The 57,671-nt window shown below is 37.1% G+C and carries 53 protein-coding genes (2 of these 53 only partly in view); 28 read left to right on the top strand and 25 right to left on the bottom strand.

Translation table 11 applies throughout. The features are described 5' to 3' along the window. From NIZ91_20895 to NIZ91_20870, 6 genes are all read left to right on the top strand, one after another. Nucleotides 1-615 carry the 3' portion of a histidine kinase gene (locus NIZ91_20895; GenBank protein USY55127.1) on the top strand. It extends 1,122 nt beyond the left edge of the window, so only the last 615 of its 1,737 coding nucleotides appear in the window; its start codon lies beyond the left edge, outside the window; the stop codon is at nucleotides 613-615. A gap of 51 nt (nucleotides 616-666) precedes the next feature. After that, on the top strand, nucleotides 667-1,839 hold the full coding sequence (locus NIZ91_20890; GenBank protein ID USY55126.1) for a response regulator: 1,173 nt from the start codon (nucleotides 667-669) through the stop codon (nucleotides 1,837-1,839). A 24-nt stretch (nucleotides 1,840-1,863) separates the two neighbouring features. Then, complete coding sequence (locus tag NIZ91_20885) at nucleotides 1,864-3,138, top strand: extracellular solute-binding protein (GenBank protein USY55125.1); 1,275 nt, start codon at nucleotides 1,864-1,866, stop codon at nucleotides 3,136-3,138. A 238-nt stretch (nucleotides 3,139-3,376) separates the two neighbouring features. Beyond that, a complete protein-coding gene (locus NIZ91_20880) occupies nucleotides 3,377-4,864 on the top strand; it encodes a glycoside hydrolase family 68 protein (GenBank protein USY55124.1) in 1,488 nt (495 codons plus the stop codon). Nucleotides 4,865-5,012: 148 nt separating this feature from the next. After that, nucleotides 5,013-6,560, top strand: coding sequence for a glycoside hydrolase family 32 protein (locus NIZ91_20875; GenBank protein ID USY55123.1), 1,548 nt, complete (start codon nucleotides 5,013-5,015; stop codon nucleotides 6,558-6,560). A gap of 143 nt (nucleotides 6,561-6,703) precedes the next feature. After that, the gene (locus NIZ91_20870; protein USY55122.1) at nucleotides 6,704-8,149 is read left to right on the top strand and encodes a DEAD/DEAH box helicase; all 1,446 of its coding nucleotides are present in this window, start codon (nucleotides 6,704-6,706) and stop codon (nucleotides 8,147-8,149) included. A 35-nt stretch (nucleotides 8,150-8,184) separates the two neighbouring features. On the opposite strand, the gene NIZ91_20865 is transcribed toward NIZ91_20870, so the two are convergent. Then, entirely contained in the window at nucleotides 8,185-9,636 is a 1,452-nt protein-coding gene (locus NIZ91_20865) for an alpha-amylase (protein ID USY55121.1), read from the bottom strand. Nucleotides 9,637-9,816: 180 nt separating this feature from the next. Between NIZ91_20865 and proB the strand changes: the two genes are divergently transcribed. The 3 genes from proB (at nucleotide 9,817) to NIZ91_20850 (ending at nucleotide 11,988) form a co-directional block, all read left to right on the top strand. Next, nucleotides 9,817-10,638, top strand: coding sequence for a glutamate 5-kinase (proB, locus tag NIZ91_20860; GenBank protein ID USY55120.1), 822 nt, complete (start codon nucleotides 9,817-9,819; stop codon nucleotides 10,636-10,638). A 117-nt stretch (nucleotides 10,639-10,755) separates the two neighbouring features. Next, nucleotides 10,756-11,517: a threonine/serine exporter family protein gene (locus NIZ91_20855; protein ID USY55119.1), complete on the top strand. Its 762-nt coding sequence runs from the start codon at nucleotides 10,756-10,758 to the stop codon at nucleotides 11,515-11,517. A gap of 15 nt (nucleotides 11,518-11,532) precedes the next feature. After that, nucleotides 11,533-11,988 (top strand): threonine/serine exporter family protein, encoded by a 456-nt coding sequence (locus NIZ91_20850; protein ID USY55118.1) that lies wholly within the window; start codon nucleotides 11,533-11,535, stop codon nucleotides 11,986-11,988. A gap of 57 nt (nucleotides 11,989-12,045) precedes the next feature. Here NIZ91_20850 and NIZ91_20845 read toward each other — a convergent pair whose 3' ends face one another. From NIZ91_20845 to NIZ91_20800, 10 genes are all read right to left on the bottom strand, one after another. Then, nucleotides 12,046-14,118: a sulfatase-like hydrolase/transferase gene (locus tag NIZ91_20845; protein ID USY55117.1), complete on the bottom strand. Its 2,073-nt coding sequence runs from the start codon at nucleotides 14,116-14,118 to the stop codon at nucleotides 12,046-12,048. Between the two features lie 168 nt (nucleotides 14,119-14,286). Continuing rightward, nucleotides 14,287-15,660 carry an O-antigen ligase family protein gene (locus NIZ91_20840; GenBank protein USY55116.1) on the bottom strand — a complete coding sequence of 458 codons (1,374 nt, stop codon included), beginning with the start codon at nucleotides 15,658-15,660 and terminating at the stop codon, nucleotides 14,287-14,289. Between the two features lie 25 nt (nucleotides 15,661-15,685). Next, nucleotides 15,686-17,191 (bottom strand): murein biosynthesis integral membrane protein MurJ, encoded by a 1,506-nt coding sequence (gene murJ / locus NIZ91_20835; GenBank protein ID USY55115.1) that lies wholly within the window; start codon nucleotides 17,189-17,191, stop codon nucleotides 15,686-15,688. Nucleotides 17,192-17,218: 27 nt separating this feature from the next. Continuing rightward, a complete protein-coding gene (locus NIZ91_20830; protein ID USY55114.1) occupies nucleotides 17,219-17,551 on the bottom strand; it encodes an EamA family transporter in 333 nt (110 codons plus the stop codon). Next, complete coding sequence (locus NIZ91_20825; protein ID USY55113.1) at nucleotides 17,544-17,885, bottom strand: EamA family transporter; 342 nt, start codon at nucleotides 17,883-17,885, stop codon at nucleotides 17,544-17,546. The genes NIZ91_20830 and NIZ91_20825 overlap by 8 nt, the downstream gene beginning before the upstream one ends. Continuing rightward, the gene (locus tag NIZ91_20820) at nucleotides 17,882-19,588 is read right to left on the bottom strand and encodes a DUF6020 family protein (GenBank protein ID USY55112.1); all 1,707 of its coding nucleotides are present in this window, start codon (nucleotides 19,586-19,588) and stop codon (nucleotides 17,882-17,884) included. Before NIZ91_20820 ends, NIZ91_20825 begins: the two co-directional genes overlap by 4 nt. A 5-nt stretch (nucleotides 19,589-19,593) precedes the next feature. Then, nucleotides 19,594-20,523 (bottom strand): glycosyltransferase family 2 protein, encoded by a 930-nt coding sequence (locus NIZ91_20815; protein ID USY55111.1) that lies wholly within the window; start codon nucleotides 20,521-20,523, stop codon nucleotides 19,594-19,596. Nucleotides 20,524-20,525: 2 nt separating this feature from the next. Next, the gene (locus tag NIZ91_20810) at nucleotides 20,526-21,620 is read right to left on the bottom strand and encodes a glycosyltransferase (GenBank protein ID USY55110.1); all 1,095 of its coding nucleotides are present in this window, start codon (nucleotides 21,618-21,620) and stop codon (nucleotides 20,526-20,528) included. Nucleotides 21,621-21,880: 260 nt separating this feature from the next. Next, nucleotides 21,881-22,669 (bottom strand): endonuclease/exonuclease/phosphatase family protein, encoded by a 789-nt coding sequence (locus NIZ91_20805; GenBank protein ID USY55109.1) that lies wholly within the window; start codon nucleotides 22,667-22,669, stop codon nucleotides 21,881-21,883. A 2-nt stretch (nucleotides 22,670-22,671) separates the two neighbouring features. After that, nucleotides 22,672-24,309 carry a PTS transporter subunit IIBC gene (locus tag NIZ91_20800; GenBank protein ID USY55108.1) on the bottom strand — a complete coding sequence of 546 codons (1,638 nt, stop codon included), beginning with the start codon at nucleotides 24,307-24,309 and terminating at the stop codon, nucleotides 22,672-22,674. Nucleotides 24,310-24,527: 218 nt separating this feature from the next. On the opposite strand from NIZ91_20800, the gene pgmB reads away from it, so the two are divergent. Both pgmB and NIZ91_20790 read left to right on the top strand, forming a co-directional pair. Continuing rightward, nucleotides 24,528-25,193, top strand: a complete 666-nt coding sequence (gene pgmB / locus NIZ91_20795) for a beta-phosphoglucomutase (protein USY55107.1) — start codon at nucleotides 24,528-24,530, stop codon at nucleotides 25,191-25,193. Nucleotides 25,194-25,308: 115 nt separating this feature from the next. Next, nucleotides 25,309-26,172, top strand: a complete 864-nt coding sequence (locus NIZ91_20790; protein ID USY55106.1) for a Cof-type HAD-IIB family hydrolase — start codon at nucleotides 25,309-25,311, stop codon at nucleotides 26,170-26,172. Between the two features lie 23 nt (nucleotides 26,173-26,195). Here the strand turns inward: NIZ91_20790 and pdxK are convergent, their stop codons facing one another. The 3 genes from pdxK to NIZ91_20775 form a co-directional block, all read right to left on the bottom strand. Continuing rightward, nucleotides 26,196-27,020: a pyridoxine/pyridoxal/pyridoxamine kinase gene (gene pdxK / locus NIZ91_20785; protein USY55105.1), complete on the bottom strand. Its 825-nt coding sequence runs from the start codon at nucleotides 27,018-27,020 to the stop codon at nucleotides 26,196-26,198. A 240-nt stretch (nucleotides 27,021-27,260) separates the two neighbouring features. Continuing rightward, a complete protein-coding gene (gene ald, locus NIZ91_20780) occupies nucleotides 27,261-28,394 on the bottom strand; it encodes an alanine dehydrogenase (GenBank protein ID USY55104.1) in 1,134 nt (377 codons plus the stop codon). Between the two features lie 239 nt (nucleotides 28,395-28,633). Next, nucleotides 28,634-29,881, bottom strand: coding sequence for a helix-turn-helix domain-containing protein (locus tag NIZ91_20775; protein ID USY55103.1), 1,248 nt, complete (start codon nucleotides 29,879-29,881; stop codon nucleotides 28,634-28,636). Nucleotides 29,882-30,110: 229 nt separating this feature from the next. Here NIZ91_20775 and NIZ91_20770 point away from each other — a divergent pair, with 229 nt between their 5' ends. Beyond that, complete coding sequence (locus NIZ91_20770; protein USY55102.1) at nucleotides 30,111-31,520, top strand: sodium:alanine symporter family protein; 1,410 nt, start codon at nucleotides 30,111-30,113, stop codon at nucleotides 31,518-31,520. Nucleotides 31,521-31,700: 180 nt separating this feature from the next. Next, the gene (gene gndA / locus NIZ91_20765; GenBank protein USY55101.1) at nucleotides 31,701-33,113 is read left to right on the top strand and encodes an NADP-dependent phosphogluconate dehydrogenase; all 1,413 of its coding nucleotides are present in this window, start codon (nucleotides 31,701-31,703) and stop codon (nucleotides 33,111-33,113) included. Nucleotides 33,114-33,224: 111 nt separating this feature from the next. Here the strand turns inward: gndA and zwf are convergent, their stop codons facing one another. Together zwf and NIZ91_20755 are read right to left on the bottom strand one after the other, a co-directional pair. Then, nucleotides 33,225-34,727, bottom strand: a complete 1,503-nt coding sequence (gene zwf / locus NIZ91_20760; GenBank protein USY55100.1) for a glucose-6-phosphate dehydrogenase — start codon at nucleotides 34,725-34,727, stop codon at nucleotides 33,225-33,227. A 204-nt stretch (nucleotides 34,728-34,931) separates the two neighbouring features. Then, the gene (locus NIZ91_20755) at nucleotides 34,932-35,378 is read right to left on the bottom strand and encodes a staygreen family protein (protein ID USY55099.1); all 447 of its coding nucleotides are present in this window, start codon (nucleotides 35,376-35,378) and stop codon (nucleotides 34,932-34,934) included. Nucleotides 35,379-35,562: 184 nt separating this feature from the next. Between NIZ91_20755 and NIZ91_20750 the strand changes: the two genes are divergently transcribed. From NIZ91_20750 to NIZ91_20740, 3 genes are all read left to right on the top strand, one after another. Continuing rightward, on the top strand, nucleotides 35,563-36,243 hold the full coding sequence (locus NIZ91_20750; protein USY55098.1) for a uracil-DNA glycosylase: 681 nt from the start codon (nucleotides 35,563-35,565) through the stop codon (nucleotides 36,241-36,243). Nucleotides 36,244-36,341: 98 nt separating this feature from the next. After that, entirely contained in the window at nucleotides 36,342-36,656 is a 315-nt protein-coding gene (locus NIZ91_20745) for a YwdI family protein (GenBank protein USY55097.1), read from the top strand. Between the two features lie 15 nt (nucleotides 36,657-36,671). After that, nucleotides 36,672-37,040, top strand: coding sequence for a DUF423 domain-containing protein (locus NIZ91_20740; protein USY55096.1), 369 nt, complete (start codon nucleotides 36,672-36,674; stop codon nucleotides 37,038-37,040). Between the two features lie 35 nt (nucleotides 37,041-37,075). Here the strand turns inward: NIZ91_20740 and gerQ are convergent, their stop codons facing one another. From gerQ to NIZ91_20725, 3 genes are all read right to left on the bottom strand, one after another. Continuing rightward, nucleotides 37,076-37,558, bottom strand: coding sequence for a spore coat protein GerQ (gene gerQ / locus NIZ91_20735; GenBank protein ID USY55095.1), 483 nt, complete (start codon nucleotides 37,556-37,558; stop codon nucleotides 37,076-37,078). A gap of 27 nt (nucleotides 37,559-37,585) precedes the next feature. Continuing rightward, complete coding sequence (locus NIZ91_20730; GenBank protein USY55094.1) at nucleotides 37,586-38,008, bottom strand: cell wall hydrolase; 423 nt, start codon at nucleotides 38,006-38,008, stop codon at nucleotides 37,586-37,588. A gap of 113 nt (nucleotides 38,009-38,121) precedes the next feature. After that, nucleotides 38,122-38,865, bottom strand: a complete 744-nt coding sequence (locus tag NIZ91_20725; GenBank protein USY55093.1) for a heme-dependent peroxidase — start codon at nucleotides 38,863-38,865, stop codon at nucleotides 38,122-38,124. A gap of 276 nt (nucleotides 38,866-39,141) precedes the next feature. On the opposite strand from NIZ91_20725, the gene pta reads away from it, so the two are divergent. After that, nucleotides 39,142-40,113 carry a phosphate acetyltransferase gene (pta, locus tag NIZ91_20720; protein ID USY55092.1) on the top strand — a complete coding sequence of 324 codons (972 nt, stop codon included), beginning with the start codon at nucleotides 39,142-39,144 and terminating at the stop codon, nucleotides 40,111-40,113. A gap of 35 nt (nucleotides 40,114-40,148) precedes the next feature. On the opposite strand, the gene NIZ91_20715 is transcribed toward pta, so the two are convergent. After that, nucleotides 40,149-41,003 (bottom strand): lipoate--protein ligase family protein, encoded by an 855-nt coding sequence (locus tag NIZ91_20715; GenBank protein ID USY55091.1) that lies wholly within the window; start codon nucleotides 41,001-41,003, stop codon nucleotides 40,149-40,151. A gap of 121 nt (nucleotides 41,004-41,124) precedes the next feature. Continuing rightward, nucleotides 41,125-41,790 (bottom strand): RsfA family transcriptional regulator, encoded by a 666-nt coding sequence (locus NIZ91_20710; protein ID USY55090.1) that lies wholly within the window; start codon nucleotides 41,788-41,790, stop codon nucleotides 41,125-41,127. Nucleotides 41,791-41,998: 208 nt separating this feature from the next. On the opposite strand from NIZ91_20710, the gene NIZ91_20705 reads away from it, so the two are divergent. The 3 genes from NIZ91_20705 (at nucleotide 41,999) to NIZ91_20695 (ending at nucleotide 44,181) form a co-directional block, all read left to right on the top strand. Beyond that, nucleotides 41,999-42,223: a YuzB family protein gene (locus NIZ91_20705; protein ID USY55089.1), complete on the top strand. Its 225-nt coding sequence runs from the start codon at nucleotides 41,999-42,001 to the stop codon at nucleotides 42,221-42,223. 112 nt (nucleotides 42,224-42,335) lie between these two features. After that, entirely contained in the window at nucleotides 42,336-43,637 is a 1,302-nt protein-coding gene (locus NIZ91_20700; GenBank protein ID USY55088.1) for an HD domain-containing protein, read from the top strand. A 28-nt stretch (nucleotides 43,638-43,665) separates the two neighbouring features. Next, a complete protein-coding gene (locus NIZ91_20695) occupies nucleotides 43,666-44,181 on the top strand; it encodes a YwgA family protein (GenBank protein ID USY55087.1) in 516 nt (171 codons plus the stop codon). 58 nt (nucleotides 44,182-44,239) lie between these two features. Here the strand turns inward: NIZ91_20695 and NIZ91_20690 are convergent, their stop codons facing one another. After that, nucleotides 44,240-44,425 (bottom strand): 4-oxalocrotonate tautomerase, encoded by a 186-nt coding sequence (locus tag NIZ91_20690; GenBank protein ID USY55086.1) that lies wholly within the window; start codon nucleotides 44,423-44,425, stop codon nucleotides 44,240-44,242. A gap of 146 nt (nucleotides 44,426-44,571) precedes the next feature. Here NIZ91_20690 and NIZ91_20685 point away from each other — a divergent pair, with 146 nt between their 5' ends. Both NIZ91_20685 and NIZ91_20680 read left to right on the top strand, forming a co-directional pair. Next, nucleotides 44,572-45,219, top strand: a complete 648-nt coding sequence (locus NIZ91_20685) for a site-2 protease family protein (GenBank protein USY55085.1) — start codon at nucleotides 44,572-44,574, stop codon at nucleotides 45,217-45,219. 18 nt (nucleotides 45,220-45,237) lie between these two features. Then, nucleotides 45,238-45,747, top strand: coding sequence for a YwhD family protein (locus NIZ91_20680; protein ID USY55084.1), 510 nt, complete (start codon nucleotides 45,238-45,240; stop codon nucleotides 45,745-45,747). A 35-nt stretch (nucleotides 45,748-45,782) separates the two neighbouring features. On the opposite strand, the gene NIZ91_20675 is transcribed toward NIZ91_20680, so the two are convergent. Next, nucleotides 45,783-47,855, bottom strand: a complete 2,073-nt coding sequence (locus NIZ91_20675) for a penicillin-binding protein (GenBank protein USY55083.1) — start codon at nucleotides 47,853-47,855, stop codon at nucleotides 45,783-45,785. A 368-nt stretch (nucleotides 47,856-48,223) separates the two neighbouring features. Between NIZ91_20675 and speE the strand changes: the two genes are divergently transcribed. The 4 genes from speE to argS all read left to right on the top strand — a co-directional run bounded on the left by speE (nucleotide 48,224) and on the right by argS (nucleotide 52,351). After that, entirely contained in the window at nucleotides 48,224-49,051 is an 828-nt protein-coding gene (gene speE, locus NIZ91_20670; GenBank protein ID USY55082.1) for a spermidine synthase, read from the top strand. A 157-nt stretch (nucleotides 49,052-49,208) separates the two neighbouring features. Beyond that, complete coding sequence (gene speB / locus NIZ91_20665) at nucleotides 49,209-50,087, top strand: agmatinase (protein ID USY55081.1); 879 nt, start codon at nucleotides 49,209-49,211, stop codon at nucleotides 50,085-50,087. A gap of 157 nt (nucleotides 50,088-50,244) precedes the next feature. After that, nucleotides 50,245-50,694: a DUF1934 domain-containing protein gene (locus tag NIZ91_20660; GenBank protein ID USY55080.1), complete on the top strand. Its 450-nt coding sequence runs from the start codon at nucleotides 50,245-50,247 to the stop codon at nucleotides 50,692-50,694. Further along, nucleotides 50,681-52,351 (top strand): arginine--tRNA ligase, encoded by a 1,671-nt coding sequence (gene argS, locus NIZ91_20655; protein ID USY55079.1) that lies wholly within the window; start codon nucleotides 50,681-50,683, stop codon nucleotides 52,349-52,351. Before NIZ91_20660 ends, argS begins: the two co-directional genes overlap by 14 nt. A 32-nt stretch (nucleotides 52,352-52,383) precedes the next feature. Here argS and uvsE read toward each other — a convergent pair whose 3' ends face one another. Together uvsE and cls are read right to left on the bottom strand one after the other, a co-directional pair. Further along, nucleotides 52,384-53,337, bottom strand: a complete 954-nt coding sequence (gene uvsE, locus NIZ91_20650; protein USY55078.1) for a UV DNA damage repair endonuclease UvsE — start codon at nucleotides 53,335-53,337, stop codon at nucleotides 52,384-52,386. A 23-nt stretch (nucleotides 53,338-53,360) separates the two neighbouring features. Further along, the gene (gene cls / locus NIZ91_20645; protein ID USY55077.1) at nucleotides 53,361-54,557 is read right to left on the bottom strand and encodes a cardiolipin synthase; all 1,197 of its coding nucleotides are present in this window, start codon (nucleotides 54,555-54,557) and stop codon (nucleotides 53,361-53,363) included. A gap of 191 nt (nucleotides 54,558-54,748) precedes the next feature. Between cls and NIZ91_20640 the strand changes: the two genes are divergently transcribed. Both NIZ91_20640 and NIZ91_20635 read left to right on the top strand, forming a co-directional pair. Further along, nucleotides 54,749-56,863 (top strand): heterodisulfide reductase-related iron-sulfur binding cluster, encoded by a 2,115-nt coding sequence (locus tag NIZ91_20640; protein ID USY55076.1) that lies wholly within the window; start codon nucleotides 54,749-54,751, stop codon nucleotides 56,861-56,863. A gap of 144 nt (nucleotides 56,864-57,007) precedes the next feature. After that, nucleotides 57,008-57,671, top strand: partial view of an acetyl-CoA C-acetyltransferase gene (locus NIZ91_20635; protein USY55075.1) — the 5' portion only. The gene runs 515 nt beyond the window's last position; the window shows 664 of its 1,179 coding nt (coding positions 1-664); its start codon is at nucleotides 57,008-57,010; the stop codon falls past the right edge of the window.

Genomic DNA, 57,671 nt, shown 5'->3' with positions numbered 1-57,671 from the left:
AAAAGTCAGCTAAGAGCGCTCAAGTCTCAGGTGAACCCGCATTTCTTGTTCAATGCTTTGCAGTCAATAGGAGCTGTTGCTTTAGATTGTGGGGCAAAAAGTGTTTATCGACTAATCATTTCTTTATCAAAGATGATGCGCTATTCACTTCAAGCAGATCAATTGGTAACGGTGAGACAAGAGTTGGACTATATTCATTCCTATCTAATACTTCAAAAAGAGCGCTTTGGTGAAGAGATTGATATTCAATTTTCTATAGGACATGGGGTGGATAATGCATTTATTCCAAGCATGCTTTTGCAACCTTTGGTTGAAAATTATTTTAAGCATAGCTATGAAAGCAATAATGATGAATCAAGATTAGAAATCATCGGTAAAAAAGAAGGGGAAGTTATTCAACTAAAGATAAAAAGCTACGGTCCATCCCTTCAAGAAGAGGAGCTCAGGTTACTTCGCCAGACTATTTATAGCAAGCATCACACGCAAAAAGGCATCGGATTAAAAAATATTTATGATCGGTTATTGCTACACTTTGGGACTGCTGCATCGTTTCACATTGATAATCTAACGGGAAAAGGGTTTGAAGTGGTTATTACAGTTCCTATAAATAAGTAGTATGTACGTTCTTTTTCGCTATTGACGTGACTGCTAAGGGAGGTAAATATAGTGAAAGCGTTGATTGTTGATGATGAAAAAAATGTTCGTAAAGTCTTACGCCAATTGGGAGAATGGGAAAGTGTAGGAATCAATGAAGTATTAGAAGCTACTAACGGTATAGAAGCCTTAAAGATAATTGAAAAAGAAATCCCAGATTTGATTTTTACGGATATTAAAATGCCAAAGATGGGTGGTCTACAGCTGATTGAAAGGTTAAATCAGCAGTCATATACAGGAAAAGTTATACTTGTTACAGGGTATGATGATTATACATTTATGCGAAAAGCTATTCAATTAAATAGCTTTGATTACTTGTTGAAACCCATTGATCCAGAAGCCTTTCAACAGGTACTAACAAAAGCAGTAGACTCTTTCAAAACAGAACAAGAAGGGAACGAGGAACTACTAGCCGAAGCTAAAAAACTTCATCATAGTCAGCTAATGACTTCCTTATGCTTAAATGAAGGAACAGATACAGTATTTTTACATTCGATAATTCCAGAAGCAGAGGAAATAGATTTTACACTTCTATATTTTTATCAAGGGCATCAACCTGACCCTTGTATCAATAAGCTTTCAAATGAATTACAAGCGCGGAATATAGGAGCAACGTTTACGTTTCAGGGGGAGGAGAATCTTTATATTATCCTAACAGCAAAAAATCAATGGATTTATGTAGAGCAGTGGATAAGTGAAAATATTTCAATTCCAATTCGTTTGGTTCAAGATTCATTTTCTTCCTTTACTCAAATTCCAGAAGTGTTTCACAGGTTGTTGACAGCACTAAATAGCAATCGATATCGAGCGATTCGTCAAGTAGATGAGTTAGAAGCACTTAAACGTATGCAAGAAATAGTAGCATATGTAGAAGACTATTATATGGAAGATATTAGCCTAGAGAAACTATCAAAAATGTTTTTTTTAACAAGAGAACATATATCGAGAAAATTTAAAAAAGAAACCGGTATGACGTTATCTAAATATGTAACAAATCTAAGAATAAGACAAGCTAAACAGTGGTTATTGGAAACGGATGAAACCATTTATTCCATTTCGTTAATGCTTGGCTATCAGGATGAAAAGTATTTCTCAAAGTTGTTTAAGAAGGTAGTTGGATTAACCCCTTTTGAATATCGGACTTTATACACCCATGCAAGAGATAATAAAAAATCATCTATATAGTCTAAGAGAGGCAAGGGTGAACAAATGAAAGAAAAAATATGTTATCTGTTTTTTGTCTCTTTTTTACTAAGTGTGTTAACAAGCTGTGATTCTTCAAATGCTCAAACTGAAACGGAAAATAAAGAAACAGAACAGGTCGTCTTAACTATACGTAATCCTAAAGTAGAAATTGCAACACAGTTTGAACAAATGGTACGGGAGTATGAAAAACAGAATCCAGATGTCAAAATCTACGTCGAAACAGTGGGTGGAGCATCAGATGATTTTTCTGATATTATTGCCCAAATTGCTGCAGGTCAAGGGCCTGATATCTTTACGAATATCGGCTATGGTGCGACAAAAGAATGGATTAATTATTTAGAAGACTTGAGCAGCCAGCCTTGGGTTGAAAAAGCATATCCTGATACGCTAAAGCCAATTACGCTAGAAGCAAAGGTATATGGCATGCCGATGGACATTGAAGGTTTTGGAATTGTTTATAATCGAGAACTATTTCAAGAAGCAGGTATTCAATCCGTTCCTCGCACGTATTCAGAGTTAAAAGTGGCAGTAAAGAAGCTTGAAAAAATTGGTGTTACGCCTTTTGCAAACGGATATTATGAAGAGTGGAAGTTGGGTTATCACTTGACTAGCCTTGCCTTTGCAATTCAGCAAGATCCAATAAAATTTAATTATCAGCTGAAAAAAGGTGAAGAAAGCTTTGCGACAAACGTAATCGCAAAAGATTTACTATCATTCTTAGATTTAACTCTCCAATACGGAAATCAATCTGCGACAAAAACAGATTATTATAATGAAGTGGAGATGTTAGCAAATGAAGAAGCAGCGATGGTACTGCAGGGAAGCTGGATACAGCCTCTATTAGATGAGGAAGCTCCGGGTAAGTCGTTTGGTATTTTTCCGATTCCATTAAATGATAAAGCCAACAGCAAAATTTTAACAGGTGTTCCAAACTACTGGGTTGTAAATAAAAAATCATCTTCGATCAAAAAGCAAGAAGCCAAAAAATTCTTAAATTGGATGGTGTCATCAAGTGAAGGTCAGCGGTTTATGACTGAACGCTTTAGCTTTGCTCCAGCTTTTAAGCATATAAAAACAAATGATATAGGTCCCATTAGTAAAGAAGTACTGAATGTTTACCACACGAAAGAAACCTATAATTCCAATTGGTTTGCCTACTCATCATCCGCTAAGCGAGAAGCAGGTCGTACGCTAAAAAGATACTTGAATCGAGAGCTTTCACAAAGCGAAACGCTTAGACAGTTAGATGACGTTTTACGGGAAGCTAGCAAGCCATAATCATTAAAGCCCTTTCTCAATTTGAAAAAGGGCTTTTTTATCATTCTTTTGTCATGCATATCAATTTAAGACGAAAACTCAATCAATTTATGCCGTATTCAGCCAAAGCATTGTTTTTTATACTGAATCTATCAGGTATGGAACGAACGATCAATCAAGCCAAAACTAATTAAAGTCAAAGAAGTATCGTCCGTGTCTTGCCAAAGCATGAAAAACTATCTACTAGGAGGAAAACTTGATGAACTTTCGTAATTTTGCGTCAAAAGCAACGGTAGCATCCTTAAGTGCAGCAATTTTATTAGGAGGTAGCTTTACACCTGCTTCTGCTCAAGGTAAAGGTGTAGATGAAGCACAAGCAAAATCCTATAAAGAAACGTACGGTACTTCACAAATTACGCGTGAAGCAATGAAGAACATGGTAAACCAACATGGTGACAAGCGCTATACGGTACCAGGCTTTGATGAATCAACAATTAAAAATGTAGAATCAGCTGTTAAAACAGATAAAAATGGAAACAAAATTAAAATGGATGTATGGGATACGTGGCCATTGCAAAATGCTGACGGTACGGTAGCGGAATATAATGGTTATCACATTGTATTTGGTTTAGCTGGAGATCCTAAGAACCCTAACGATACATTTATCTACATGTTCTATAAAAAAGCAGGAGACAATTCCGTTGACGCTTGGAAAAATGCTGGTCGTGTATTTGACGATAATGACAAGTATGAAGCAAACGACAAATATTTAAAAGGGCAAATAGAGGAATGGTCAGGATCTGCACTATTCACAGATGACGGTGAAATTCGCTTATTCTATACAAACCGTGGTGATTTTAATGAAAGCCAAAAATTATTTGGTAAACAAACCCTTACAACAGCACAGGTGAATGTGTCTGAACAAAAAGAAAATACGTTGAAAGTTGACGGTGTTGAAGATCATAAATCAATTTACGAAGGTGGAGACAGCAAAACGTATGAGTCTGTAAACAAAGCTTTCGAAGACCGTAACTTCATGAACAATCATACGCTACGTGACCCTCACTATATTGAAGATAAAGGGCGCAAATATTTAGTGTTTGAAGCAAATACAGGTACTGAATACGGTTATTCTGGTGAAGAGTCTCTTTACAATCGCGCTTATTACGGTAACGGTATGAAATTCTTCCGAGATGAGTTTAAGAACCTTGAAAATAGTGATAAGAAAGATGAAGCAGAGCTTGCAAATGGTGCAATTGGCATTGTTGAAATTAACGATGACTACACGTTAAAAAATGAAATGAAGCCTCTAATTGTATCGAATACGGTAACAGATGAAATTGAACGTCCAAATATCTTCAAAAAAGATGGCAAGTTCTATCTATTCACAAGTACACGCGGTTCTAAAATGACGACTGATGGTGTCGATGATAAAGACATTTACATGCTTGGCTATGTATCTGATTCTTTAACAGGTCCATATAAACCGATGAATGAAACAGGTATCGTATTGCATCAAGATTTAGATCCAAATGATGTAACATGGACATACGCACACTACGTGATTCCACAAAAAGACTCTGACAAATTTGTTGTGACGAGCTATATGACAAACCGTGGATTCTTTGAAGATAAGAAATCAACGTTTGCACCTTCATTTTTACTTGATATGAAAGGTAACAAATCTTCGGTTGTTCAAAATGGCATTTTAGAACAAGGTCAAATCACGTATGATGAAAAGCAGTAATAATCTTTGATATGAAATGAAAAAGAAAATGTCATGAGCATGGCATTTTCTTTTTATGTATTGGGTAAAAACAGTGAGTAACACAATACTTTTAATAAAGCGTGGTGATAGTATGAGCAGGCTGAATTCAACACAGAGAAGGTGGACTATGCTAGTTATCATTTTAGTAATCATAATAGGCGCCAGCATTTATGTATGGATGAATCAAATGAATAAAGAAGACAAGAGCGAACAAAAGCCTTTGGAATCAACATCCTATCGCTCGTCTTATCATTTTACAGCACCCGATAAATGGAAAAACGATCCCCAAAAACCGATTTTCTACAACGGGAAGTATCACTACTATTACCTTTACAATAAGGATTATCCTAATGGCAATGGAACCGAATGGCGACATGCAACTTCAGAAGACCTTGTTCATTGGAAAGATGAAGGAGTAGCCATTCCGAAGTACACGAATATAAACGGAGATCCATGGTCAGGTTCTGTTGTTGTTGATCGTACTAATACAGCTGGTTTTGGAGAAAACGCGTTTATTGCAGTTGTAACGCAACCTTCAAAAGATGGAGGCAAACAAGAGCAGTATTTATGGTATAGCACAGATGAAGGAAAAACGTTTCAAAGTGCTGGCGATGAACCTGTGTTATCCAATCCTGGAGTAGAAGATTTTCGCGATCCCAAAATTATATGGGACGATGAACGTGATAAATGGTTAATGCTACTTGCAGAAGGTTCTAAGGTTGGGTTTTATGAATCAACGAATCTGAAAGAATGGCAGTTTACTGGTGACTTTCAAACGGAGGATCTTGGCGTATTAGAGTGCCCAGATTTATTTCAAATGAGGGCTCCTGATGGCACCGTTAAGTGGGTACTTGGTGTGAGTGCAAATGGTGAAGCAGTCGATAAACCAAACAACTATGCTTATTGGATTGGTGACTTTAATGGAAAGAATTTTGAAAAAGAGCATGAAGAGCCTCAGTGGCTAGATTACGGTTTTGATTGGTATGGTGGCGTTACGTTTGAAGATGGCCCCGCTGAAGACAAGCTAAACAAACGTTATGGACTTGCATGGATGAACAAATGGTCGTATGCAGATAATACCCCTACTATGGAATTCGACGGATTTAATGGAACGGATTCAATTGTTCGAGAGATCAGGTTACAAGAAGATGAGCAGTACGGTTACGCATTAGCATCTCAGCCCGTGGCTGACTTAAACAAACTTGTACAATCGGAGAAGACATATAATGATATAACATTAACAAATGAATCCAACACGCTGGATGCGAAGCGAGAAACGTACCGAATAGAAGCGGATATCTCTTGGAAAGACAGTAAGAATGTTGGGTTGCGTTTACGAGAATCAAAGGATAAATCTAGACATATTGATGTAGGATTAGCTATTTCTGAGAACTATTCCTACGTAAACCGAGCGTTTGTCAACAATCCAGATGAAGAGAAAAAGTTTCAAGAAAGCCAAGCGCCTTTTGATGGTGATAACAAAAATGCGCGTCTGACGGTTCTTGTTGATAAAACAAGTATAGAAGTGTTTATAGATGACGGGAAAGTGGCACATTCCAATCTAGCATTTCCATTAGCTGACGACCAAGCTATTTCACTGTTTTCTTCCGGTGGTACAGCGACGTTTGAAAATGTGAAGGTTGAAGAGTTAGGAACACGCCAAAACAGTGAATAAGCATATGAAAAAGCTTCGGCCATAAGTAGCCGAAGTTTTTTTATGTTTGTTCTCTCTCTCAAATCGTTTATACTAAAAAAAGCTTATAAAGTGAATTCTATATGTAACAAGAAACGCTAAATAATAAAAAAGTGAGGAACTATATGTCCAGTTCAATATTTACTGATTATGCAATCAGTGATTCAATTATAAAGGCGCTAGATGCCTTAGAATATAACCAACCAACACCGGTTCAAGCACGTGTTATCCCCAAGGTATTAAAAGGTCAAGACGTAATTGTGACCTCACAAACAGGTAGCGGAAAAACCGCGTCCTTTGCCATTCCACTGTGTGAAAAAGTAGATTGGCTTGAAAATAAACCGCAAGTACTAGTACTGACACCGACTCGTGAGCTAGCGGCACAAGTTAGTGATGAAATGAAGAACATTGGTCGCTATAAGCGTATTAATAGCGTGGCCATCTACGGTCGACAGTCTTTTATGAAGCAAAAGACTATGCTAAAACAAAAAACACATATCGTAGTAGGGACACCTGGTCGCGTCTTAGACCATATTGAAAAAGGTACGTTATCTATTGAGTGTTTAAAATATGTTGTATTAGACGAAGCGGATGAGATGTTAAATATGGGGTTTATTGATCAAGTATCAGCCATTCTAGATAAACTTCCACAAAGTCGTACTACGATGCTTTTCTCTGCAACCTTTCCAGCTGATATTGAAGGTTTAGCTAAAAAATATATGATTAATCCTGAACGTATCCAAATCGAAACAGTAGGAAAAGCCCCTCAGCTTATTACACATCATGTAATGGAAGTGGAGGAACATAATAAGCTTTCCTTGTTAGCAGACGTCACCGTTGCTGAAAACCCGGATAGCTGCATCATTTTTTGCCGAACACAAGAACGAGTAAAAGAGGTTTTTCAGTACTTAGACGAACATGATTATTCTGCTGATTTACTGCACGGAGCGATGGTTCAAGAAGATCGCTTTGACGTAATGGATGATTTTAAGCGAGGCGAATTTCGCTACCTAGTAGCCACTGACGTTGCTGCTAGAGGAATTGACGTCGAAGAGATTACGCTTGTCATTAACTTTGATTTCCCACTTGAAAAAGAAAAGTACGTGCATCGTACGGGTAGAACAGGCCGTGCTGGTAAGTCAGGAAAAGCGATTACGTTTATGACGTCCTATGAACAAAAATTCTTAGAAGAAATTCGTGAATACAGTCAAGCCGATATTGAGTTAACGAATCCGCCATCTGCTGAACAAGTAAAAGCCAACAGAACGGCTTTTCAAGAGAAAATGGAAGCACCTGTAGTTCTAAGAGAAGAAAAGCGTGAAAAAGTTAACCAAGATATTATGAAGTTATATTTTAATGGCGGTAAGAAAAAGAAAATTCGTGCGGTTGATTTTGTGGGAACCATCGCTAAATTGCCTGGTATGTCTGCTCAAGATATTGGTATTATTACCATCCAAGATAACCATTCGTATGTTGAGATTTTAAACGGTAAAGGTTCAGCTGTATTGAAGGAATTAAAAAATAAAAGTATCAAAGGCAAGAAACTAAAAGTGCATGAAGCGAAAAAATGAAAAATGCTCATCTACACGCTGTAGATGAGCGTTTTCTATTGTTTAATCCAGACGGATACACTTTGACCATTAACCGTGAAAGAACCATAGCCATCCTCATTAATGATGACCTGATCATCTCGTTTTTCAAGCATATCAACCCAAGTACTACCGGCGTGCTCTTTTCCTACAAACATTTTCTTATATCCTTCATCTCCGTTTGAAAGAACGATAGCACAACCAGATCCTTCAATAGAGGGTTCTCCATGACGAACCCAACCAATTGTATTAGGGTGATCAAAATAGTCATCTTGGTCTCCATACGCTTTGTGATAGCGCACCGATAAAAGCTTTGTAAGCATTTCTTTTTTTGCGTCCATAGGGTTGTCCCCAGAAATGCCAAAGAAATCTCCATAAAATACGCATGGATACCCATCTTTTCTAAAAAGAATTAAGGCGTAGGCTAATTCTTTAAACCAGTCTTCTACCCATGACTCAAGGGACTCATTAGGCTGCGAATCATGATTATCCACAAAGGTAACGACATCTAATGGGTGCGTTTGGACTAGTGTATCATCAAATACTGTTTGTAAATCAAAATCTCTTCCTTTTTGTGAAGCTTCATATAATTTGTAGTGAAGGGGAACGTCGAAAATATCAATACCGTGTTCAACATGATCTAAAAAGTCTGCTGCTGTTCCTAAGTCAGGGTGCCAAAATTCCCCTATAAAATAAAAGTTGTTTCCTTGCTGAGACGTAATTTCTGCTGTAAACTCTTTGATAAAGTTATAGTTGATATGCTTAATAGCATCTAGTCGATAGCCGTCACAATTTAATGTTTTTGCAAGCCACTTTCCCCAGGAAATCATTTCCCTTTTAACATCTGGATGGTCGTAATCAATGTTGGCATACATAAGGTAATCATAATTTCCAAACTCGTGGTCCACCTCTTCATTCCATTTTTTATTTTCACCAAGAATTTTAAAGACGCCTGTACGGTCTTCTTTAGCGTCATAGTCTGTCCCATTAAAATGTGCAAAATTCCATTGGAAATCGGAATATTGACTGTTTCGACCATTAAACGTAAATTTAGTCCATCCTTCAATATCAAAAGGTTCAGATATCTCGTTGTTTCGATTATCAGCATCTACTTCAATGACTTGAAAGGTCTCTGTTTCATCAGCTCCTGCTTTGTGGTTCATGACAATGTCAACATACACGCTGATTCCATGGTCATGACACGCTTGAATTGCTTCATGTAATTGCTCTTTTGTTCCATACTTTGTAGCGGTGCTTCCTTTTTGCTCAAATTCACCTAAGTCATAGACGTCATAGACACTATAACCATTGTCATCAGGTGAAGATGCTTTTGTAACCGGAGGAATCCAAACAGCATCAATGCCAGCTTCTTTTAACTCAGGTGCTATATCCCTTAAACGATTCCAATGTTTTTGATCAGCTGGCAAGTGCCATTCAAAAAATTGAATCATTGTGTGATTACGTTCCATTCATCTCATCCCTTCACACCCGTTTTCTAGTTATATTCCTACTATATGTGTTATCTAAACCATGTATAAAGGTAATAATTTCAAAAATAGAAAGTATCATGTAATGAAAAACCATAAGACTTTTCTCATGAAGTCTGCTATAATTTTTAAAAATTATAAGCTTTTGGAGGAATGAACAGCATGGGGTATCGAGATCAATTACATAGCTGTAAACGTATCGTAGTCAAAGTAGGGACATCAACTTTGACGTATGATAACGGAGAGATTCATTTAGCGCGCATCGAAAAACTAACACGTGTTTTGTCTGATTTAATGAATTCTGGAAAAGAAGTGATTTTGGTTACATCGGGTGCAGTGCAGGTGGGAGTGAAGAAATTAAAGTTAGCGAATCGACCAACGTCAATTCGTGACAAGCAAGCAGCAGCAGCTGTAGGACAGTCTGAATTAATGCATATTTATAGTAAGTTTTTCGGAGAATATAGTCATATTGTTGGGCAAGTGTTGCTAACCAAAGATGTTATTGAAGATGAACACGTTCGAAGCAACGTGGTCAATACATTTGAAAAGTTAATTGAAGATCGTGTCATTCCAATTGTTAATGAGAATGATACCGTAGCAATTGATGAAATTGAGAATATTGTACGCTTTGGAGATAACGATAATTTATCAGCTATTGTTTCAGTACTTATTCAAGCTGATTTGCTAGTTATCTTATCAGATATTGATGGTTTCTTTGACTCGGATCCAACTAAAAATGAAAATTCGATGCTGATTAAAGTTATTGAAAAAGTTACGCCAGAGCTAGAAGAGTTTGCGGGAGGGAGTGGGTCCTCCGTGGGAACAGGCGGCATGGTAACAAAGTTAACGGCTGCGAAACGTGCTACGTTAGAAGGAATCAATGTGATTTTAGCAAATGGAAAAGACCCTGCTATCCTACGCGATTTAATTAATGGTAAAGAGCTAGGAACGTTGTTTTTATCTCAAAAGCAAAAAGTCCGTTAAGAAAAAAGTGTGGGAAATCCACACTTTTTTTAATTAAGCATTGCGTATCATCCTTTATTTCTTATACACTGTATGCTGTAAGAAACAAACCAGACTTTAGACGTTTGGAGTGAGAAGATGAAAGAAAAGAAATTAGATAGATATGACATTATGGATGTATGCTTACTAGCAGGGAAAATCATGTTGGAAAGTGGAGCAGAAACGTATCGAGTGGAAGACACAATGATGAGGATTGCTGCTTCATTTGGCATTAAAACGTCACATAGTTATGTCACTCCAACGGGAATTATGTTTTCTTTGGAGACGAGTGAGCCAACCAAAACAAAGCTTATACGTATTTCAGAACGTACAACAGATCTAAAGAAAGTAACATTAGTTAACAGCGTTTCACGTCAAATCAGCCAAGGTCAATTGCAATTAGAAGAAGCATATGATGCTTTAGAAAATATCGCAGAATCAAACGTTGCGTTTCCTCTATGGGTCCAGCTTGCGGCAGCTTCTATTTCAAGCGGCTGTTTTTTAATCATGTTTCAAGGTCAGTGGTTAGATTTTATTCCAGCTATGTTAGCAGGAGGGCTTGGGTTTTTAACACTTGTTTATTTCCATAGGATTATTCCAATTAAATTCTTTGCTGAGTTTACGGCTTCACTAACCATCGGTACGCTCTCACTGCTATTTGTTACGATTGGTGTTGGAAGTGAACTTGATAAAATTATTATTGGTTCGGTTATGCCTCTGGTCCCAGGGCTGTTAATTACAAATGCTGTACGGGACTTAATGGCAGGACATTTGTTGTCAGGCTTATCTAAGGGAGCTGAGGCTTTTTTAACGGCTTTTGCAATTGGTGCTGGAATTGCAGTTGTATTTACATTGTTATAAGAAGGAGGGCTGCATGTGACAATTATCGAGCAAATTATTACAAGCTTCATCGCTTCTGCCGCATTCGGTATTATTTTTAATGTTCCACGTGAATCATTATTAAAATGTGGTTTTGTTGGAATGATTGGCTGGTTAATTTACTTTTTAATGACGATGTATAATATTGATGAAGTGCCAAGTACAGTAGCATCCGCATTTTTTATTGCAATTATTAGTCAAATCTATGCAAAGGTATATCGCATGCCTATTATTATTTTTACAGTTGCGGGTATCATCCCACTTGTACCTGGTGGCATTGCATATGACGCCATGCGAAATTTCGTGGAAAATGATTATAATACAGCAATCAGCTTAGCTGCAAAAGCATTTATGATTTCAGGATCAATTGCCATTGGAATTGTATTCTCGGAAGTAGTTAACCAAATTATTCGACAATCGAAATTAAATGTGAAAGCAAAATATCGTCCATAAAGAAAAAAGGTCCCCCAATCTCATTGAAACAAATCAATGGAGATCAGAGACCTTTTTTTATTTATACAGCAACTCTTTTCCATATTGCTTTCCAGATAACGTATCAAACTCTAGAAGCTGGTATTGCTTCATGAATTGAATAGCGTCTCGTTTTAAAGAAGAAGTCTCGTGAACAACTTCTCCTTCATCATTTACATAAATTTGCTTACGAAAAGCTGGAATATGTTCTTTCATTTTTGATAAATAGCTATAAAATAGCGTTGGCTGATAGTTTAATTCATCTACAATCATCGGTGCAAAATACATCGGACTAATCACTCCTAATTCTTGCTCCATGTTTAAATCAAAGTTCGCCATGAATAAGAGTGGTGTTTCATAAAATTCTTTTGATTTTTGAAATTCGTCTGTGTTGCCAAAGCCGCCTTCTATATAGCCTTGAAGATTTTTACCTAGAGCAGGTAAATGATCTCCCCAAAATACAACTAGAGTGGGTTCATCAAGTTTTTGTATTTCAGTTTCTAATTTTTTCAGAGCTTCATCGGACTGCTTAATACCTTCAGCATAAATTTCAATTTCGCTTTTTATTTCAGGAGATAAGTTGTCTCCTTCAACAGATATCGTTTTTTCGCCACTATACTTTGTAGTCGGATACGGAAGGTGATTTCCAATCGTCACGGCGTGAATAAACGCTGGTTTATCTGATTTCTTTAACGTATCTAAAACTTGATTAACAACTGAGTCGTCTGAAACAAATCCCTCGTTATCCTTTTCTGTAAAGTCCATTTCATCAATAAATAAACTTTTTTCAAATCCTAGATTTGGATAGACGTTTTGGCGCATGTACATAATACCATTATTTGGATGCATTGCTTCCGTGTAGTAGCCTAATTGATTTAGATAAGAAGCAAACGAAGGATATTCTTTTTTGCTCAAAATGTGTTGAAATGGTAAACCTCCAGGGTTAAATGTATCCATTGAATAGCTTGTCAGTGCTTCAAATTCTACATTAGCTGTTTCCCCACCAAATGCAGGGCTGAGCATGGACCCAGAAGGATACTTCTTCATTAGCTCTTTTGTATGCTCTAATGGATCGTGTGAAAAAGAAAGGTTTAGCTTGGTAGGATCCCAAAAAGATTCATTCATGATAAAGACAATGTTTGGCTTTTTGTCTGCTTTAGAATCACCATTGAATGGCTTTACTTCTTTTTTCATATTCTCGATAACGGTTGTGACGCGTTTTTCAGAGTAATCCTCAGGCTCTTCTAGAATATTTGTCTTGATGTTCGAAATCATGCCAATAACAGGGCCGTTGTAGTAATAATTATTTTGCTGATTCCACGGCATGATGGCTGAATATTTTTCATAGTACTTTGCCGCAAAGGTATCTTCAAAAAACAGAAATGATTTGGAGATAAAAACAATTGGAACAATAAGTATAATACGAATTCTCCAATCAATTTTGAGCTTAGGTGAACGGAACCATAGAACAAGCAAGGCTATTAAGCCAATTACCACGAGTATGGTAGTTGAGAGCGAGATGGAATCTCGAATCATTGGTATAACATCTTTTAGTTGCGTAATTTGAATAAAATCATTAGGGAAGACGGGTTCGTTTCTAAAAATCTTTTTATAGTAATTCGTCAAGGCAAGAATAAAAAACAATAAAATTGAAATTCCACTACCGATATAGACTTCCCCTGCTAAAACAATAACTCCAAAAGTTAATAGAGAAAGAATAAAGGAGCTTAATAAGTAGCGGTCTGTATATTCTTGAATCCACTCAATTGATTTACCAGGTTGATGTAAATCAATATGATAGATAAGAAACAGAAGGGCACCTACTAAACCAATAAAGATTGCAAGTGAAAATGCAGAAGCAAGGTGATAAAGTTTGGATTCGGCAAACTTTGTAACTAGCTCTTTTTTGGCTAGCCCCCAAAAAGTTAGATAGCTTAATATTAAAGAAATAAAACTAACAAGTACGATAAAAGATGCTGTGTGGATTTGCGCCCAATCAAAAGCGAGATTAAAGTCGCCTGTAGATAAAGTTATTGTTATCCCATACAAAAATATGGTTAGGAATAGGTAAAAGATAAAGGTAGGTAAAAACTGAATGATGCGTTGATACATAAAGCATTCCCCCAAAAAAATAATAGCTTTACAATCTTAACATAAATTTAATACTTTTGAAGGGAAAATGTTTTGGAAGGATAGATCAAAGGTAAATAACAAAAGACGGTTTTACCTGTAAAGGTTATAAAAAGCCGTTAAAGGATGGAGACCTCTAACGGCTTTAATTTAATCTAATGTATTTGATTTATAAAAGTGTATACAAGCAAGGTATGCCGCTGTTACAGCAAAATAAATAGTTACAGCGGGTGCCGTAAAGACGTGACCAGCAACAAACGCAATACCTAGCGCCAGTACAACAGATGTGCTATACATCATAAATGACTCATTCCAAAGCTGTGAAGGTTCGCTAATGAATCGTTTTACTACGTATAGAGCAATAATTAGAAGAGGTAAAATCCACAGGATAAACCCGATAATACCAAGTGAGAAGAAAAGGTCATAAAAGTCCATTTCAATCATCTTTGGTGGTTGTTCTTCTGTGTAATTCCCTGCATATCCCATTCCTAAAAGCTTACGAGCGATAGGAGCCTCTTTATACTGTTCCTTATGGTGAGCTAAAAAGTCTTCACGACTACTTAAGATTAAGTTTTCAATATCGCTATTGTCTAACTTTTGTCGCTTTTTCTTTTTCTTGTCAGTAGTACTTTCATCTTCAGGCTGTTGTGGCTGCTGTTCTTTCTTTTTATTTTCTAGTAAATCGATATGCGCATATGTGTTTGTAAAAGCAGGAGAAATAGGAGTTGTTACTCCAACTACTATTAATAAAAGAATCGAGATAATTAAATTAGACTTCACTGCGCGTTGCTTTGTTGCAAATAGTTTCATTACTAATACAACAAATGCAACACCTAACGATAAAATGACAGCTCCTAGCCCTACTTTTGTTCCAATCATAATTGAAGATATGGCAAGCAAGATAAATGGAATCCAAAAGTAAAATTGCTTTAAGGACTGCGTTTTCTTTAATCCAAATAAAAGTGTTAAAGGTAACAGTAGCGCAACGATTGCTCCAAGTTCGTTAGCAGCATAAAACCAGCCTTTGAATCCGGTTTTATTATATTGATAACTCTCTAGGGCTGTTCCTGTAAGCATGGTTACAATGAACACAATGCTGATAATAAGAGAAGCAATCAATAAGTTTTTGTTGAGAGCTTTTGAAACATTTACAGATTGGCGATACATTGTAAAGACTACAATAGCACCTAAGAGCGTTACGTTCATATAAACAACTTTATTAAAGAACTTTATTTCCTGAGCTAAGTAATAAGGATCTTTCCATTGACTGTTAAAGTAAATGTTAACACCCAGGAATAATGCAAAAACAATTAAATAGAGAATTGAATATTTGGCCCACTTGGACTTTTTAAAAAATACCAGTAAAATGATCCCCACAAATACCATATATAAGAACCGGATGATTACACCGATTGAAAGAGGACTTTCTACATTTAAAATCATATATGTTGTTAGCATATCAATAATTGGCTGTATTGAAATAAAACCAACAAACAGAAAAAATAACCAGTATGCGTTCTTCATATAGTAATCTCCTGTTTTAGTAAATTTAACGTTTTCGTTTGCGTAAAACCATCATAATTCCATCTACTTTAAATATAAACGTCGATATTAAGTATACTAAACCTCCCACTAAGCATACAACCGTAAATCGAACCAGAACATGTAAATCGTTTACAAACTGTATATCTTTTAGGATGTACATAGCGATCATAACGGGGATGCTAGCTACTAAAATTTTTGTGGTTTCCGTTAGTAAATAGCGGAAGTGGAAACCATTTATAAGACGGTTTAGCATAATGAATACAATGGCAGTATAGAAAAAACCTACAACAGACATTGAAAGTGCAAGACCTTGGTAACCTAAAAATTGCGTAAATGTTAGGTTGAAAATGATATTCAGCAGGATTGATAGTAGCCCGATGCGCATAATAACATGACCTTTTCCTAATGAATAAAAACCTTTTGCTAAAATTGCTTGTAGTGAATAAAAGAATACGGATCCAAAGTAATAATAGGATGCATCAGTGGTTTTTAAAGTAGAATTAGCGTCAAATGCACCGCGTTCATAAGCAATTTGAACAATATCTTTCATATAAAAGCTCATAATGACAAGTGTTGGAACAAGTAACATCAACATAAATGTTAACCCTTTTTCGATACCTGTTTTGAAACGTTCTTCATTTTTATCGTTAAGAGCTTTTACAATCAGTGGGTAGATAATTGTCGCAACGGTAACACCAAAGATGGCTTGAGGAATACTAACAAGTCGAAACGCATAGTTCAAGTAAGAAATAACACCTTCTCCAAATGCCCCTGCAAAAAAGAAATTGACTGTTAAATTGATCTGTCCCACCATAATGGTAACCCCAACAGGTATAAAGACTTTATAGAAGATTTTAACTTCTTCTCTATCTATCTTCTGCTTCCATAGCAGCAAGTTTTTTGGCTTAAAGTACACAACTTTAATGAGAAACGAAGCAAAAGTCCCTAAGAGATACCCTAATGCAATTGCGTATCCACCCATTACACCCTGAAGTAAAATGGTGCTTAGGATGGTAAACAACACAACAACTGTTTGAGAGAATACGGAGAAGGAATATTGACTGTTAGCATCAAATACACCTTCGTATACCGCGTTTACCCCTACCAAAGAAAGAGACAAAAAATATAGAATTGCGGTATAGATACCAATATCAATCGCTGCTTTAGAAAAGTTAGGGTAACTAGCAGGAAAGTAAAAGAATGCTGCTATTGATCCTATAATAGAAATGGCTAAGCAAATGAAAAACGTAGATTTTACGATGTTTGTAAGATGAGATTTCCCTTTTCCTTCTTTCTCATAGCTCAAGTAGCTGGGGATAAAAGCATCTTTCATTCCCGTAAGCATAAATAAAATAAATGCATTTGGAATAATCATCGCTGCGTTATATGCATCTACGATATAGCTTGTACCGAAGAAGTTAGCGATTACTAAATCTCGAATCATACTGGAAAACTTTAAAAATAAGGTTGAAACAAGTAATAAAATACTTGCAATCTTTAAGCTTTTCATAAATTCAAACTCCTGCCTTTTTGCTGTTTAGCTATTAGCAATAATAAAACAACCAATAATGATAAGAGCACATCCAATCATTTGTTTGACAGTTACTTTTTCTTTTAACAAAAAGTAGCCAAATAATAGTGTCCATACATAAGTAATAGATGTTAACGGAAAAACAACCGAGTAGGGTAACAATGTTAAAACATATACGTTTAAAAGTGCTGATATTCCGTAGAACGAGCCTCCACCTATCAAATAGATAATAGCCATTTTCTTATTTTTAGCGCTCAAAGCTGTAGAAATCTGTTTGAAAAAGACAGCTCCAACTGAACCTAGAAGAGTCATAATGAGTAAAATCGGTATACTAATCATCGTGGCCACCTACCAATAGAACCCCAATAATAATAACTGCTGTACCAATCACTTTTATAAAGCTAACAGCTTCATTTAATAAAAAGAAGCCTAGTGCAATACTAATGACATATCCTAAGCTTAAGAAGGGATGAAGGAGCGAAACTCTTTCATATTTAAACGCTAAAATCATAAAAATAGCTCCACAACCGTAGAGTAAGAAGCCAATAATTAACATAATGTTGAATGAACCGTTGGACAACTTCCAAAGAAGCTGTCCAATGGCTGTAAACATTGAGGCAATAATAATTAAGAAAATGCCTAATTTTCTATTGTATTGTACGTTATTTGTCAAAGTTGACCCCTCTCTTCTTCACCTTTTCTAACAAAAGCTAATCCGACAAAGAAGAAGCTGACAAATACGCTTGCTAGTAAGTAGCGAAAGTCTTGTGCAGGTAACGCTGCTAGTACTGATAGCGTATTTAATAGCCATGGAAATAAAACAATGGAAGACGTGATTCCTTTTCTTGCAATGAAGAAAAGAGAAAACAGTAAGATAACGCAGTGATAAAAAGCAGGCTTCCATAAGAAAAATAAAGAAGGACTTTTAAAGACTTCCAAATATGCTTTTGCTGTGTTTGTAATCAACGGTGAAACTACGGTATTTTCAAGTCCAAATTTATTTCCGTAATATACGTTTGTTACATACGTGTCGGTATAGCCATCTTCAAAGGGTGTTGTTTGCCATACTAATGCCGTTTGTTTTAGAAATCCTTCCATTGCTAGATAAGGATTCTTCATAACAATACTGATGTAATTTTTGAAATATAAACCAAGGTCTTGAAAAATAAATTCCCGGTCGTAATATTCCCACGTGAATTTAATGGGATCACTTTTATATGGATTGTATTTTTCTTTCCAAAGTTCAATTGGGAGAACGTTGTTAAAGTATTCACGCTCAGCTTTAGACATCTCCCCATCATTAACAATAATATTAGCAATTTGTTGCGTCGGAATCGATAGCGCTTCGTTGGGATCCGAAGGTTTAACATCTAACCAGTTAAAGACAGGACCTGTGATAATTTTTTGTAAAATAAAAATGACTAAAAATAAAGGAACCAAACGCTTCCAGTATTTTCTGAACAATACGATTAAACATAAGAATGTAATGATAAAAACAGGAAATCCATTATGTCTAAAAAAGGCTACACCGAATGATGATAAAAGCAGCATAAAGATTCCATATTTAGACTGAATAAATGCTCCGTTTGATAAATACACTCTTGCAATATTTACCGTGAAAAATAGCAAAAACGCGCTGTATAGAATGTCTTTCCAGATAATAATGGAAAAGATTAAAAAGCTTGGTATTAATAATACAAGTAATGTTAGAATTCCTAAAACAATAGGTGGAACTTGCTTTTTAATGAGAAAGTGAAACGTGTATACATAAATACTAGACACGACTAGAATTTGAACAATCGTAATCATTCCAGGGTGATCCCATATTTGAGTTAGTATCATAATTAACCAAGTAATCATAATCGGATGCCAGTCATTAAATTCACGAGTGTGTGCTTGTTCCCACTGAGCCAGAGAATCAGGCGTCATTCCACCTGGGAAAAAGGCTAGCCAATAAAAGGCGCTCATACCTAAAATACAAATTCCGATAATCCATTTATATTTTTTTGAATAACTGACAGACGAATCTGGATTAAAATGTGCTTTAAAGGTTGTTACACAAGCAATTACAAATCCCAGTGCAATCACCCATCTTCCAAGAATATAAAGAATAAAGCTGAAGATAGTGGATGCTGTCATATGCAAGTTACTTAATAAAGAAAACTGTATGATAAAGCTAACTGCTACGATTAGGAGCCATTGTATTGATGTAAATGAAGCATAAGCTCTATTTTTATAAATAAAAATAGAGCTTATGCCTACTAATACTAACAACATGAAAACAGAGGGAAAACTTATCCCGTCAGGGGCTCCAATAAAAATACCTATCAGTGGAAAAGCAGTCGCTATTAAATAAAGAATAGGTTTTTTATTCACGGTGATTACTCCCTTATTTGTTCAATCTTCTTATTTAATTCTAGTTCATATTGCTTTCGGTTTAACGATGCAATTGTATCTAGGATAAGTCCAGAAACAAACGATAGTACACCAAGCAGGATTAAGCCCGTTGCTAGGATTGATGAAGGAACCTTTGTAATAAAGCCTGTTTTGAAAAATTCATAAATAACAGGTGTTCCTACCGCTAATCCAGCTACTAAGAATAGTAGAGTCCAAAGTGAGAAGAACTGTAACGGCTTGTACTCCTTGAATAGAGTAAAAATCATTTTAAGTACTTTGTATCCATCAGAGAAGGTGTTAAGCTTTGATTCACTACCTTCTGGACGGTCACGATAATCGATTGGAATTTCTTTTAAGCGGAAGCGCTTGTCCAGAGCATGTAAGCTCATTTCTGTCTCAATTTCAAAACCAGGACTCATAACAGGAATAGACTTCACAAACAGCTTGTCGTAAGCTCGGTAACCTGTCATGATATCCGTGATGTTGCTTTTATATAGATTATTAATCAGTGAGCGAACTAGGTTATTTCCAAAGTTATGGAATGGACGTTTATTTTCTTCAAAATACGTACCGTTTGAAAGGCGGTCACCAATCGTCATATTTGCTTCTTTGTTTCTGATAGGTTCAATGAGCTGATGAACAAACTCAGCTGGGTAAGTGTCATCACCATCAACCATTACATAACAATCAGCATCTATATCTTGGAACATCGATCGAACCACGTTCCCTTTTCCTTGCTTTAATTCTTTCTTAACAATAGCCCCGTGAGCAAGTGCAATTTCACTCGTTTTGTCTTTTGAATTGTTATCATAGACGTAAATATCAGCTTCGGGTAACTCTTTTTTAAAGTCATCAATTACTTTTCCAATTGTTACTTCTTCATTGTAACAAGGAATTAAAACTGCAATTTTCATCCTTACACCTCATTAAAGAAAATTGTTGGTAGTTGCTGAGAAATCTCATCTACACTGTATAATTTGGCTGTGTTCACAGCATGTAACGACATGTTTTCTTTCTGTTCTGCAGATGATTCCATGAAAAGGCGCAATTTCTCCTTTAGCTCTCCTGCTTGACCAGGTTCAAAGAAAAGACCGTTTTTTCCATCTATAATGTAGTCCTTAAGTCCGCCGATACGGCTACCAATTACAGGAGCACCACAGGCCATTGCTTCTAAGCCAACTAGACCTAGGCTTTCTCCTTTCCGAATCGTCGGAAACACAAATGCATCAATGACATTATAAACATGGGCTAAAGAGGATTGTGGAAGCAAAGGAAAGTGAATAATTTTATCTTTTAAATTTAATTCTCGAACCATTTGCTTAAATTTTGGTTCATCCTTTCCACTACCAACATAAATGTATTTATAATCCGTAGGGTGTTCAGCTTCTAACTGGGCAATGGCTTGTAGATAAAATTCCCAACCTTTACCGACATCAATACGGCTTACACACCCAATATAGCGTTGTTTTTCACTTAAATTTAACTCTTTATAAGCCTTTTCTTTAGTAGAAAATGAATAAAATAATTTAAAATTAACGCCTCCGCTAGGAAATACGTAAATAGGCGTTGTAACTCCATATTTCTCCTGAACTAATTCTTTGTAGTAAGGAGATGGAGTGATAATTTTATGCGAACGATGTAACAGCTCTTTAACCCTTGGCTGAAATTTTTCTTGTGAAGGCACTTCAGGAACGACGTCTGAACCGTGAACGTTTGTTACAATCTTCACACGTTTATTTAACTTTTTTAAAATAAGCAGGGGTAGAGCATTATGAGAAGCATAATGCACGTAAAGATAGTCATACTTCTTTGTTAGTCCACTTGCTATTATTTTTAAATAATGCGAAGCATATCCAACTAGCTTTCCAAATTTGCCTGTTCGCTTCGTCATGATAGCTTTGTCTACTGAAAAACCATTATCAAGTAATATTTGCTCAGTATTTTTGACAAACACACCATAGCTAGGGAAATCTTTAGATGGATACATATTAGAAATGAGCAAAATTTTCATTTTGATTCTGCACCTATCTTCTTTTGATTTTGTATTTTTACCACGTTGATACATGAATTAAATGTTAGATAAGTAAATAAAAGGAATATTAATTCTTGTATTAACAACAACACATTATAGCATATTTATATTTTTAAATGTCAAAGTATTATACAAACAGCAAAGATTTAATCAAGGTTCATGTTATTATCATGTGCATTAACCATAATTCCATGTGAAAAGCTGCTGAAGTCTAGACTCCAACAGCTTTTTTAACTTGACTATGTTAATATGACTTCTACGCCAAAATGATCTGAAACAACAGGTTTATTGTTGCCATTAAAAATAACTTGAGATTGGGCTACTTTGAAAGGATCGCTCGTTAGGATTAAATCAATACGAAGCTTTTCTTTATTTTCATCCCAGCCTGCAATTTTACCTTCAACCGTAACACCTTCATCTTTTTTTAGAGCCAGGTCATAGGTATCATATAAAGGATGCTTTTTCATGTAATCGTATCCTTCGTTTCGAATAAAAGCATTATTGTTAAAGTCACCTAACAAGAAAAAGGGATGATCTTTTTTTACGGAAGTCCACAGAGAGTCAAACTGGTCTTTAAACGGTTCCTTATCATCTTCCCACCAACCTAGATGACAGGAGTAAAATGATAGCAGTTCGTCGTTATAAGAAATTGTTGCTCCCACTACTCTTCTTGTTTTCCAATCATTCACATCAGATGTTTTTGAAATGAAGAAAGAATGTTCTTCAACAATAGGGTGTTTTGTCAAAATCGCTAAACCTTCTTCGTACACTTCGTATCCCATGTGAGCAATATCCCAAACAAGCTCATAATCATGAACACCTAATTTTTTTAATTCCTGCAATAGGACGTATCCATAATTATCCACTTTGATGTGGTCGTCTACGTAAGCAGCTTCAATGTGCTGGCTAACTTCTTGTAGAGCAATTACATCATATTCTTTTTCTTTAATTACAGAAGCTAGACAAGAAATCTTGTCTAGCTGATTTTCTTCTTGCCAAGAATGGCAATTTAAAGTGAGTAGCTTCATGTTCACGCTCCTAGTAAGTCTTGGATATCGGATTTAAGAACATCAGCTTTTGGACCATAAATGGCTTGCACCCCTTTGTCTTTTACGATTAAGCCTAGAGCGCCATTTTGTTTCCATTCTGCTTCAGTAGCTACAGAGCTAGTATCTTTTACCGTTACGCGAAGGCGAGTCATACAAGCATCAACATCTTCAATGTTTTGTTGACCACCTAATAATTCAATAATAACAGGTGCTAGAGAATCACTTTTTACGTTTGAAGTGCCGCTAGTTGAAGCTTCATCTTCAATGTAGTTTCCGTTACGTCCCGGAGTAGGGAAGTTGAAACGTTTAATCATAAAGTTTGCTACTGCAAAGTTTAATCCAAAGAATACAAGACATGCGATAATAAAGTTCACTAAATCTAACCATAATCCAGCTTTCACAATCATTGGCGTACGTGTAATCAATTCAATAACACCGAATGCGTGAACACGCACATCAATAATATCAACAATGGCAAATGCCATACCTGTCATGATTGCGTATACAACATAAAGAACTGGAGCAGCAAACATGAACATAAATTCGATTGGCTCTGTAACACCAGTTAAGAATACAGCTAGTGCAGCAGAGAAGAACATTGATTTATACTTTCTGCGTTTATCTGCATCAACGTTGCGGTACATTGCAAAAGCAATACCAATTAACGCAGCACAAGATAGAATCATTTGACCAACTTTAAAGCGAGCTGGCGTTACTTCATTTAATAATTGTTGATAGCTAGCTGTGTCACCAGCTGCTAGGAAGTTGTTTAAGTCAGCAATCCAAGCTAACCATAATGGATCTTGACCAGCTACTGTTGAGCCAGCGCCAGAACCTGTTAAAATTTGATACGTTCCACCAAGTTCAGTGTAGTTGATTGGAACCGTTAACATATGATGTAAACCAAAAGGTAATAAAAGACGTTCTAATGCACCAAAAACAAATGGAGCTAAGATTGGCGCTGTGTCACGAGATGTTGCGATCCACTGCCCAAAGCTGTTTAAAGCACCTTGGATGAATGGCCATACAATCGATAAGATAATTGCTGTAACAATTGATCCACCAATTACGACAAATGGTACAAAGCGTTTACCATTAAAGAATGATAAAGCTTCAGGTAACTTATCGTAGTTGTAATACTTGTTAAATAAGTTGGCTCCAAGGAAACCAGCGATAATACCAACAAATACTCCCATGTTTAAAGCAGGAGAACCTAAGATAGATGTAAAGTAATCTTTTACGATAAGTTCTTGTCCAAATAAAGAAGTAATTTTTGCTTCTGGGTCAGCTAACATATCTGCATTAACCCCAAAAATTGCACCAGTAATACGGTTAATTAATACAAAGGCAATCAGCGCAGCAAATGCTCCACCAGCACGTTCTTTTGCCCAAGATCCCCCGATAGCTACAGCGAACAAGATATGGAGGTTTGTGATAATACCCCAACCTATGTCTTCCATAACTCGGGCAATCGTTTGCACAAGTGCCATTTCTCCACCAGTCATACCAACTAGCTTTCCAAGTGAAATCATAATACCTGCAGCTGGCATAACAGCTACAACGACTAATAATGCTTTACCAAACTTCTGCCAAAAATCAAATGAAAAGAATTTCTTCATGACTATTTCCCCTCCCCATTGTATGGGCTTTCAGTATATTGTGTGCGTTTACAGTTATTTTATAGCTGAAACGAATATAAACAGTGCAACCGTTTGCATAAGCTTATTTTAATAAAAGGGCTTTCATAATGCAATACTTTTTTAAAAATAAAAGTAGGAAATTTATTTCAATAATCGATATGATAAAAAAATACATAGTTAAAAAGGGGAGATTTCATATGCAAGTACAGTTTGAAGCGTTTATTTTTGACTTAGATGGTGTAATTGTTGATACAATAAACTTCTACTACCAAGCAAATAAAATGATTGCTGATGAGGCAAATGTTTATTTTACACAAGAATGGAATCAACAAATGCAGGGAATTAGCCGCTATGAGACAGTTAAGCAAATTGTAAGACAAAGTGACAAGGTTTATTCGGAAGAAGAGATACATGCATTAGCAGAAAAGAAAAACCATCATTATCAAGCATTAATTGAAACGTTAGATGAAAAGGCAATCTTACCTGGCGTTTTTCAGTTGATAAAAGAAGCAAAAGCAGCTGAAATCAAGCTTGCAATCGCATCTTCTAGTTCAAACGCGATGTATGTATTGGAAAAAATCGGATTGCGGTCTTATTTTGATAAGGTTGTAACCAGTAGAGACGTAAAGCGTGGGAAGCCAAATCCAGAAATTTTTTTAACAGCAGCAAAAGCAATCGGTATCCATTCTAGAAACTGTGTTGCGATTGAGGACGGAATTGCAGGCTTAACCGCCATTAAGCAAACTGATATGTTTTCCATAGGAGTAGGGTTACACGAAGGAATGGAACAAGCGGATTGGCAAGTGTCTTCTACTCATGAACTAACGTTTGAGAGTGTAAACAAGAAGTTTGTAAACCGTTAATTGATTGAATGTAACGTCATCTATACAAATACTTATTATATTGTTTACATAGAAGTCAAAGACTAGGTAATAAAACATGTTAACCTAAAAATAAAACACAGCAGGGGGAATCAGAATGATTAAATGTGTTGCCACTGATATGGATGGAACATTAGTAAATAGTGAACAACAAATTAGTATAGAGAACAGCGAAGCAATTAAAGCTGCACAGCGTGAAGGTGTGGAAGTTATCGTAGCAACTGGGCGTTCATATGAGGAAGCTTCTTATGTATTAAAAGAAGCTGGTATCGAGACGTTCCTTATTTGTACAAACGGGGCAGAGGTTAGAAATAAAAAAGGTGAGAAGCTAGAAGCTTTTGGAATGACCCTTGATAAAATTAAAGCTGTTGAAGCAATTTTTAACAAGCATGAGCTGTACTTTGAAGTTTATACAAGTGATGGCACATACTCCAATGACTATGATAAAGCACTTTCTGTTGTAATGGATATCTATATGAGTGCTAGCTTAAAAAATCAGTATGATGAATTGCTAAAAGCAGCAAAAAAACGATTTGAAGAAGGAAAAGTAAAATTAATTGATGCGTATGAACCACTATTTCAAGATTCAAGTATCTTAATTTATAAAATGTTGGCTTTTTCATTCGATGATGAGAAGTTAAAACGTGCACGTGAAGAACTAAAATCATTTCATGGCATTGCTGTAAGCTCTTCAGGTAAAGAAAACATTGAAGTGAATAGTGAAGAAGCTCAAAAGGGAATTGCATTAGAGAAATTTGTGAAAAGTCGAGGTATCTCTTTACAAGAGACAATGGCAATCGGGGATAACTATAATGATCTTTCGATGTTTCATAAAGTAGGAATGGCCGTTGCAATGGGCAATGCACCCGAAGAAATAAAGCGTCATGCTCATGTCGTGACAAAAACAAACGATGAACACGGTGTAGCTGAAGCAATTCAAAGCATATTCAAGCCCGTATAAAAAAAGCACGCTTACGCGTGCTTTTAATTTGTTATTAACTCGTTTTTACGGCGATAAGCGCCATGATTTGTTGGCCCTACGTATTGATTTAATGGGAAAGAGTGGCGAATTGCTTCGGTAATAAATTCTTTAGCTGTATAAATAGCTGATTTCACATCATTCCCTTTAGCTAATTCCGCCGTAATTGCTGCAGAATATGTGCAGCCAGCTCCATGAGTAAAAGTCGTTTGAATTAGTTCAGACTCTAACAGTTCGAACGTTTCACCGTCGTATAGAACATCTACAGCCTTATCATGATTTAATTTACTTCCACCTTTAACTAATACAAACTGTGCACCTAAACTATGGATTTCTTTCGCAGCTTTTTTCATTTCTTCAATTGTCTTAATTGATCCAATTCCGCTTAATTGTCCTGCCTCAAATAAGTTTGGAGTAACAACCGTTGCTCTTGGTACTAATACATCGCGTAGACTAACTGCTGTTTCTGGGTGTAGTACTTCATCTTCTCCTTTACAAACCATAACAGGATCAATTACTACATTTTTAAGAGCATGCTCATCAATAGTCTTTGCTGCTAGCTCAATAATTTCGACTGAGCCAAGCATACCTGTTTTAAGAGCTTGCACACCTACCCCTTTTACAATGGTATCTAACTGCTTCTCGACAGTTGATGTTTCCTGTGGAAAAACATTATGTGACCAACCGTTTTCTGGATCCATTGTCACAATTGTAGTAAGAGCAGTCATGCCATAAACACCTAACTCTTGAAATGTTTTTAAATCCGCTTGGATGCCTGCACCACCACTAGTATCTGAACCAGCAATTGTAAGCACTTTATTCATACTCATGGAAAATCCTCCTTCGATCTAAGCTACTTATTTTCTTTTATTCTAGCGCTTTTATAGTAGAGATTCAATTTACAAAATTAAACTTTTTGAATCAAAAATAACTATTCAATGAAAGGTAATAATGTTTTACTAATATATAATTTTTGAGAAAATAGCGAAGTGTGAGAGACGAGGGATGTTTTCTTTAAATAATTTGTTATAAACAACAAAGGTCTCTCTAGATAGAGAGACCTTAATTTATTAAATAGAAGTTAACTCTTTGTTTAAGGCAACTTCAACTGGTACATAATCATAGTCTAAGTCGCGTGCCACTGCTTCATATGTGATTGCGCCATTTGCTACGTTTACACCTAATTTAAGTGCAGGGTTTTCTTGAATTGCTTTATAAGCACCTTTGGATGCAATTTGTAAAGCGTATGGTACAGTTACATTTGTAAGAGCAATTGTAGATGTACGAGGTACTGCACCTGGCATATTTGCAACAGCATAGTGAACTACACCGTGCTTTTCGTACGTTGGTTGATCATGAGTGGTGATATGATCTACTGTTTCTACAATACCACCTTGGTCAATTGCTACGTCAACAATCACAGACCCTGGTTTCATTGTTTGTACCATTTCTTCTGTTACAAGTTTAGGTGCTTTTGCACCTGGAATTAACACAGCACCAATTAATAAGTCCGCTTGAGCAACCGCATCGGCGATGTTATAAGGGTTTGAAACCAGCGTATTGATTTGATTGCCGAAAATATCGTCTAATTGGCGAAGACGTTCAGGGCTTAGGTCAATGATTGTTACATCTGCACCAAGTCCGATTGCTAACTTAGCAGCATTTGTTCCAACAACACCGCCGCCGATAATCGTTACTTTGCCACGACTCACTCCAGGTACGCCAGCTAATAGAATACCTTTACCACCGTTTGATTTTTGTAGGAATTGAGCACCGATTTGAGAAGCCATGCGTCCTGCTACTTCACTCATTGGTGTTAATAACGGTAACGTTCTGTTTACTGCAACTGTTTCATATGCGATAGCTGTGACACCTTTATCTTTAAGCGCTTGTGCTAAAGCAGGCTCCGCAGCTAAGTGTAAATAAGTAAATAAAATTAAACCTGGGCGGAAATAATCATATTCGCTAGGTAGAGGCTCTTTTACTTTCATGACCATTTCAGCTTGAGCCCAAACGTCAGCAGCTAATTCAATGATTTCTGCTCCAGCTTTCATGTAGTCTTCATTCGTAAATCCACTTCCGATTCCTGCTTCAGCTTCTACTAAGACGCGATGACCTGTACCAACAAATGATGCTACTCCTGCAGGCGTAATCGCTACACGGTTTTCGTTGTTTTTAATCTCTTTTGGTACACCAATAATCATAATATGTTTCCTCCCTTAAAATAGACGAAATCTTATTTCTAGGTACAGTATATAAAAAACTTTTTTCTTTTTCTTTGTTAGGAAAAAAGAAATCAATCATATTATTTTGTAAAAATACACAAATGGAAGCGGTTACTATTTAGATTTTTCTGATTATTTGTTAGGTGTTCTGACATAGTTTGAGTCTTTTGGTCTATCTGAAGAAAAGAGCCATTCTTCAGGAAGAATGGCTCTGTTACTTAATTTGATGGAGGATTTTTATACTTTTGTAATTTAATATCTAAATAAAGCGTAATTTTTTGGTTTGTATCCTTTAAGTTAATATCACCAATCTCTGAAATGCGCTTTAAACGATAGCTTAAAGTATTAATGTGAACATTTAATACTTTAGCAGCATCGTTAATGTTATTATCCGAATCTAAAAATACTTCGAGAGTTTCCACTAAGTTACTGTTGTGGCGCAAATCGTACTCGTTTAATTTAGCCAATGAGTAATTTTCAAAGCGATCTTGCGTTCTTTTTTCTAGCAGCACGTCTAAAAATTGATAGATACCTAATTCTTGATAGCCCGCGATATGAGCTGTTTCTTTTGGGAACTTCTTCTTAATGTCCAATACGTTTAGTGCTTCATTGTAGCTTTTGGCGATGTGGTCATAAGAAGAATACATGCTGCTAAAGCTAGATTCAATTTGCTCAATTGAGAATCGTTCCTCCATTGTATCTTTAAAGAATGTTACAAACTCATGCTGATCTTTTAATGGAGCTAAAATTGAATCTAAAGAAAGGAACAAAATTAGATCATTGCAGTCAATTGTATATAGAATAATTTTCAAACGGTGCATGGTTTTTAATAAATAAGAAATTTGACGTTCAGCTTCTGGTGTAATATCTTCCTGAAATCGAAATACTGCAATCGAAAAAGACGTAGGTGGAGTAATTTGCGCATCATAAAAAGCTTGCGTAATATCTTCTTTTGACTCCATGTGTCCTGTGAGTAGCTTCCAAAAAAACTCTTGTGAGCGTTCCTCACGCTTGTACTTGCGAATTTGAAGCTGAAGTAATTTATTGCGAAGTACCGTAGCGGCTTTCTTTAATAGAAGTAACTCTTCTTCATTTAAGGCCTTATCGACTTCTACAGCCCAAATAAAACCTAGCACCTCTTCGTTTTTCCAAATTGAAATAGCTACGCGATTTCCCAATCCAATTTCATTGATATTTTCGACGCGAATAGGGTCATCTGTTTTTAATAATTGAGGAATGATCCCTTCTTTCCACAAGTTATTAATTACTTTCTCTGGTACACGTCGGCCAATTATTGTTGCGATACGGGCTTGATCTGTCCGTTCGTCATGCGTACTATATGCCAAAAGACGGTGGTTAGAATCTTCAATAGTAATTGGGCATTGTAAAACTTCACTAATACGGTCTGCAAACTCTTCAAGCGTGTCAAAGTTTTCCTTAAATGGATCTCGAATCGGTTTGTTCATATTAAATCCCTCTTTAATAAAAATAATTACATATTGATTTATCATAAATCTTTTGATAATCTTTTGACTATTGATTAAAAACATTTTGTGAAAATAGACAAAAACAAATTAGTCTTTTTAATGATTTTAACAAAAAAACTTGTCTAAGAAAATGTTAAAATTATATCAGGGAATCATTTATTAGAGCTTATTTAGAATGTAAGCGCTAACAGATGGGGAGGAAGCATCAATGGACATTCTAGATATTTTAGGGAAAATCAATGGAGTTCTTTGGGGAACACCTAGCTTAATTCTTTTATTTGGGACAGGCTTATTTTTAACCTTTGCATTAAGAGGCCTACAGTTCCGTAAGTTGATGTATGCGTTCAAATTAGGATTTACAAAAGAAAAGGAAGAAGATGCAAAGGCTGAAGGTGATGTAAGTAACTTTAAAGCTTTGATGACAGCTTTAGCTGCAACAATTGGTAACGGTAATATTGCTGGTGTAGCAACAGCCATCACGCTAGGTGGACCAGGGGCAATCTTCTGGATGTGGATTGTAGGGTTACTGGGAATGGCTACAAAGTATGCTGAAGCCTTATTAGCAATGAAATTCCGTGTGAAAAATGATAAAGGTGAATATTCAGGTGGTCCGATGTATTATGTCGAAAGAGGGTTAGGACCAAAGTTTAAAATTTTAGCTATCGCATTTGCTCTTTTTGGAGCCTTTGCCGCATTAGGTATCGGAAACAGCGTTCAGTCTAATACAATTGCAAGCGTTGTAGACGAAAGTTTTGGGATTAGTGGCATTGTAACAGGGATTGTATTAGCTGTTTTAACAACTTTAATTATCTTTGGTGGTATTCAGCGTATTAGTACAGTGGCAGGGGTTTTTGTACCGCTGATGGCTTTACTATACATTGCTGGTTCACTATTAATTATTTTCTTAAATGTTGATAAAATTATTCCATCATTTGCATTGATTTTCGAATATGCATTTTCACCAGTAGCTGCAACAAGTGGATTTGTTGGCATTGCGGTTTCTGAAGCAATTCGTAGCGGAGTATCACGTGGAATCTTCTCAAATGAAGCAGGTTTAGGAACGGCTGCTTTAATTGCAGGGAATGCTCGTTCAGATCATCCGGTTAAACAAGCCCTTGTGGCGATGACAGGTACATTTATTGTTACTATTGTTGTTTGTACAATGACAGGTTTAGTACTAATTATTACAGGGTTCTGGGACCCAACAGGAGGAGCTATCTCTGGTGTGGCGCACAACGCTAACTTAGATGGAGGAGCCTTAACTTCAGCAGCCTTTGCCGCATCTTTAGGCAAAATTGGTGAATATATTGTTGCATTTTCTGTTATTTTCTTCGGATTCTCAACAATTGTAGGTTGGTATGTATACGGAGAAAAATGTTTTGAATATTTATTTGGCACAAAAGCAACAGGTCTTTATCGTGCAATTTATGTAGCGGCTTGTGGCCTTGGGGCAGTAGCAAACTTAACGGTTGTTTGGGCATTTGCAGATATGGCGAATGCACTGATGATGATTCCAAACTTAATTGCTCTTGTGTTGTTATATAAAGTTGTTGTTCATGAAACAAATGATTATTTTGAAAATCATTACAAAGTAGCAACAATGAAAAAAGCAAGCTGATATCAAAAAAGCGTCTGCATAAGCAGGCGCTTTCGTTTTTTTTTAAATAAAACCGTGGTACTATACAGATATGTATAATACATGATATGAAGGTTGCTGCTTCTAGCTTGAATGTTTTTGTGTGGTTCAGTTAAGATTAAAGTGGCTAATTCATATTAAAAAACGAAGGGAAGAGAGAACATGACAAAGCAGCAAATTGGTGTTATTGGCTTAGCGGTTATGGGAAAAAACCTTGCGCTAAACATTGAAAGCAGAGGCTATTCAGTATCTGTTTACAACCGTTCACCGGAGAAAACAGAAGAGTTTTTAAAATCCGAGGCAGAAGGTAAAAACTTTGTTGGTACATACAGTGTCGAAGAGTTTGTTAATTCTCTTGAAAAACCACGTAAAATTTTATTAATGGTTAAAGCTGGTGCAGCAACAGATGCAACAATTGATTCGTTAAAACCATACCTTGAAAAAGGCGATATTTTAATTGACGGTGGTAACACATTCTTCCAAGATACAATTCGTCGAAATAAAGAATTAGAAGAGCTTGGTATTAACTTTGTTGGTACAGGCGTTTCAGGCGGAGAAGAAGGCGCATTAAAAGGTCCTTCAATCATGCCTGGTGGTCAAAAAGAAGCTTATAAGCTAGTAGAGCCAATCTTAAAGTCTATCTCTGCTAAAGTAGAAGGAGATGACTGCTGCACATACATCGGACCAAATGGTGCAGGGCACTATGTAAAAATGGTTCATAACGGAATTGAATATGGCGATATGCAGCTGATTTCTGAAGCGTACTTCATTATGAAAAACGTTTTAGGTTTAGAAGCAGATGAATTACACGAGGTATTTGCTGAGTGGAATAAAGGAGAATTAGATAGCTACCTTATCGAAATTACAGCTGATATCTTTACAAAGAAAGATGACGAGACAGGCAAGCCGCTTGTTGACGTGATCTTAGATACAGCAGGACAAAAAGGTACTGGTAAATGGACAAGCCAAAGCTCATTAGACTTAGGTGTGCCTCTACCAATTATTACAGAGTCTGTATTTGCCCGTTTTATTTCAGCAATGAAAGAAGAGCGTGTAAAAGCAAGCAAAGTATTAAGTGGTCCAGAAACAACTTCTTATGAAGGCGATAAAACAGAGCTAATCGAAGCAATTCGAAAAGCGCTATATATGAGTAAAATTTGTTCATACGCACAAGGATTCGCTCAAATGAAAGCTGCGTCTGAAGAGTATGATTGGAATCTACAATATGGCGATATTGCGATGATCTTCCGCGGTGGTTGCATCATTCGTGCACAATTCCTACAAAAGATTAAAGAAGCATACGATCGTGATGCAGACTTAACAAACTTATTGTTAGATCCGTATTTCAAAGATATCGTAGAAGGATATCAATCTGCGCTTCGTGAAGTAATTTCAATCGCAGTTAAACAAGGTATTCCAGTACCAAGTTTCTCAAGCGCGTTAGCTTACTATGACAGCTACCGTACAGAAACACTTCCAGCCAACCTTTTACAAGCACAACGCGACTACTTTGGAGCTCATACGTACCAACGTATTGACAAAGAAGGCGTATTCCACACAGAGTGGTTAAAATAAAAATAATGAATAAGAAAGCGGGTTGCTTTTGACAGCAACCTGCTTTTTCTATTCGACAAAGCATTTGTCGAATAAAAACGCAGCGAATATTTCGCTGCGTTTTTGCTTTCATTATTCATTGTTTGAGAAGTTACCTTCCCCAACAGGCCACCACTGGAAGCCTTCTTCAGCAAGAAGAGCATCCGATGCTTTTGGTCCCATTGAACCTGATTCATAGTTCGGGAAGTCTGTTGCTTTATTTTGCTCCCAAGCTTCTGAGATAGTATCAACAAATTTCCATGATAGAGCAACTTCATCCCAGTGTGTAAAGTTTGTCGCATCTCCAAGCATGCAATCGTAAATTAAGCGTTCATAAGCTTCTGGCGTATTCATCTTATCTCCGCAGTTATTGCAGTAGTTAAGGTTAATTGGCGTAGAAGCTGTTGCTCCTGGTGTTTTACGCGCATTTAAATGAAGAGTAATCCCTTCTTCTGGTTGAATATGAATAACAAGTAGGTTAGGATGAATATCCTTACCACGATTGAAGTATAAGTTCATTGGTAAATCTTTAAACTGAACAACAATAGTTGTTGCTTTTTCTTTCATGCGTTTACCTGTACGAATATAAATTGGTACACCAGCCCATCTAAAGTTGTCAATCATTAGTTTACCTGAAACAAACGTTGCAGTATTAGACTCTTCATCCACAGAATTTTCTTCACGGTAGCCAATTACTTCGTTTTCTTCCACAATCCCTTTTCCGTACTGGCCGCGTACAAAGTATTGATCTACCTCATCCGTTGACATTGAACGAAGCGCACGTAATACTTTTACTTTTTCGCTACGAATTTCTTCTGGTGTAAGTTTAATTGGTGGCTCCATAGCTAATAGAGCAACCATTTGTAAAATATGGTTTTGAACCATGTCGCGTAGTGCACCTGAAGATTCATAATAGCGTCCACGATCTTCTACACCAAGCGTTTCACTTGATGTAATTTGGATGTTTGAAATATATTGGTTGTTCCAAAGAGGCTCAAATAGCGCATTTGCAAAGCGAATTACTTCAATGTTTTGAACCATTTCTTTTCCAAGGTAGTGGTCAATACGATAAATTTGATCTTCAGAGAAAGCGTGACGAATTTGCTCGTTAAGCTCTTTAGCAGATTCATAATCGTGACCAAATGGCTTTTCAATTACAAGGCGGCTCCAACCTTCAGTAGCTGTTAAACCTTCATTTTTTAAATTAGACGCAATTGTTCCAAAGAATTCTGGGGCCATTGCTAAATAGAAAATACGGTTTCCAGGAACATTGTATTGTGTATCAAGCTCTTCCGTTAATGTTTTTAACTCTTGATATGATTCTACGTTTGTAACATCAAATGGCTGGTAGTAGAAGTGTGAAGCAAACGTATCAATATCAGCGTCTTCTGTTTGCAGATTACCAACAGACTTTTTAACGTTTTCACGTAACTCTTCGTTTGTCCATGGTCTTCTGGCTACTCCAACAACTGCAAAATCTTCGGATAGTTTATTTTCTCTATATAAGCGGAAAATAGATGGAAATAGTTTACGTTTTGCTAAATCACCTGTAGCTCCAAAAATTACAATAATTGATTTTGGCTGTTCATTTGTCATTGCTTCTAGACCCTCTCTTTATCAAAATTACGTTTAGTTTAAGCTAATATATCTAATATAAAATTGTAACGATTTATAAATGGTAAAGCAAATCTATATGATTTGTAGTTATTATTCCATGTTTTGCATGAGTTTAAAAGTATTTTGTTTGGTAAATGAAAAAAGCTACGCCAATTAAACGGCAGTAGCAATGTTTTGAAAGCGCTATTTGTATTGATATAATGCACCTAATGATTTTTTACGATCTAAAAAAGAATGGGCAGAGTCAATATATAAAAAAATAGGACAATGTTCTAGCAGAGGATGCCTTTGAAAGAATGCTTTTTCAGAATGATATAGGGTATTTAAATAAAGCGGCAAAATTTCTAAAAGATGCATATAACGCTCTAGTGCTGTATCTTCTGAAATAGTATGGTCAATATAAAAATAAAGTGACAGTGAGTAGAATCCTTTATTGAATAAAAAAGAAGCCAAGCATTCGTTACGACTTTTACTAATATGATCATAGGCAAATTCTAAACCGACGTAAATGGACGGTATTGACGATTGATGGGATGGGAAAATGGTATATTTTCGAGGAATCATCGGTTCGGTAGGTGTAATTCCTAATCCGTATGTGACATCCACTTGGCGGGGACTAGCAATTATCATATAAACCCCTCCTTAATAGGAAAAGATGCACTCTTTATAGTGTATACAAAAGCAACTTGAACATGACTTTAACTGGAGAAATATGGTGATTATAATGTGTTATTCACTGAAAGCATGCAGTTTAGGTACAATAACAAAAGAATGAAGAATTACATAATGACTAAATATGAAAGGGATGAACGATATGTCTATTTTAAAAAATTATTGGAATGAGTTATTAAAGGCGGAATTCGAAAAGGAATATTATATTCAACTGAGGCAGTTTCTTGTGAATGAATATAATAGCGAAACTGTATATCCTGACCGATATGATATTTTTAACGCTCTACATTATACTCCTTACAAGGATGTTAAAGTTTTATTATTGGGTCAAGACCCTTATCATGGACCTGGTCAAGCTCACGGGTTAAGCTTTTCCGTTCAGCCTGGAGTAAAAACTCCACCTTCACTTGTAAACATTTATAAAGAATTACATCAGGAGCTAGGATGTGAAATTCCTAATAATGGATACTTGACTAAATGGGCTAAGCAAGGGGTATTGCTTTTAAATACGGTATTAACTGTTCGACGCAGCCAGCCGAACTCCCATAAAGGACAAGGTTGGGAGATTTTCACAGACCGTATTATTGAACTGGTTGCTCAAAAAGAGGAGCCCGTGGTTTTTTTACTTTGGGGTAAGCATGCGCAGGCCAAGAAAAGCTTGATTACGGGAAAACATCATTTAATTTTAGAAAGTCCTCATCCAAGTCCATTTTCTGCAAATCGTGGATTCTTTGGTAATAATCATTTTCTCTTAACAAATAATTTTTTACAAGAAAATGATTGTACACCAATTGACTGGCAAATTGATAACATCAAATCGTGAACATTTAGCGAACTACAATTGAATCATCGCTCAACTTATGAATTTTTGATAAACTATAAACAGATTAGATTCGCAATAGGCAAAGTAAAAGAGGTGAAATGGTGGAAATAAAGTTAGAACAGCTATTAGATAAAATGAGTGCGGAGTTAGCAAAAGCGAAACAAGAAGCGCATCATTCTGCTCGCGTGAGGGATCAATTAATCGCAATTAAAACATTATGTGAACTGGCATTAGCTGACGGAAATTCATCTTCTTCAGTCAAATCAACAGCTCCATCAAGCGTTGTCATGCCTTCACAAATTCAAGCTCAGCCTTCGATGCAACAACAAATCATTCAATCATCTAGGCAAAATTTTGAAGGGGAAAAGCTTGCTTCAGACGATGCTAACGGAGATAGCTTATTTGATTTTTAAAAAAGGGGTAGGAACATGAAAATCTTTGTTATTTTAGGTGCTATCAATGCAGCTTTAGCTGTTGCTTTAGGTGCATTCGGAGCTCATGGATTAGAAGGCAAGATATCGGAAAAATATTTAGAAGTATGGAAAACAGGTGTTCAATATCATATGTTCCATGCTATCGGCTTATTTGTAGTCGCTTTCTTACTTGCAAAGGCTCCTCAGTCAACGTTGTTGTCAACGTCAGGTTGGTTGATGATGGGTGGTATTGTATTATTTTCAGGTAGCTTATATGTTTTAAGTACGTCTGGAATCAAGGTATTAGGAGCTATCACACCTTTAGGCGGGGTAGCATTCATCACAGCTTGGGTATTAATTGTTATTGCAGCGTTGAAATGGTGAAAAAAGGCCTCTAGCTTTAAGCTAGAGGCCTTTTTTTAACGAGGTGAGTAATTGCTTAATGGTGGTCCGCCACCATTAAAGGGATAGGTATACTGAATTTCCTCATCGAACGTAATGTAATCTAAGTAAACCATTAATAGTAAGTAACGCTTCCCTGTTTGTGGGTCGCTTAAGATTAAGTGGTCACGCCCAGCAGCTTCAATGATACCTTTGAAGACTTTAGCATTCCATTGATTATTATTTTCAAATGTCATGTAAACCGTTGCAATTTTTCCGCGATTTAAACGCAAAATGTTTTCAATATATGACTCTTCTATTGGTAGCTGGCCAGGGTCTTGAGGAGCACCGGAACCTCCCGATGGAATTTGAGGCGGCATTTGTCCAGATGGACTTTGTTGCTGACCTCCACCACCTCCTTGTTGCTGTTGATAAGGCGTATAGTAAGGATAGTTATAGCTCATATATGGGTTTTGCATATAAGGCTGGGTCTGATTTTGGTTACCTTTTGGTTTTTTCATAGTACCCTCCTTTAATTCTACATGTATTTAGTAAACACTCGGACAATCCGCTTGAGTTGGTGCAAAAAAGCAATGAGACTTGAACCTTCCAGTGTTTGGTTGGTTATACCATGTAGCGGGACAGTTGCCACCTGGTTTAAAAAACCATAAAGAATTTGTAGCTGGTGAAAATCTTTCTCCTCTTAATACACGGCGAGCTAAATCAATATCTGCTTGCCGTGCACGCTGATAAAAATATCCTTTTTGCGTGGCTTCAAAACCTCCAGGGCTTTGGAAGACCATCTGTCTGATGGTTCGAATATCTTTAAAGTCTAAACAAGAAGCTCTTGCTCGGTTCACACCCACGTTACCTACAAGAAGCATTCCTTGTTTTCCTTCACCTTCAGCTTCAGCTCGCAGGAGTCTGGCTAGAAGCTTAACATCTTCTTCGGTGTGTGCGACAACCGCCATTTCCTCACCTCGCTTACCTGTGACGCTATTGTATGTATATGAATAAAAAGAGAGAATATGACCATTAAAAGGGCATAAAAAATGCTTCCCCTTATAAGAGAGGAAGCATAGGATTAGACTGAAAGAAAGTGATTGAATCGATCGACTTCAAGTAAGTTCCCAACGAAGAAACTACCAAACTCTCCATAGCGTGCACTTACTTCATCGAATCTCATTTCATATACGAGTTTTTTAAATTGTAATACGTCATCAGCGAATAACGTAACGCCCCATTCATAGTCATCAAAGCCAACAGAGCCTGTAATAATTTGCTTCACTTTACCTGCATATTGACGGCCAATCATACCGTGACTGCGCATTAAGCTACGGCGCTCTTCCATCGGCAACATGTACCAGTTGTCGTCACCTTGACGACGCTTATCCATTGGATAGAAGCAAACATACTTCGATTTTGGAAGAGTTGGGTATAAGCGTGCACGAATGTGCGGATTTTCATATGGATCTTCACCTGCTGGTAAGTAGTTACTTAACTCAACAACAGATACATATGAATAAGCTGGGACAGTGAATTCTGCTAGCTTTGTTTTATTGAATTCATTTTCAATTTCATTTAGTTCTTCCATCGTTGGACGTACAAGCATGATCATAAAATCTGCTTTTTGACCGACAATACTATATAGTGCATGACTTCCTTCAGCTGCATTTTCCGTACTTGTCCACTTTTCTGTTAAGGCTAAAAATTCATGAATAGCGGTTTCGCGTTCTTCGTTTGATAGCTGTTTCCATGCTGTCCAATTGATTGTTCGAAAATCATGAAGAGCGTACCATCCATCCAGTGTTTGAGCTGCTTCTGCCATATTCTTTCACTCCTAAACTACAGTATAATGACTTCTAGTTTTACTATATCATAGTTTATCCGAATGCTTGGATTGAAAAACTCATGAATTGTGATTAAAAAAGCACAATTTACGCTATGCTAAAAGGGAAGTTGAAAGTATATTTAATTGAATTTTAGAAATTTAAAGACTTTTTACTGTTATCAAATTGTTAAAGGACATGCCTTTGATTTTTTTTCGAAGTGGAGTATCCTATTACATGGAAACTGTTTTTTAACATATTGAGGAGGACTTAGTTTGAGCAATTTATTTACTGGTTTAAAAGAAAAGGTATCTGCAAGCAATGTATCAATCGTATTTCCAGAAGGTTTAGATGAGCGTATCCTTGGAGCGGTAGCTCGTTTAGCTGCAGATAAAGTTGTAACGCCAATCGTTATTGGAAACGAAGAAGAAGTACAGGCTAAAGCAAAAAGCTTGAACGTAATTTTAGATGGAGTGCAAATCTTTGATCCTCATAATTATGATGGATTTGATGAAATGGTAGCTGCATTTGTAGAGCGTCGTAAAGGAAAAGCGACTGAAGAAGCAGCGCGTAAAATTTTATTAGACGAAAATTACTTTGGTACAATGCTTGTTCATATGGGCAAAGCAGATGGCCTTGTAAGCGGAGCTGCACATTCAACAGCTGATACAGTGCGTCCAGCGCTACAAATTATTAAAACAAGAGAAGGCGTAACAAAAACATCAGGCGTATTCATCATGGTTCGTGGTGACGAGAAGTACGTATTTGCTGATTGTGCAATTAATATTGCTCCAAATAGCCAAGATTTAGCTGAAATTGCAATCGAAAGTGCACGCACAGCTAACATGTTTGACGTAGATCCACGTGTTGCAATGCTTAGTTTCTCAACAAAAGGATCAGCTAAATCACCAGAAACTGAAAAAGTAGCAGATGCTGTTAAAATTGCAAAAGAGATGGCACCAAACCTAACTTTAGACGGTGAATTCCAGTTTGACGCAGCATTTGTACCATCTGTTGCTGAAAAGAAAGCACCGGGTTCAGATATTAAAGGTGATGCAAATGTATTTGTATTCCCAAGTCTTGAAGCTGGTAATATTGGATACAAGATCGCTCAACGCTTAGGTAATTTCGAAGCAGTTGGCCCAATTCTTCAAGGTTTAAACAAGCCGGTTAACGACCTTTCACGTGGTTGTAACGAAGAGGATGTATACAAATTAGCTTTAATTACAGCTGCTCAAGCACTGTAAACGCATAAAAAAAACGCCATTTAACGGCGTTTTTTTTATGCGTTTAGAAAAGCCCCTAACGCTTTTTCGTTTCGGTCATACATTCGTTGTAGCTGTGTGTCAAACAATTCAAGTTCTGCTGCTTGTAGGGGAACCATCTCTAAGGAAGCTCCGGTGGATTGTAATGTTTGAAACGTTAGCATCATTACATCGCTTACCGTTAGCTCAACGTTTAACAGCTGTGAAAGAGAGGCCATTGTCTCTGGAACAATCGTTGGATATGTAAACTTTGTCTCAGTATTTGCTAGGCCTCTTTGGTAAAATTCTTTAATAACACTAGCTCTTTTGGCTCCATCACCTGATACGCAGAGATAAATCTGTACAGCAACTCCACCTCGTACACGGCGCTGTGAGATACCTGCAAATTTTTGACCACCGATGCTTAAGTCGTAGCTTCCTGGACAGTATGAACCGACAATTTCTCTTGCTTCAATGTCAGTTGTATAGCCAGCAAACATTGCTTTAATTAAATCAAACATCGCATCATATCCTCGGTCTATATCAATGCCTTTTTCTGCATCCGGAAAGATAAGTGAAATATTTAGAACACCTTCATCAAGTACGACGGCTAGTCCTCCAGAATTCCGAACAATTGGTTTATAGCCTTGTTCTTGCAAATAGCGAATACCTTCAGCTAAACGTGGAAGCTTTGTGTCTTGAATACCAAGAACAATTGTATCGTGATGCACCCAAGAGCGAACTGTCGCGGGAGACTCGTCCTTTCCAACACTTGTACAAAGAGTATCATCTATCGCGAAAGATTGCTTTGCATCAAATTCTGGACCTAAGCTTGATTGATCAATGATGCGCCATTTTGGCTGTTGTAAAAGATTTGATTTATATATAGACATGTTCCATAACTCCTTTATGAAGTAAACGAACATATTATAGCATATTTAAGAATCAGAGTATGACAAGGCGTAAGTTAATTCCAATAAAAAAGGAGGCATAAGGATGCCACCTTTGGATGCATTATTCAGCTAACTTTTCTAAATTTCCGTTACGGTCCATTTTAAACGAAGTAGCTGATCGGTCTTCTTCATCAAATAAAACCAGCTTGCGGGCACGGTTCATGATTTGCATTAATGTTTCATAGTCTTCTTGAATAGTAGTAGCATTTGCTTCAAGCTGCGTTACTTGCTTTTCAAGATCTTGAATTTTGCGGTGTAAGTCATCGTTTTCTTTACGTAAACGAGAATTCTCATGTTGAATTGCCTGCATGTTTCCAGTTTGGCCTCTAAATGTTTCTAAATAGCGTATGACTAAGTCAATCGATAAACTATCATTACTGGCTGTTATAGTGGGAGCAGAGACTGGGATTGCCTCGTACACTTCCTCTGTAACGTGTTCTATAGTTGGTGTAGGTGGTGTATATAAAAGCTTTTTCTTGCCTTGTTCTTGTCCAAGGGCACGCATGCGTTGCTTACGCTGTTTTTTCGCGAGCTGGAGCGCTTTTTCATATTGATGTCTTACCACGGCATTCCAGCGAAATCCGCAAGCCGCAGACGTACGATTTAGTTCATCTCCAACTTCTTCAAACGCGTTTAATTGGGTACTTCCTTCTCTTACATGTCTTAAAACCGTTTCTGCTAAAAGTAAATCATTTTCTTCTGTCCACGCATCTTGTCTATCTTTCACGTATTTCACTCCTCATTTTTATATGATTGGTAGCTACCATGTTTTGTAGTATTTAGTATGTACGGATTAGCGTAGAGTTATACTATTTTTTCTAGAAGTATGATAGATTTTGGCACTTTTCGAAACTTGCACTCCTATGCAAATAGCGGTAAAATACCCTTTAGGCAAAAAAGATATGTGTAAGCACTTTTGAAAGGATTGTGTCAGCATGACAAATGAATTTAGAATTTGTGATGATTGTCAGGCAACAAATGTGAAGACATTGTTACCTCGACTTCAAAAAATAGATGCATGTGCAGATGTAAAAGTGGGCTGTCAATCATACTGTGGTCCAGGACGTAAAAAGTCATTCGCATTTGTAAATAACCGCCCTGTAGCTGCGCCAACAGAGGACGAGCTAATTGAAAAAATTGAGAAAAAACTAAACAAATAAAATAAAATCACCTTTGTCCTAAGCAAAAGGTGATTTTTTATTCTGACTAGGAATTTTTAAACACCTTGTCGAAGAAGACATACTAACAACGTCAAGATAGAGAGGTATGTAAATGGCATATCTAAATGAAAAACTTAGTGAAGAAAAAGTATTTAAAGACCCTGTTCATCGCTATATCCACGTACGAGACCGATTAATCTGGGAGCTCATCGGTACATCTGAATTTCAGCGTTTACGTCGAATTCGTCAGCTAGGAACAACCTATTTAACGTTTCACGGTGCTGAACATAGTCGTTTTAATCATTCTTTAGGTGTATATGAGATTGTGCGTCGAATTATTGATGACGTATTTCGAAACCGCCCAGAATGGGACGACGATGAAAGGCTTCTTTGCTTATGTGCGGCACTTTTACACGATTTAGGACATGGTCCATTCTCTCATTCTTTTGAAAAGGTATTTCACCTGGACCATGAAGAGTTTACTCAAGCAATTATTTTGGGAAATACAGAAGTAAATCGTGTATTGAAAAAAGCGGGAGCAGATTTTCCAAAAAAGGTAGCAGAAGTGATTGCGAAAACGTACAAAAATAAGTTGGTGGTGAGCTTGATTTCAAGCCAAATTGATGCCGACCGAATGGATTATTTACAGCGTGATGCTTATTATACAGGGGTAAGCTATGGACACTTTGATATGGAGCGTATTCTGCGCGTAATGCGGCCACAAGAAGAGCAAGCTGTCATTAAGCATAGCGGTATGCATGCAGTTGAGGATTACATCATGAGTCGTTATCAAATGTATTGGCAAATTTATTTTCATCCTGTAACGCGCAGTGCGGAAGTCATCTTAACTAAAATTCTACATCGTGCGAAAGAGCTTCATCAAAAATCCTATGAGTTTCGCCAGCCGCCTGTTCATTTTTATTCGATTTTTAAAGATGAAATATCACTAGAAGAGTACTTAAGGTTGGACGAGTCTGTTGTCATGTTTTATTTTCAGGCTTGGCAAGATGAAGAAGATAATATTTTAGCAGATTTATGTCGTAGATTTATGAACCGTAACCTTTTTAAATATATCGAGTTCAATCCAAACCTCCAAATGAAAATGTGGATGGAGCTAACAACATTATTTAAAAAAGCTGGAATTGATCCTGATTATTATTTAGTTGTTGATTCATCCAGTGACTTACCGTACGACTTTTATCGTCCAGGTGAAGAAGAGGAGCGCTTGCCAATCCATTTGTTGATGCCAAACGGTGAAGTAAGAGAGCTATCGCGACAGTCTGAAATTGTTGAGTCCATTTCAGGGAAGAAACGAACGGATCATAAACTTTATTTTCCACAAGATCTAATCGATCAGTTATCGTCAAAAAGAAAAGTGAAAGACCAAATTTTACAGCTATTAAAAAGTAATTAGAGTTAAATAGTATAGGAGTTGAAGGGCTGTGTTAAATGATCACGCAAAGATTATTAAAGTGTTCTCAGCAGCGGGAGAAATTGTAGGGAGAAAAAAGCTCCAAAAAATGATTTTTATTGGAAAAAAGCTAGAGTTTCCTTTTTATGAGCGCTATAATTTCCATTTTTTTGGTCCGTATTCAGAGGAACTTACCCTTCGAGTAGAAGAATTGTGTAATCTAGGCTTTTTGCAGGAATTAAAAGAAAATAAGGGGGGCTATATGCAGTACCGATACGCACTAACTCAGGCTGGAAATGAGTTTCTAAGCCATTATGAGCTAGAGTTACCCCATTTACAGGAAGTCATGACGGATATGAACAACCAGTCTTCAAAGTTTTTAGAGCTTGTCTCAACAATTTTATACTTTGATGGATTATCGAAAGAAGAAGTGAGTGAAAAAGTGTTTACGTTAAAGAGTAAACAGAACTATACAGAAGAAGACATTGAACAAGCATATGCATATATTGAAAATCTAAAAGCGGTGACGTTTGACCGTGTTCATTAATAAAAAGCCCTCTGCATCGGTTCAGAGGGCTTTGTTCAATGAATAAACGATATGTATCTTATTGATCGCTTAAGCGTTTACCGTTTACTGCATAGTGGTTTTTTGACATTTCTTCAATAAAAACCGCGATTTTCTCAGAAGGGGCACCTGTTGTTTCAGATACAGCAGCGGTTACTTTCTCAACAAGAGCTCTTTTTTGATCTTCAGTGCGACCTTCAAGCATTTTTACCGTTACATATGGCATAATAATTTCACTCCTTTTCTTCAGTGTCTTCTTCAGTGTAGTCCTTTTACATTGAAAAATACACCCTCATCTAATGATGAAATAATTAAATTATAGTATACTCGATGTATTATTATAATTCAGAATGATTATAAAGGAGAGAGCGAGTGAATCAATTTTTAGCTTTTCCGCTTGAATATATTCCGTACGTTGCTATTACGCTAATTATCGCATTTACGCTACATGAATTTGCGCATGCTTTTGTTGCATACAAGTTTGGAGACGAGACGGCAAAGAAACAAGGGCGGTTGACGCTATCGCCTCTTTCACATTTAGATCCGCTAGGAACAATTCTTCTACTTGTCGTGGGGTTTGGCTGGGCTAAACCTGTACCTGTTAATCGTTTTTTCTTCAAGAATCCGCGTCTAGCTGGTGTATTAGTTTCAATTGCAGGGCCGCTTAGTAACCTATTGCTTGCATTTTTAGGGGTTCTTGGTTGGTTTTTGGTGCTGCGCTTTGGCTTAGATACAGAGCCAATATATACATTTTTTAATCTGTTTATCACGATTAATCTTGTTTTATTTTTATTTAATCTGCTGCCATTTCCGCCGCTTGATGGCTATCGTATCATAGAAGATCTTGTTCCAAACACAGTGCGCGCAAAAATGACGCAGTATGAGTCGTGGGGAATCTTGTTATTTTTAGTGTTAATTATTACACCGCTTGACCGCTATATTATTGCCCCTATATATGACATTGGGATCCCATTTTTTGTTGAGCTGTTTCAGCAACTTCTGGGACCGTTATTAACTTAAGTAAGGAGCGTTTTAACAATGGATCAACCGAAAAAAAAGAAAAATATTGGATTTAATATTATTAAGAATGATTCAACAGATGGACATGGAGGTTTTGGGGTTGGAGCACTAAGCTTAGAGAACATTTCACCGGTTTTTGTGTGTCCATCAGACGAAGAAGCTTTTGTTGATATCGGTGCGATGCATGCAAGGAGCGTGGTTGAAAAAGGAATTAAGTTTTTACCAAACAAAGACGAAGTTCCTAACGGCAAGCTCTATTGGCTTGTTTGGGTGACAATTGATCGTAATCCAGCAGGCCCTTATTATGCTGGCGTAACGGCATGTGAAATGACTGTAGATCGTGAGATTCGTCGTGGATACAAGTCGCTTCCAGAGCATGTGAATAAAATGGATAAATCTATGAAGCGCCGTATTATGGTAGACGAAATGGATAGTAAGTCAAAAACAATCTTAAAAGATTTTCTATCTGCTCATGATAAGGAAATTTGGGAACGTTCTAGTGACGAATTAAAAGAAGCTTTATCATGAGAAAAAGGCCCTTGGCATTATGCCAAGGGCCTTTTTTAAAACCAATCGCGCAGACGATGAAAAAATCCATCCGCTTCTTCCTTCTTCTTTGGTGCTTGTTTTTTCTCTTCAGAAGCGCCTTTATCTCGACAATACGTAGTCGGTTGAGTACCTGTTAAATAATATGCTTTATATTTCTTCGAACAAGCTTTTGTTGCAATATCACCTGTCTCAGGGTTGATATTTACGCTAACTAACCCTTTAGGTGCTTTAAATCCTTGCTTTTTCTTTCCTTCAAGTGCATCTTCCATAAACAATGCCCACATTTTTTTTGCATAAGCTTTTTCCTCGACACGTTCAATTTGTTTGCCTTGGTCATAACCTACCCAAACGCCTGATACGAGCTGAGGGGTGTATCCAATCATCCAGCTATCCGTCGATGTAGTACCGGATTTACCAGCATAATCTCTTGACAAGTATTTTAAAATTGGCTTTCCTGTTACTGTTGTATATCCATTTAATTCCTTTTGGAACATACCTGTCATCAAATGCGTTGTTAAAAATGCTAATCGCTTGTCAACAATTCTCTTTTTTTCTTGAGGTGCTTCATACACCATGTCTCCATCAGCTGTTTCAATTCGCTTAATGAATGTTGGTGAAATTTCGTTACCACCGTTTGCAAAGATGCCATATGCATTAACCATATCAATCACGCGAACAGGGGATGTGCCAAGAGCTAGGGATGGTACCTGCTTCAGCGGAGTCGAAATGCCTAATGATTTAGCTGTTTCGACCAATCGGTGCTCCCCGATAAATAAATGTGTTTTAACAGCATAAATGTTGTCTGATAGCGCAATGGCCTGTGCTAGTGTAATCGGATTATTTGCATAATAGCTGTTATAGTTACTTGGTTTATATGTTGAAACTCCATCATTTAAGGTAAAGGTTGTCTCTTCACTTTGCATGGCGGTAGATTCCGTAAAGCCGTCTGCTAAAGCAGCATAATATAAAAATGGCTTCATTGTAGAACCAGGCTGGCGCACAGCTTGAGTTGCTCTGTTAAATGGGCTTTCCTTGTAATCTCTACCGCCAATTAGTGCCTTTACTTCACCTGTTTTTGGATCCATTGCGACAAATGCTGTTTGAATATCAGAAGCTTTATTCATAACGGTATTCATTGCTTCTTCCGCTTTCTTTTGTACGCTACTATCAAGCGTTGTGTAAATTCGCAAGCCGTTTGAATGGATCATCGCCTCTGTAATTCCTAGCTCGTTTGTTAACTGCGATAAAGCTGCACTCATGAAATAAGACGCATCTTGTTTCTTCACATTTGCTTCATCTTGTGTTTTTTTGGCATATACCAAAGGTGTTACGAATGCTTTATCCGCATCTTTTTGCGAAATTTTTCCTTGGTCAACAAGTAAGTTTAAAATGATGCGCTGACGCTCTTTTGCATTTTCTTCATGAAGAAGAGGAGAATAGTAAGTAGGCCCTTTTGGAATTCCGGCTAGCATACTAGCTTCACTTAGGGTTAATTCCTTTGCTTTTTTATTAAAATACGTTTTTGAAGCAGCCTCAACTCCATAGGCGCCGTGTCCATAGTAAATAGTATTTAAATAACCTTCAAAGATTTTATCCTTGTCATAGTTAAATTCCAGGCGAATAGTATAAAGCGCCTCTTGGAATTTCCTTGTCCATGTTTTATCGTGTTCTAAAAAAAGATTTCGTGCATACTGCTGCGTAATTGTGCTAGCACCTTGTACTTTACTCATTGCTTTAATATCAGCAACAATTGCTCCACCAATCCGTTTAATATCAAAGCCATTATGATCATAAAACCGCTTGTCTTCAACTGCTAATGTGGCTTCTTTAATATTGTCAGATACGCTTTCTAGAGGTACCCAATAACGTTTTTCACCGTTATGTAATTCGTCTAATACTTTACCGTTGCTGGAATAGAAAATAGCGGTTTGCGGGACAGTGAGCGTAGGTGGACCGGCAATTTTGGCGTATAAAAATATACTGATATAGGCAATCCCGATACATACAGTACATAGAAGTGCAAGAACAAGTAGAATGCGAAAAAGACGTCTAGCTTTCTTAAAGTGTTCAATTAATACAGTTTCCATTGTCATCACCTCATGAGTTAACTCCTTTGGTTTCTAAAAAAGTTACGTTTTAAAGGGTACCCAGATTGATATGTGCTTTTTATTAAAGAAGGGTTTTTGTGAGCTAAATCCATTTATTTAAGCCTTTTTAATGTGTAGATTTATACAGGTAATTCAGGTAAATACAGGCTTTTAAAATGAGGTTATAGCAATTTAAAGGAATATATAGTTTAGTATGAAAAAGAAAAAGCTCTTTTAAACCTAGAAGTCTAAAAAAAAACCTTTGCTTTTCACTTAAATTCATCTATACTTTTTTTCATGTTTGTATAAATTATGTTAGGGTAATCTATGCATAGGCTAAATTCTCAAAACAGAAGGGAAGAGTTTAAATGGAATTATGGTTTACTGAAAAACAAACGAAGAATTTCGGAATTACGGCGAAAATTAAGCGCACTTTACATACAGAACAAACTGAGTTTCAAAAGCTAGATATGATTGAAACAGAAGAGTTTGGTAACATGCTAGTTCTTGATGGAATGGTAATGACAACTCAAAAAGATGAGTTTGTTTATCACGAAATGGTGGCACACGTGCCTCTATTTACACATCCAAATCCTGAAAATGTTTTAGTAGTAGGCGGCGGAGACGGTGGCGTAATCCGTGAAGTATTAAAACATCCTAGCGTAAAGAAAGCGACGCTAGTTGAAATTGATGGAAAAGTGATTGAATACTCTAAGAAGTATTTACCGGAGATTGCTGGTGAATTAGAAAATGAACGCGTTGAAGTAAAAGTAGGCGACGGTTTCATGCATATCGCAGAAAGTGAAAACGAATACGATGTGATTATGGTTGATTCTACTGAGCCAGTAGGTCCAGCAGTAAATTTATTTACGAAAGGGTTCTACGCTGGAATTTCAAAAGCGTTAAAAGAAGATGGTATCTTTGTAGCTCAAACGGACAACCCTTGGTTTACTCCTGAGTTAATTACAAACGTACAGCGTGATGTAAAAGAAATTTTCCCAATCACTCGTCTTTACGTAGCAAACATCCCAACGTACCCAAGTGGTCTGTGGACGTTCACAATTGGTTCTAAGAAGCATGATCCACTAGAGGTTAGTGAAGATCGCTTTATTGATATCGAAACAAAGTATTATACGAAAGAGCTTCATAAAGCAGCATTTGCTTTACCGAAGTTTGTAGCAGATTTAGTAAAATAAGGTGAAGCTTCAATAATTGAGGAAGTTATTTCTCTCTGATTATTCGTTGAATCACTCGAGCTTTTACAGACAGTTTAGCTGGTGTAAAGCAGACACAATAGACAAGATGTCAGTCGAAAGGCTTGGCGTCTTGTTTTTATGACAAGGAGGCATTTTCATGCGTTTTGATGAGGCATATTCAGGTAATGTATTTATAAAAAGTCATCCTAGCTTTGAAGAAAGTGAAGCCGTACTATACGGTATGCCAATGGATTGGACAGTAAGCTACCGACCAGGATCTCGTTTTGGTCCAACACGCATTCGCGAAGTATCAATTGGATTAGAAGAGTATAGTGCATATTTAGATCGTGAGCTTGAGGAAGTAAAATATTTTGATGCTGGAGATATTCCGCTCCCTTTTGGAAACGCACAGCGAAGCATCGACATGATTGAGGGCTATATCGATGAGCTGCTAGCAGCCGATAAATTTCCGCTTGGGATGGGTGGAGAGCATTTAGTTTCATGGCCAGTTATGAAAGCAATGTATAAGAAGTATCCAGATCTTGCTATCATTCATATGGATGCGCATACGGATTTACGTGAAGAGTATGAAGGTGAACCTCTTTCTCATTCGACACCAATTCGTAAAATTGCCGAGCATATTGGACCAAGCAACGTTTATTCATTTGGTATTCGTTCAGGTATGAAAGAAGAGTTTGTATGGGCGAAAGAGAACGGCATGCACATCTCAAAATTCGAAGTATTAGAGCCGTTAAAAGAAATCTTACCTAAGCTAGCAGGACGTCCAGTTTATGTAACAATTGATATCGATGTGTTAGATCCAGCTCATGCCCCAGGTACAGGTACAGTAGATGCGGGAGGTATAACATCAAAAGAACTGTTAGCCTCTATTCATGAAATTGCTAAATCAGATATTCGCGTTGTAGGTGCAGACTTAGTAGAGGTTGCCCCAATTTATGATTCTTCTGAGCAAACGGCAAATACGGCTAGTAAGCTTATTCGTGAAATGATTTTGGGTTGGGTTCAAAAGCGCTAAACAAATGTATAAAAGAGTAGGTTGCATTGAGAGAAATGTGGCCTACTCTTTTTTTACAAGATGAGCGAAAACTTGAAGTATTATTGAATTCTTGTCTCGGAATGTTTATACTATTTAAGTTATAAAGTATTCGTAAAAATTAAGGAAGTGTCTTGAGATGAATAACGCTTCAACAATTAAAAAGCCAATCGCAATTAAGATTGTGACGGACATTCGAGACGGGCACATGAAGGAAACAACAGCGGTGGAAGCTCAAGGAACGTACTATAAAAAAGACGAAGTCGTTTATTTGACGTATACGGAGCATCAAGAAGAAGTAGGGGATATTAAAACGTTACTGAAGATTAAAGAGGATGAAGTAACGATTAACCGTACCGGTGCTGTGAAAATGAAGCAGTCTTTTCGTAAAAAAGTTAAGCTTGAAGGAACGTATATGAGTCCTTATGGCCGTATGGATATGATGACATATGCTCATAACATTGAATATAAAAAGCTCCAAAAAAGAGGTCATCTCTTTTTTACGTACGATTTGACTTTACAAGGTCAATCAGTAGGTAAGTACGCTGTAACGATAACATTCAAGGAGGAAGAACATGAACATTGTTGAGCAAGTGCAAAGTAAGTTAAAAGCTGAGATTCAAGATGCAGTTGTAAAAGCTGAGCTAGCAACAAAAGATCAGCTACCGGAAGTCGTGTTAGAAGTACCAAAAGATAAAGCCCACGGTGATTATTCTACAAATATGGCAATGCAGCTTGCACGAATTGCAAAAAAAGCACCTCGCGCTATTGCAGAAGAACTAGTAGCACAGTTTGATAAATCAAAAGCTTCAATTGAAAAAATTGAAATTGCAGGTCCGGGATTTATTAACTTCTACATGAACAATTCATACTTAACAGAGTTAATTCCAACCATCTTAAAAGCCGGAGAAGCTTACGGTGAATCAAACGTTGGAAACGGTGAAAAAGTTCAGGTTGAGTTTGTATCAGCAAATCCAACAGGTGATTTACACTTAGGGCATGCTCGTGGTGCAGCTGTAGGGGACTCTTTATGTAACGTTCTTGCAAAAGCAGGTTATGACGTATCTCGTGAATACTACATTAATGATGCTGGTAATCAGATTAACAACTTAGCTTATTCAGTGGAAGCACGTTATATGCAGGCTTTAGGTATGGATAAGGAAATGCCGGCTGATGGCTACCACGGTGAAGATATTATCAAAATCGGTAAAGAGTTAGCTGAAAAATATGGTAATCAGTATGTACAAGCTGATGAAACAGAACGTTTTGAGTTTTTCCGCCAGTACGGATTAGATTATGAGCTGGAAAAATTAAAGCGTGATTTAGAGCAATTCCGCGTGAAGTTCGATGTATGGTATTCTGAGACATCTCTATATAAAAACGATAAGATTCAAGTTGCACTTGATACGTTAAAGCAACAAGGTCACGTTTATGAAGAAGAAGGAGCAACGTGGTTCCGTTCGACAACATTTGGTGATGATAAAGATCGAGTATTAATTAAAAATGATGGTTCATTTACGTACTTAACACCAGATATCGCTTATCATCAAGACAAAATTCAGCGCGGCTTTGATAAGTTAATCAACATTTGGGGTGCTGACCACCATGGTTACATTCCACGTATGAAAGCTGCAATCCAAGCACTTGGTTATGGAAAAGATACGCTAGAAGTTGAAATTATTCAAATGGTTCAGCTATATCAAAACGGTGAAAAGATGAAGATGAGTAAGCGTACTGGTAAAGCTGTTACGATGCGTGATCTTGTAGAAGAGGTTGGGTTAGACGCAACGCGCTACTTCTTTGCAATGAGAAGTGGAGATACGCACTTAGACTTCGACTTAGACTTAGCAGTTTCTCAATCAAACGAAAACCCAGTGTACTATGCACAATATGCACATGCTCGTATTTGCAGTATCTTAAAGCAAGGTACTGAAGTTGAAGAATTAACAAAAGGAAACGTAGACTATACGCTAATTCAGTCTGAGAAAGAAATGGACTTATTAAAGAAAATTGGTGAGTTCCCGCAAGCTGTTTCTGAAGCAGCAACAAAACGTATTCCTCACCGTATTACAAACTATATCTTTGACTTAGCATCAACGTTCCATAGTTTCTATAACGCAGATAAAGTTATTGATACAGATAACATTGAAACAAGCAAAGCGCGCTTAGAGCTTATCAAAGCAGTGCAAGTTACTTTACAAAATGCATTAAAATTAATTGGTGTTTCGGCTCCTGAAAAGATGTAAAAAAAAATCCCCTTTGAAAGGGGATTTTTTTTTTACATCTTTAGCGTAGCTCCACCAATTCTTTTTACACCGCGAATTTTGGATAAGTCCTCTACAAGTTTTAATAGTGCTTGGTCTTTTAGCTTTGCTTCAATCATCACATCAAAATCTTGATTCAGCTCTTTGGCTAGTTGAAAAAACGGCTTCACAAAATCAGCAGATACGTAATCAGCATGACTGCGAAATGCTTTGTCGGACTTTGGTGAAGAAATATGTACCTTAGGTCGAATGTTTACATGCTTCCAAGTTTCAAAAATCCGTGGCAATAAATCTTCAAGAGGCTGTGTTCCCAAATTTGCTTGATGGTGGTGAAAGTCAAATACAAGCGGAATTTGTTCTTTTTCACAAACTGCTAGCGTTTCTTCGGTTGTGTAAGTTTTATCATCGTTTTCAAGTGTCATTTGCTCTTTAATATGCACTGGAAGTTTCTTTAAGTTCTGGTGAAAGCGTTCCAAGGCCTTAATCTTATCTCCGTACGCTCCTCCAACATGAATATTAATTAACGATCCCTCCACGACGTCCATTGCTTCTAGCATTTGATAGTGATAGTTCATATCTAAAACAGCATTATCAGTAATATGCGGCTTATCGCTTGTAAACAACGTGAACTGGTTAGGGTGAAAACTTACTCGTAGCTGATGAGACTTTATTAAGTGACCAAGTTCGTTCCACTCTTGTTGAAAAGGTGTTACAAAATCCCAGGCAACTTCAGGATGAGTCGCCAAAGGAACAAGGGAAGAAGAAAGACGGTAAAGCATGATTTCATGTGCAATGTTATAGTGTAGAGCTCGTTTGGTATGGTACAAGTTCTGCTGAGTAACATCATACAATTTCTCCATACGTTCATCTTTTGAGAGCTTACTCCAGCGTGCAAACGTTAATGTTTTTGCAGGTGAGCAATCCCATAAAGAGAGGGCATGAGAAACATAGCCGAATCTGACATTCATGTTTGTTAACTCCTTTTTCATAGCTATAAAAGCGGGGATATAAACGTAGCTACCCCCTGTTTAAATCTATCAAACCAATTGCGTTTTTTTATATCGGATAAAGAAAGAAGAGGACAATCGTGTAAACACATATGGAACGTTTCTTTTACATGCTTAATAAAAGCAGGGTCAAAGATAAAGCAATTGATTTCGCCATTTAAAAACAAACTTCTTTTATCAAAATTAGCGGTTCCTACATCACAAATTCGCTCATCAGCAATCATCACTTTTCCGTGATAGAAACCATAATAAAATTGATGAACCTGGCACCCCGCTTCGACTAAAGTTGGAAGGTAAGAGAATGCTGCATCGCGAACGAGTGGATGGTCTGCTCGCATCGGGATGAGAATATAAACCATAACCCCTCGTTTTCGTGCTTCTAAAATGGCTGTCATTAAGGCTTCTGTTGGGATAAAGTAAGGAGTTCCAATACAAAGTTCATCTTTTGCTTCGTTAATGATGTGCAAGAAATGATCCTCTAAGGAAACACCTTCCGTTGAGCGAAGCTGAACGGTTTGCATAGAGGGGTCTTTTATTTGCTTACTAATTCCCGCTTCCTCGTGTTCTTCATTGTTCACAGATGAGCCCCAGTCTGTTAAAAACTGCGTTTGCAAATCAGTGACGGCTTCTCCCGTTATTTTTAAATGATAATCTTTCCAAATGCCTAACTTAGGATCTAAGCCCAAATATTCTTGACCAATATTAAACCCTCCAATATAGCCAACGGACTCATCAATAATGGTTATTTTTCGATGATTTCTTGCGTTGATTGTGTAAAATAAGTAAGGGAATTTTATACGGCGGCTAAATGAAAACTTTACTCCGCAAGATTGAAGATGGTTTCTCATCTTTCGATTAAGTTTCATACTACCGATGCGGTCAACGAGTAGGCGAACGTCAACTTGCTGATTGGCTTTTTCGCAGAGAAGATTCACAAATTGTTGGCTAACCTGATCGTTCTTAACAATGTAAAAAGAAATGTGAATGGAATGCTGAGCTTGTTCAATTGACTTAAACAAGTCATTATAAAGCTTTGTTCCATCTGTAAAAAGTTTGAGAGACGCTTGACGCATTGGAAATGTACGCTCTTCTTGCATGAGTTCCTTTTTGCCAACACCTAAATCAATAGCAAACCATGCCACAATCAAAATAACGATTAAAATAATTATAGTAGCCAACATTTCCTTTCCCTCCCTCCATCAAGCGAATAATTTACGATGATTATCTTATTTCTGTTCTTAGTTTCACCTCGTTTAAATAGAATATGAACAAAAAAGAAAGAAAACATGTTGACTGAATGTTCATTCATTATATAAAATGAAGAAAAGTTCATTATTTTCTAAATTTTCATCAGGGAGAGGGAGGGAATTATGTGTCAGCTTTATTGTGGGTCAATCTAATTTTGTTTCTAATTGTAACCGCTTACGCGGCGTCGCTGTTCATTTACTTAATTCGAACCAGGTTGATGTATATTCAATTGGGTAAGAAAGTTGAGTTTGATCAAAAGCTAAAAGAAAGGCTAAACAAAGTCTGGGTTAATGTCTTTGGTCAGAAAAAGTTACTAAAAGATAAGAAAAGTGGAATTATCCACGTTCTTTTTTTCTACGGTTTTATTCTAGTTCAGTTCGGTGCAATTGATTTTATTTTAAAAGGGCTAGTTCCTGGGTCACATCTACCACTAGGTCCGCTATATCCAGGCTTTACATTCTTTCAAGAAATTGTAACTGTATTAATTTTAATTGCTGTTGTATGGGCTTTCCACCGTCGTTATGTTGAAAAGCTTGTTCGATTAAAAAGAGGATTTAAATCAGGATTGGTTCTCCTGTTTATCGGTAGTTTGATGCTTTCGGTACTAATTGGAAACGGAATGTCACTAATCTGGCATGATCATGATTTAGCTTGGACGGAGCCAATTGCGTCATCTGTTGCGTTTCTTTTAAATGGAATCGGTGAAACCGCGTCTATTGTCATTTTTTATGTAGCATGGTGGGTTCATTTACTGGTTTTATTAGCATTTTTAGTGTACGTACCTCAGTCGAAGCATGCACATTTAATTGCAGGTCCAGCGAATGTGTTTTTTAATCGTATTTCTAAGCCGGGGAAGTTAGAGAAAATTGACTTTGAAGACGAGTCTCAAGAAACATTTGGTGTGGGGAAAATTGAAGATTTTACACAGAATCAACTCATTGACTTGTATGCATGTGTAGAGTGTGGACGTTGTACGAATATGTGTCCAGCGACTGGGACAGGAAAAATGCTTTCACCTATGGATTTAATTTTGAAACTGCGCGACCATTTGACTGAAAAAGGAGCTGTCGTGACTTCTAGGGCGCCTTGGGTTCCTACGTATGCTTTTGCCAATACAAAAGGAAATCAGCTTGCTGTTATGGGAGCAAGCCAAAGCAGTAGCGAAGTAGCGGCTACTTTAGAATACAATCCTTCTTTAATTGGAGACGTAATCACAGAAGAAGAAATTTGGGCGTGTACGACCTGTCGAAATTGTGAAGATCAATGTCCTGTAATGAACGAGCATGTGGATAAAATTATTGACCTTCGCCGCTTTTTAGTTTTAACAGAAGGAAAAATGGATCCAGATGCTCAAAGAGCGATGACAAATATCGAGCGTCAAGGAAATCCATGGGGGCTAAATCGTAAAGAAAAAGAAACATGGAGAGAGATGCGAGAAGATATTCATGTACCAACAGTTAAAGAAATGAAGAAAAGCGGAGAGGAATTTGAATATTTATTTTGGGTCGGTTCAATGGGGTCTTATGATAATCGAAGTCAAAAAATTGCGCTTTCCTTTGCTAAGTTGCTAAATGAAGCAGGAGTTAAGTTTGCCATCTTAGGAAACAAAGAAAAGAACTCGGGAGATACGCCTCGTCGACTAGGGAACGAGTTCTTATTTCAAGAGTTAGCTGCGAAGAATATTGAGGAATTTGAAAAGAATGACGTAAAGAAGATTGTCACGATTGATCCTCATGCATATAACATTTTCAAAAATGAGTATTCAGACTTTGGGTTAGAAGCAGAAGTTTATCATCATACAGAGCTTTTAGCACAGCTTGTAAAAGAAGGAAAGTTAAAGCCAAACTTTCCAATTGAAGAAACAGTTACGTTTCACGATTCCTGTTATTTAGGAAGATATAACGAAGTATATGATCCGCCACGTGAAATCTTAAAAGCAATTCCAGGAGTGAAAATAGTTGAGATGGTTCGAAATCGTGAAAGTGGAATGTGCTGTGGTGCAGGAGGAGGGCTCATGTGGGCAGAGGAAACTTCTGGTCAGCGAATTAACGTAGCGCGTACAGAACAAGCGCTAGAAGTAAACCCGGGTATTATTAGTTCTGGTTGCCCTTACTGTTTAACAATGATTAGCGATGGTACAAAAGCGAAAGAAGTTGAAGAAAAAGTAGGAACATATGATGTAGCTGAGCTTTTAGAAAAATCAATCTTTGGAACAAGCGAAGCAAAACAACCTGTTTGATAAGAGAGTTTATTACACAAGCATAAAGGTTTAGAAGCCCCCCAAATGCTACTAAAAGCACGGGGGCTACAACCTTGTAAGGGATAGAAAGTTTGCTTGCCATCAAGTTGAGCAAACGTTCAATCGGAAAAGGGGGAGTTATAGATGAAGAAGTCTGTCATTGTCAGTGCTGTGCGTACGCCTTTTGGTAAATTAGGGGGAGGGCTAAGCTCACTCACTGCCTCAGAGCTCGGTGGCCACGCTATAAAATCGGCGGTTCAGCGTGCTGGTGTAGAGGCAGAAAAGATTGATTCGGTTATTATGGGCTGTGTACTTCAAGGGGGACAAGGACAATTGCCATCTCGTCAAGCGCTGCATCATGCTGGTTTACCTTGGAGTGTGCAAACAGAAACCATTAACAAAGTATGTGCATCAGGGATGAGAAGTGTTATGTTAGCAGACCAGTATATACGTTTAGGTGAAGCTTCGACCATTGTGGCCGGAGGCATGGAGTCTATGAGCAACGCACCATACCTTTTACCAAAAGCAAGATGGGGTTTTCGAATGGGAGATGGCCAAACCAAAGATTTGATGATTCATGATGGTTTAACATGCAGCTTTACAGGAGTTCATATGGGAACTTACGGAAATAGATTAGCAAATGAACTGAATATTTCCCGAGAAAAGCAGGATGAGTGGGCTTTACGTAGTCATCAGTTGGCTGTTCAAGCAGAGAGAGAGGGAAAGTGGCAAGCTGAGCTTGTGGCCATCGATGTCAAAGGACGTAAAGGAACAGAAGTAGTGAAGCAAGATGAGGGGCCACGCCATG

Source organism: Bacillus sp. 1780r2a1 (assembly GCA_024134725.1).
Classification (GTDB): domain Bacteria; phylum Bacillota; class Bacilli; order Bacillales; family Bacillaceae_H; genus Priestia; species Priestia aryabhattai_A.
Note: the sequence above shows the minus strand (reverse complement) of the source record. Positions and strands in the feature narration are given on the sequence as shown.

Excerpts from the sequence above, each read along its gene's own strand:
- NIZ91_20885 (USY55125.1), top strand. The coding sequence starts at position 1,864 with ATGAAAGAAAAAATATGTTATCTGTTTTTTGTCTCTTTTTTACTAAGT.
- NIZ91_20880 (USY55124.1), top strand. The coding sequence starts at position 3,377 with ATGAACTTTCGTAATTTTGCGTCAAAAGCAACGGTAGCATCCTTAAGT.
- NIZ91_20875 (USY55123.1), top strand. The coding sequence starts at position 5,013 with ATGCTAGTTATCATTTTAGTAATCATAATAGGCGCCAGCATTTATGTA.
- NIZ91_20870 (USY55122.1), top strand. The coding sequence starts at position 6,704 with ATGTCCAGTTCAATATTTACTGATTATGCAATCAGTGATTCAATTATA.
- NIZ91_20865 (USY55121.1), bottom strand. The coding sequence starts at position 9,636 with ATGGAACGTAATCACACAATGATTCAATTTTTTGAATGGCACTTGCCA.
- proB (USY55120.1), top strand. The coding sequence starts at position 9,817 with ATGGGGTATCGAGATCAATTACATAGCTGTAAACGTATCGTAGTCAAA.
- NIZ91_20855 (USY55119.1), top strand. The coding sequence starts at position 10,756 with ATGAAAGAAAAGAAATTAGATAGATATGACATTATGGATGTATGCTTA.
- NIZ91_20845 (USY55117.1), bottom strand. The coding sequence starts at position 14,118 with ATGTATCAACGCATCATTCAGTTTTTACCTACCTTTATCTTTTACCTA.
- NIZ91_20840 (USY55116.1), bottom strand. The coding sequence starts at position 15,660 with ATGAAGAACGCATACTGGTTATTTTTTCTGTTTGTTGGTTTTATTTCA.
- murJ (USY55115.1), bottom strand. The coding sequence starts at position 17,191 with ATGAAAAGCTTAAAGATTGCAAGTATTTTATTACTTGTTTCAACCTTA.
- NIZ91_20830 (USY55114.1), bottom strand. The coding sequence starts at position 17,551 with ATGATTAGTATACCGATTTTACTCATTATGACTCTTCTAGGTTCAGTT.
- NIZ91_20815 (USY55111.1), bottom strand. The coding sequence starts at position 20,523 with ATGAAAATTGCAGTTTTAATTCCTTGTTACAATGAAGAAGTAACAATT.
- NIZ91_20810 (USY55110.1), bottom strand. The coding sequence starts at position 21,620 with ATGAAAATTTTGCTCATTTCTAATATGTATCCATCTAAAGATTTCCCT.
- NIZ91_20805 (USY55109.1), bottom strand. The coding sequence starts at position 22,669 with ATGAAGCTACTCACTTTAAATTGCCATTCTTGGCAAGAAGAAAATCAG.
- NIZ91_20800 (USY55108.1), bottom strand. The coding sequence starts at position 24,309 with ATGAAGAAATTCTTTTCATTTGATTTTTGGCAGAAGTTTGGTAAAGCA.
- pgmB (USY55107.1), top strand. The coding sequence starts at position 24,528 with ATGCAAGTACAGTTTGAAGCGTTTATTTTTGACTTAGATGGTGTAATT.
- NIZ91_20790 (USY55106.1), top strand. The coding sequence starts at position 25,309 with ATGATTAAATGTGTTGCCACTGATATGGATGGAACATTAGTAAATAGT.
- pdxK (USY55105.1), bottom strand. The coding sequence starts at position 27,020 with ATGAGTATGAATAAAGTGCTTACAATTGCTGGTTCAGATACTAGTGGT.
- ald (USY55104.1), bottom strand. The coding sequence starts at position 28,394 with ATGATTATTGGTGTACCAAAAGAGATTAAAAACAACGAAAACCGTGTA.
- NIZ91_20775 (USY55103.1), bottom strand. The coding sequence starts at position 29,881 with ATGAACAAACCGATTCGAGATCCATTTAAGGAAAACTTTGACACGCTT.
- NIZ91_20770 (USY55102.1), top strand. The coding sequence starts at position 30,111 with ATGGACATTCTAGATATTTTAGGGAAAATCAATGGAGTTCTTTGGGGA.
- gndA (USY55101.1), top strand. The coding sequence starts at position 31,701 with ATGACAAAGCAGCAAATTGGTGTTATTGGCTTAGCGGTTATGGGAAAA.
- zwf (USY55100.1), bottom strand. The coding sequence starts at position 34,727 with ATGACAAATGAACAGCCAAAATCAATTATTGTAATTTTTGGAGCTACA.
- NIZ91_20755 (USY55099.1), bottom strand. The coding sequence starts at position 35,378 with ATGATAATTGCTAGTCCCCGCCAAGTGGATGTCACATACGGATTAGGA.
- NIZ91_20750 (USY55098.1), top strand. The coding sequence starts at position 35,563 with ATGTCTATTTTAAAAAATTATTGGAATGAGTTATTAAAGGCGGAATTC.
- NIZ91_20745 (USY55097.1), top strand. The coding sequence starts at position 36,342 with ATGGTGGAAATAAAGTTAGAACAGCTATTAGATAAAATGAGTGCGGAG.
- NIZ91_20740 (USY55096.1), top strand. The coding sequence starts at position 36,672 with ATGAAAATCTTTGTTATTTTAGGTGCTATCAATGCAGCTTTAGCTGTT.
- gerQ (USY55095.1), bottom strand. The coding sequence starts at position 37,558 with ATGAAAAAACCAAAAGGTAACCAAAATCAGACCCAGCCTTATATGCAA.
- NIZ91_20730 (USY55094.1), bottom strand. The coding sequence starts at position 38,008 with ATGGCGGTTGTCGCACACACCGAAGAAGATGTTAAGCTTCTAGCCAGA.
- NIZ91_20725 (USY55093.1), bottom strand. The coding sequence starts at position 38,865 with ATGGCAGAAGCAGCTCAAACACTGGATGGATGGTACGCTCTTCATGAT.
- NIZ91_20715 (USY55091.1), bottom strand. The coding sequence starts at position 41,003 with ATGTCTATATATAAATCAAATCTTTTACAACAGCCAAAATGGCGCATC.
- NIZ91_20705 (USY55089.1), top strand. The coding sequence starts at position 41,999 with ATGACAAATGAATTTAGAATTTGTGATGATTGTCAGGCAACAAATGTG.
- NIZ91_20700 (USY55088.1), top strand. The coding sequence starts at position 42,336 with ATGGCATATCTAAATGAAAAACTTAGTGAAGAAAAAGTATTTAAAGAC.
- NIZ91_20690 (USY55086.1), bottom strand. The coding sequence starts at position 44,425 with ATGCCATATGTAACGGTAAAAATGCTTGAAGGTCGCACTGAAGATCAA.
- NIZ91_20680 (USY55084.1), top strand. The coding sequence starts at position 45,238 with ATGGATCAACCGAAAAAAAAGAAAAATATTGGATTTAATATTATTAAG.
- NIZ91_20675 (USY55083.1), bottom strand. The coding sequence starts at position 47,855 with ATGGAAACTGTATTAATTGAACACTTTAAGAAAGCTAGACGTCTTTTT.
- speE (USY55082.1), top strand. The coding sequence starts at position 48,224 with ATGGAATTATGGTTTACTGAAAAACAAACGAAGAATTTCGGAATTACG.
- speB (USY55081.1), top strand. The coding sequence starts at position 49,209 with ATGCGTTTTGATGAGGCATATTCAGGTAATGTATTTATAAAAAGTCAT.
- NIZ91_20660 (USY55080.1), top strand. The coding sequence starts at position 50,245 with ATGAATAACGCTTCAACAATTAAAAAGCCAATCGCAATTAAGATTGTG.
- argS (USY55079.1), top strand. The coding sequence starts at position 50,681 with ATGAACATTGTTGAGCAAGTGCAAAGTAAGTTAAAAGCTGAGATTCAA.
- uvsE (USY55078.1), bottom strand. The coding sequence starts at position 53,337 with ATGAATGTCAGATTCGGCTATGTTTCTCATGCCCTCTCTTTATGGGAT.
- cls (USY55077.1), bottom strand. The coding sequence starts at position 54,557 with ATGTTGGCTACTATAATTATTTTAATCGTTATTTTGATTGTGGCATGG.